Source organism: Castellaniella sp., from assembly GCF_041675725.1.
Lineage (GTDB): Bacteria > Pseudomonadota > Gammaproteobacteria > Burkholderiales > Burkholderiaceae_B > Castellaniella.
Genome location: NZ_JBAYTI010000019.1, coordinates 1 through 49,253, shown reverse-complemented (window position 1 = coordinate 49,253; position 49,253 = coordinate 1). Strand labels below are relative to the sequence as shown.

The 49,253-nt window shown below is 63.4% G+C and carries 53 protein-coding genes and 1 pseudogene; 32 read left to right on the top strand and 22 right to left on the bottom strand.

What is annotated here, in order from left to right; all coding sequences use genetic code 11:
• The first annotated feature begins 129 nt into the window (after window positions 1–129).
• Window positions 130–786, top strand: a complete 657-nt coding sequence (locus tag WCZ84_RS05815) for a class I SAM-dependent methyltransferase (protein WP_372685316.1) — start codon at window positions 130–132, stop codon at window positions 784–786.
• Between the two features lie 47 nt (window positions 787–833).
• On the opposite strand, the gene WCZ84_RS05810 is transcribed toward WCZ84_RS05815, so the two are convergent.
• Genes WCZ84_RS05810 through WCZ84_RS05790 form a run of 5 tightly spaced genes read right to left on the bottom strand, consistent with a single transcriptional unit; the run spans window position 834 to window position 4,623 of the window.
• Complete coding sequence (locus WCZ84_RS05810) at window positions 834–1,910, bottom strand: ABC transporter substrate-binding protein (RefSeq protein ID WP_372685315.1); 1,077 nt, start codon at window positions 1,908–1,910, stop codon at window positions 834–836.
• On the bottom strand, window positions 1,907–2,239 hold the full coding sequence (locus WCZ84_RS05805) for a hypothetical protein (RefSeq protein WP_372685314.1): 333 nt from the start codon (window positions 2,237–2,239) through the stop codon (window positions 1,907–1,909). The genes WCZ84_RS05810 and WCZ84_RS05805 overlap by 4 nt, the downstream gene beginning before the upstream one ends.
• A 1-nt stretch (window position 2,240) precedes the next feature.
• The gene (locus WCZ84_RS05800; protein WP_372685313.1) at window positions 2,241–2,999 is read right to left on the bottom strand and encodes an ABC transporter ATP-binding protein; all 759 of its coding nucleotides are present in this window, start codon (window positions 2,997–2,999) and stop codon (window positions 2,241–2,243) included.
• 11 nt (window positions 3,000–3,010) lie between these two features.
• Complete coding sequence (locus tag WCZ84_RS05795) at window positions 3,011–3,820, bottom strand: ABC transporter permease (protein WP_372685312.1); 810 nt, start codon at window positions 3,818–3,820, stop codon at window positions 3,011–3,013.
• Window positions 3,817–4,623, bottom strand: a complete 807-nt coding sequence (locus tag WCZ84_RS05790; protein ID WP_372685311.1) for an ABC transporter permease — start codon at window positions 4,621–4,623, stop codon at window positions 3,817–3,819. The genes WCZ84_RS05795 and WCZ84_RS05790 overlap by 4 nt, the downstream gene beginning before the upstream one ends.
• A gap of 89 nt (window positions 4,624–4,712) precedes the next feature.
• Between WCZ84_RS05790 and WCZ84_RS05785 the strand changes: the two genes are divergently transcribed.
• Window positions 4,713–5,054, top strand: a complete 342-nt coding sequence (locus WCZ84_RS05785) for a cupin domain-containing protein (RefSeq protein ID WP_372685310.1) — start codon at window positions 4,713–4,715, stop codon at window positions 5,052–5,054.
• A 76-nt stretch (window positions 5,055–5,130) separates the two neighbouring features.
• On the opposite strand, the gene WCZ84_RS05780 is transcribed toward WCZ84_RS05785, so the two are convergent.
• From WCZ84_RS05780 to WCZ84_RS05765, 4 genes are read right to left on the bottom strand one after another with little or no spacing between them, the layout of a single operon-like run.
• Complete coding sequence (locus WCZ84_RS05780; protein ID WP_372685309.1) at window positions 5,131–5,370, bottom strand: biotin/lipoyl-containing protein; 240 nt, start codon at window positions 5,368–5,370, stop codon at window positions 5,131–5,133.
• Window positions 5,367–6,083, bottom strand: coding sequence for a 2-oxo acid dehydrogenase subunit E2 (locus tag WCZ84_RS05775; protein ID WP_372685308.1), 717 nt, complete (start codon window positions 6,081–6,083; stop codon window positions 5,367–5,369). The genes WCZ84_RS05780 and WCZ84_RS05775 overlap by 4 nt, the downstream gene beginning before the upstream one ends.
• 15 nt (window positions 6,084–6,098) lie before the next feature.
• A complete protein-coding gene (locus WCZ84_RS05770; protein WP_372685307.1) occupies window positions 6,099–7,139 on the bottom strand; it encodes an alpha-ketoacid dehydrogenase subunit beta in 1,041 nt (346 codons plus the stop codon).
• Between the two features lie 27 nt (window positions 7,140–7,166).
• A complete protein-coding gene (locus tag WCZ84_RS05765; RefSeq protein WP_372685306.1) occupies window positions 7,167–8,108 on the bottom strand; it encodes a thiamine pyrophosphate-dependent dehydrogenase E1 component subunit alpha in 942 nt (313 codons plus the stop codon).
• 102 nt (window positions 8,109–8,210) lie between these two features.
• On the opposite strand from WCZ84_RS05765, the gene WCZ84_RS05760 reads away from it, so the two are divergent.
• The 7 genes from WCZ84_RS05760 (at window position 8,211) to WCZ84_RS05730 (ending at window position 15,369) form a co-directional block, all read left to right on the top strand.
• Window positions 8,211–8,963, top strand: a complete 753-nt coding sequence (locus WCZ84_RS05760) for an SDR family NAD(P)-dependent oxidoreductase (RefSeq protein WP_372685305.1) — start codon at window positions 8,211–8,213, stop codon at window positions 8,961–8,963.
• 195 nt (window positions 8,964–9,158) lie between these two features.
• Window positions 9,159–10,127 carry a tripartite tricarboxylate transporter substrate binding protein gene (locus WCZ84_RS05755; protein ID WP_372685304.1) on the top strand — a complete coding sequence of 323 codons (969 nt, stop codon included), beginning with the start codon at window positions 9,159–9,161 and terminating at the stop codon, window positions 10,125–10,127.
• 48 nt (window positions 10,128–10,175) lie between these two features.
• The gene (locus WCZ84_RS05750; RefSeq protein ID WP_372685319.1) at window positions 10,176–11,378 is read left to right on the top strand and encodes an acyl-CoA dehydrogenase family protein; all 1,203 of its coding nucleotides are present in this window, start codon (window positions 10,176–10,178) and stop codon (window positions 11,376–11,378) included.
• Between the two features lie 25 nt (window positions 11,379–11,403).
• A complete protein-coding gene (locus WCZ84_RS05745) occupies window positions 11,404–12,171 on the top strand; it encodes an SDR family NAD(P)-dependent oxidoreductase (protein ID WP_372685303.1) in 768 nt (255 codons plus the stop codon).
• Between the two features lie 27 nt (window positions 12,172–12,198).
• Window positions 12,199–13,656, top strand: a complete 1,458-nt coding sequence (locus tag WCZ84_RS05740; protein ID WP_372685302.1) for a phosphotransferase family protein — start codon at window positions 12,199–12,201, stop codon at window positions 13,654–13,656.
• Between the two features lie 32 nt (window positions 13,657–13,688).
• On the top strand, window positions 13,689–14,417 hold the full coding sequence (locus tag WCZ84_RS05735; protein WP_372685301.1) for a 2-phosphosulfolactate phosphatase: 729 nt from the start codon (window positions 13,689–13,691) through the stop codon (window positions 14,415–14,417).
• Window positions 14,418–14,433: 16 nt separating this feature from the next.
• On the top strand, window positions 14,434–15,369 hold the full coding sequence (locus WCZ84_RS05730) for a 2-hydroxyacid dehydrogenase (protein ID WP_372685300.1): 936 nt from the start codon (window positions 14,434–14,436) through the stop codon (window positions 15,367–15,369).
• Between the two features lie 75 nt (window positions 15,370–15,444).
• Here the strand turns inward: WCZ84_RS05730 and WCZ84_RS05725 are convergent, their stop codons facing one another.
• Window positions 15,445–16,887: a catalase gene (locus WCZ84_RS05725; protein WP_372685299.1), complete on the bottom strand. Its 1,443-nt coding sequence runs from the start codon at window positions 16,885–16,887 to the stop codon at window positions 15,445–15,447.
• A 199-nt stretch (window positions 16,888–17,086) separates the two neighbouring features.
• Here WCZ84_RS05725 and WCZ84_RS05720 point away from each other — a divergent pair, with 199 nt between their 5' ends.
• The 21 genes and pseudogenes from WCZ84_RS05720 to WCZ84_RS05620 all read left to right on the top strand — a co-directional run bounded on the left by WCZ84_RS05720 (window position 17,087) and on the right by WCZ84_RS05620 (window position 33,482).
• The gene (locus WCZ84_RS05720; RefSeq protein WP_372685298.1) at window positions 17,087–18,070 is read left to right on the top strand and encodes an NADPH:quinone reductase; all 984 of its coding nucleotides are present in this window, start codon (window positions 17,087–17,089) and stop codon (window positions 18,068–18,070) included.
• A gap of 113 nt (window positions 18,071–18,183) precedes the next feature.
• Entirely contained in the window at window positions 18,184–18,960 is a 777-nt protein-coding gene (locus tag WCZ84_RS05715) for a DUF4198 domain-containing protein (protein ID WP_372685297.1), read from the top strand.
• A gap of 1 nt (window position 18,961) precedes the next feature.
• Window positions 18,962–19,591 (top strand): cobalt transporter CbiM, encoded by a 630-nt coding sequence (gene cbiM, locus WCZ84_RS05710; RefSeq protein WP_372685296.1) that lies wholly within the window; start codon window positions 18,962–18,964, stop codon window positions 19,589–19,591.
• Entirely contained in the window at window positions 19,591–20,193 is a 603-nt protein-coding gene (locus WCZ84_RS05705; RefSeq protein WP_372685295.1) for a hypothetical protein, read from the top strand. The genes cbiM and WCZ84_RS05705 overlap by 1 nt, the downstream gene beginning before the upstream one ends.
• On the top strand, window positions 20,190–20,909 hold the full coding sequence (gene cbiQ, locus WCZ84_RS05700) for a cobalt ECF transporter T component CbiQ (RefSeq protein WP_372685294.1): 720 nt from the start codon (window positions 20,190–20,192) through the stop codon (window positions 20,907–20,909). The genes WCZ84_RS05705 and cbiQ overlap by 4 nt, the downstream gene beginning before the upstream one ends.
• The gene (locus WCZ84_RS05695) at window positions 20,897–21,625 is read left to right on the top strand and encodes an energy-coupling factor ABC transporter ATP-binding protein (RefSeq protein ID WP_372685293.1); all 729 of its coding nucleotides are present in this window, start codon (window positions 20,897–20,899) and stop codon (window positions 21,623–21,625) included. Before cbiQ ends, WCZ84_RS05695 begins: the two co-directional genes overlap by 13 nt.
• 44 nt (window positions 21,626–21,669) lie before the next feature.
• A complete protein-coding gene (locus WCZ84_RS05690) occupies window positions 21,670–22,740 on the top strand; it encodes a mechanosensitive ion channel family protein (RefSeq protein ID WP_372685292.1) in 1,071 nt (356 codons plus the stop codon).
• A gap of 4 nt (window positions 22,741–22,744) precedes the next feature.
• Entirely contained in the window at window positions 22,745–23,992 is a 1,248-nt protein-coding gene (locus WCZ84_RS05685) for an SLC13 family permease (protein WP_372685291.1), read from the top strand.
• 87 nt (window positions 23,993–24,079) lie between these two features.
• Window positions 24,080–24,382, top strand: a complete 303-nt coding sequence (locus WCZ84_RS05680; protein ID WP_372685290.1) for an urease subunit gamma — start codon at window positions 24,080–24,082, stop codon at window positions 24,380–24,382.
• Window positions 24,383–24,392: 10 nt separating this feature from the next.
• Window positions 24,393–24,803 carry an urease subunit beta gene (locus WCZ84_RS05675; protein ID WP_372685289.1) on the top strand — a complete coding sequence of 137 codons (411 nt, stop codon included), beginning with the start codon at window positions 24,393–24,395 and terminating at the stop codon, window positions 24,801–24,803.
• A 30-nt stretch (window positions 24,804–24,833) separates the two neighbouring features.
• On the top strand, window positions 24,834–26,555 hold the full coding sequence (locus WCZ84_RS05670; RefSeq protein WP_372685318.1) for an urease subunit alpha: 1,722 nt from the start codon (window positions 24,834–24,836) through the stop codon (window positions 26,553–26,555).
• A gap of 144 nt (window positions 26,556–26,699) precedes the next feature.
• Window positions 26,700–27,290: a hypothetical protein gene (locus WCZ84_RS05665; RefSeq protein ID WP_372685288.1), complete on the top strand. Its 591-nt coding sequence runs from the start codon at window positions 26,700–26,702 to the stop codon at window positions 27,288–27,290.
• A complete protein-coding gene (locus WCZ84_RS05660; protein ID WP_372685287.1) occupies window positions 27,226–28,011 on the top strand; it encodes an urease accessory protein UreF in 786 nt (261 codons plus the stop codon). Before WCZ84_RS05665 ends, WCZ84_RS05660 begins: the two co-directional genes overlap by 65 nt.
• An 18-nt stretch (window positions 28,012–28,029) precedes the next feature.
• Window positions 28,030–28,692, top strand: a complete 663-nt coding sequence (gene ureG / locus WCZ84_RS05655; protein ID WP_372685286.1) for an urease accessory protein UreG — start codon at window positions 28,030–28,032, stop codon at window positions 28,690–28,692.
• Complete coding sequence (locus WCZ84_RS05650) at window positions 28,685–29,629, top strand: urease accessory protein UreD (protein WP_372685285.1); 945 nt, start codon at window positions 28,685–28,687, stop codon at window positions 29,627–29,629. The genes ureG and WCZ84_RS05650 overlap by 8 nt, the downstream gene beginning before the upstream one ends.
• Window positions 29,630–29,661: 32 nt before the next feature.
• A complete protein-coding gene (yut, locus tag WCZ84_RS05645) occupies window positions 29,662–30,642 on the top strand; it encodes an urea transporter (RefSeq protein ID WP_372685284.1) in 981 nt (326 codons plus the stop codon).
• Window positions 30,643–30,681: 39 nt separating this feature from the next.
• Window positions 30,682–31,911: an ammonium transporter gene (locus WCZ84_RS05640; RefSeq protein ID WP_372685283.1), complete on the top strand. Its 1,230-nt coding sequence runs from the start codon at window positions 30,682–30,684 to the stop codon at window positions 31,909–31,911.
• A gap of 41 nt (window positions 31,912–31,952) precedes the next feature.
• Window positions 31,953–32,336 (top strand): fluoride efflux transporter CrcB, encoded by a 384-nt coding sequence (gene crcB, locus WCZ84_RS05635; protein WP_372685282.1) that lies wholly within the window; start codon window positions 31,953–31,955, stop codon window positions 32,334–32,336.
• 13 nt (window positions 32,337–32,349) lie between these two features.
• Window positions 32,350–32,733 carry a CrcB family protein gene (locus WCZ84_RS05630; RefSeq protein ID WP_372685281.1) on the top strand — a complete coding sequence of 128 codons (384 nt, stop codon included), beginning with the start codon at window positions 32,350–32,352 and terminating at the stop codon, window positions 32,731–32,733.
• Between the two features lie 23 nt (window positions 32,734–32,756).
• Window positions 32,757–32,984 (top strand): annotated as a pseudogene (locus WCZ84_RS05625) (FadR/GntR family transcriptional regulator); the annotation flags it as partial.
• A 15-nt stretch (window positions 32,985–32,999) separates the two neighbouring features.
• On the top strand, window positions 33,000–33,482 hold the full coding sequence (locus WCZ84_RS05620; protein ID WP_372685317.1) for a FadR/GntR family transcriptional regulator: 483 nt from the start codon (window positions 33,000–33,002) through the stop codon (window positions 33,480–33,482).
• 112 nt (window positions 33,483–33,594) lie between these two features.
• Here the strand turns inward: WCZ84_RS05620 and WCZ84_RS05615 are convergent, their stop codons facing one another.
• The 3 genes from WCZ84_RS05615 to WCZ84_RS05605 all read right to left on the bottom strand — a co-directional run bounded on the left by WCZ84_RS05615 (window position 33,595) and on the right by WCZ84_RS05605 (window position 36,578).
• Window positions 33,595–34,644: an ABC transporter substrate-binding protein gene (locus WCZ84_RS05615; RefSeq protein ID WP_372685280.1), complete on the bottom strand. Its 1,050-nt coding sequence runs from the start codon at window positions 34,642–34,644 to the stop codon at window positions 33,595–33,597.
• 47 nt (window positions 34,645–34,691) lie between these two features.
• A complete protein-coding gene (locus WCZ84_RS05610; RefSeq protein ID WP_372685279.1) occupies window positions 34,692–35,306 on the bottom strand; it encodes a DUF1989 domain-containing protein in 615 nt (204 codons plus the stop codon).
• A 120-nt stretch (window positions 35,307–35,426) separates the two neighbouring features.
• On the bottom strand, window positions 35,427–36,578 hold the full coding sequence (locus WCZ84_RS05605) for an alpha-hydroxy-acid oxidizing protein (RefSeq protein ID WP_372685278.1): 1,152 nt from the start codon (window positions 36,576–36,578) through the stop codon (window positions 35,427–35,429).
• Window positions 36,579–36,849: 271 nt separating this feature from the next.
• Here WCZ84_RS05605 and WCZ84_RS05600 point away from each other — a divergent pair, with 271 nt between their 5' ends.
• Window positions 36,850–38,217 (top strand): acetyl-CoA hydrolase/transferase family protein, encoded by a 1,368-nt coding sequence (locus WCZ84_RS05600; protein ID WP_372685277.1) that lies wholly within the window; start codon window positions 36,850–36,852, stop codon window positions 38,215–38,217.
• Between the two features lie 60 nt (window positions 38,218–38,277).
• Here the strand turns inward: WCZ84_RS05600 and WCZ84_RS05595 are convergent, their stop codons facing one another.
• Entirely contained in the window at window positions 38,278–39,087 is an 810-nt protein-coding gene (locus WCZ84_RS05595) for an IclR family transcriptional regulator (RefSeq protein WP_372685276.1), read from the bottom strand.
• The gene (locus tag WCZ84_RS05590; RefSeq protein ID WP_372685275.1) at window positions 39,084–39,866 is read right to left on the bottom strand and encodes an IclR family transcriptional regulator; all 783 of its coding nucleotides are present in this window, start codon (window positions 39,864–39,866) and stop codon (window positions 39,084–39,086) included. Before WCZ84_RS05590 ends, WCZ84_RS05595 begins: the two co-directional genes overlap by 4 nt.
• Before the next feature lie 203 nt (window positions 39,867–40,069).
• On the opposite strand from WCZ84_RS05590, the gene WCZ84_RS05585 reads away from it, so the two are divergent.
• The gene (locus WCZ84_RS05585) at window positions 40,070–42,040 is read left to right on the top strand and encodes an FAD-dependent oxidoreductase (RefSeq protein WP_372685274.1); all 1,971 of its coding nucleotides are present in this window, start codon (window positions 40,070–40,072) and stop codon (window positions 42,038–42,040) included.
• Between the two features lie 62 nt (window positions 42,041–42,102).
• Here the strand turns inward: WCZ84_RS05585 and WCZ84_RS05580 are convergent, their stop codons facing one another.
• The 7 genes from WCZ84_RS05580 to WCZ84_RS05550 all read right to left on the bottom strand — a co-directional run.
• A complete protein-coding gene (locus WCZ84_RS05580) occupies window positions 42,103–43,293 on the bottom strand; it encodes a CaiB/BaiF CoA transferase family protein (protein WP_372685273.1) in 1,191 nt (396 codons plus the stop codon).
• Entirely contained in the window at window positions 43,290–45,278 is a 1,989-nt protein-coding gene (locus WCZ84_RS05575; protein ID WP_372685272.1) for an AMP-binding protein, read from the bottom strand. Before WCZ84_RS05575 ends, WCZ84_RS05580 begins: the two co-directional genes overlap by 4 nt.
• Before the next feature lie 62 nt (window positions 45,279–45,340).
• Window positions 45,341–46,066: an ABC transporter ATP-binding protein gene (locus WCZ84_RS05570; RefSeq protein ID WP_372685271.1), complete on the bottom strand. Its 726-nt coding sequence runs from the start codon at window positions 46,064–46,066 to the stop codon at window positions 45,341–45,343.
• On the bottom strand, window positions 46,056–46,814 hold the full coding sequence (locus tag WCZ84_RS05565) for an ABC transporter ATP-binding protein (protein ID WP_372685270.1): 759 nt from the start codon (window positions 46,812–46,814) through the stop codon (window positions 46,056–46,058). The genes WCZ84_RS05570 and WCZ84_RS05565 overlap by 11 nt, the downstream gene beginning before the upstream one ends.
• Window positions 46,811–47,755: a branched-chain amino acid ABC transporter permease gene (locus WCZ84_RS05560; protein WP_372685269.1), complete on the bottom strand. Its 945-nt coding sequence runs from the start codon at window positions 47,753–47,755 to the stop codon at window positions 46,811–46,813. Before WCZ84_RS05560 ends, WCZ84_RS05565 begins: the two co-directional genes overlap by 4 nt.
• Entirely contained in the window at window positions 47,748–48,623 is an 876-nt protein-coding gene (locus WCZ84_RS05555) for a branched-chain amino acid ABC transporter permease (RefSeq protein WP_372685268.1), read from the bottom strand. The genes WCZ84_RS05560 and WCZ84_RS05555 overlap by 8 nt, the downstream gene beginning before the upstream one ends.
• A gap of 81 nt (window positions 48,624–48,704) precedes the next feature.
• A partial coding sequence (locus WCZ84_RS05550; protein ID WP_372685267.1) for an ABC transporter substrate-binding protein occupies window positions 48,705–49,253 on the bottom strand: 549 nt, incomplete at its 5' end.

Below are 49,253 nucleotides of genomic sequence, written 5' to 3'. Positions count from 1 at the left end.
GCGAGTTCGAATCCCGCCGTCCCGACCAGCATTATCAAGGTCTTACAGCGCTTTCTCTGTAGGCCCTTGTTCTTTTGCGCGAGGTTTGCGTGCGTCCATGGCACGATCTTGTGCTGAAGGATGTCACTTATGTCGTTTGCCTGGAATCCGGCCGCGTACGATGCCTGGTATGACAGCCCGAAAGGGCGCTGGATCGGTCAGGCTGAATACCGCCTTATGCTTCGGGAACTCGGTTTTCCCGAAGAAGGCCGCTTGTTGGATGTGGGTTGCGGTACTGGCTGGTTTACCCGTCAGCTGGCATTGCGTGCGGGTCTGCACGTGACCGGCGCGGACCTCAGCGCCGATGCGCTGGATTATGCGCGTAGCCGGGATCCCCGCGCGCTCTATGTACAGGCCGATGCGCTCGATCTGCCGTTTCCCGGTGCCAGCTTCGACTACGTCTGGTCGATTGCGGCTCTTTGTTTCACGACCCACTGGCGTCGGGCGGTGGCCCAGATGGTGCGGGTGACGCGCGGGCGTTTCGCCATCGGCATGCTCAACCGGCATAGCTTGCTCTGGCGCGAGAAAGGCCGTGAGGGGGGCAGCGAGTCGTATCGTGGCGCCGTGTGGCTGTCACCCGATGAATTTGCCGCGGGGTTCGATGGCCTGAATGTGCGGGATTTACGTCTGCGTCACGCTATCTTCTGGCCATCGGCGCATCCGGCTGCCCCTTATGTGGAGCAATGGCTTCCCAGTTGCCTGCCCTATGGCGGCCTGATGGTCATGAGTGGTGGCATCGCCCAATAGAAACGCCCCCGAAGGGGCGTTTCATGGCTGAGGCGAGGGGAGGGGTTTCAATCGGCCTTGCGGATGTACACGAAACCGTCGCCGATCAGGGCATCGTCAGAGATCTTCGGAAGATCGGAAAACAGCCCGGGCTGTTGGTTCATGACCTTGACGATATGCGTGGAATCCATGTGCTTGTTCACGTCGAAGTCGCTTTCCACGAACTTGAGCCGGTGCAGGGTGGCCACGGCATCGTCCAGAGCCTTGTAGTTGTTGGCCGAGAGCCGCCGGTCTGTTTGCTGGACGTTGTATTTCATGGCCTCCTGGGCCACGGCCGGATCCAGGCCCGGGACCCAGCGGGTGGCGACCTGCGCCGCTTCTTCTGGATTTGCGCGCATCCACTGGTCGGCTTCGGAAAGCGCCGCCAGGAATTTCTCGGCCGTCTCGCCGTTGTTCTCGAGCCAGTCCCGCATGGCGACGTTAAAGCCCAGGTATGAAATGAAATTGCCGCCCCGTACGACCTGGTAGGCGCCCGGGACGTCTTTCAGGGCAATGATAGGCCAGGGATCCCAGGTGTCGAACGCATCGATGCCTTTGGTCAGCAGGGCCACGGTCATGTCGGGTGGCGGGGTGCTGACCAGATCCACGTCTTTGATGTCCAGGCCGGCCGCCTCGATCAGCGCCAGTATGTGCAGGTGGTTGATCGAACCAAACGAGGTGGCGATCTTTTTGCCCTTGATCGTGGTCAGGTCTTTGGGATCGATGCCCGAGCCTTCGCGGGCCACGACGGCCAGGGTCGTGTCCGAGCCCAACTGGGCCGCGCTGCCGCTGTAGTTGCCAAAGGCGACGAGATCCATGCCGCGGACCACGGCGCCGATCATGGGAACGCCGACCTGCGCAGTTTCCACCACGCCGCTCTGCAGGGCGTTGAGCAGGTCGACACCGGTGGCGAATGGTTCGGCAATGGTGACATCCAGGCCGTGCTTTTCAAAGAAGCCTTTTTCCTGGGCAATAGGCAGGGCAATCTGGTCGATGCCCGAGACCATGCCGGCGCGCATCTTGACGAGATCATCCTGAGCGTTGGCAGCGATGGGAATGGCCATGGCGATGGCCACGGCCAGGCTGCCGATATGCTTGAGTTTCATGGTTTGTCTCCTTGTTTGATGGGTTCCACTTTGGCCACCCAAAAGGGGCGTGCGAGTTGTGTCAGCCGGTCTGGGGGCACGCCTCGCACCTGAACGGTCGTGCCGGCTGCGCCGGACACACGCCCGAACTCTTGAAATTTCTGAATATGGAAGCGCTCTGGGGGAAAGCGCAGCGTGACCAGGACGTCGACGCGCCGCGCATCGAGTGCAAACTGGTCGCCGACTTTCCAGATGGATGCCATGCTGAGCCACACCTGCCACAACAACATGGCCAGGATCGCCAACAGGACGATTCTGCCACGGGTCGAGTGAAGCAGGGCGCGGATCATGTCAGGCCGTCCGCACCAGTTGAAGCACCTGGTTCACCAGGGCCTTGAAGTTTTCATCTTCGTTGAGCAGGTCCCACGAGCGGGGCCGGCCGATATCGACCAGGACCTCGTCCATGATCCGGCCCTTGGACAGCACGACCACGCGATTGGCCAGAAAGACGGCCTCGGAGACGTCGTGCGTGATGAAGATCACCGTGGTACGGCGCTCTTCCCAGATACGCGTGAGTTCTTCCTGGAGCGTCATGCGCGTCTGCGCGTCCACGCTGGCGAAAGGCTCGTCCATCAGCAGGACGTCGGGGTTGTTGGCCAGTGCCCGCACGACACCCACACGCTGCTGCATGCCCCCCGAGAGTTCGTTGGGGTACAGGGCGGCGGCGTGCGACAGGCCGGCCAGGGCCAGGTATTCGTCGGCGATCTTCTGGCGTTCGCCCCGCCGTACGCCGCGCATCTTGGGCCCGAACGTGACGTTGTCGGCGACCGTTTTCCAGGGAAACAGGGCGTGTGACTGGAACACGACGCCGCGGTCCGGCCCCGGCCCCTTGACTTCCTGGCCCCCGACGAGCACCCGGCCGCGGGTAGGCTGGAGAAAGCCGGCGATCATGTTGAGGATGGTGGATTTCCCACAGCCGGAAGGGCCCACGACCGAGACGAAATCGCCTGCCTGGACTTCCAGGGAGACGTCGCTCACCGCCACGAAATCCTCGCCGCGATAGGCATCGGAATAGGTCTTGGACAAGGATTCGAGAATGAGATTTTTCATGCCAGCCTGAGTCATTCTTGTGTTACCAGGCCCCAGCGTTGGCCTGTGAGCCGTTCGATGGGCGCCAGTATCCAGCCATCGACGATATACCAGAGAACCCCCAGCACCACCAGCCCGACCAGAATGGCCTCGACCGACCCGGCGCGGCGCGAATCGAACATGAGAAAGCCGATGCCGCTGGTGCCGACGATGATCTCGGCGGCGATCAGGGCGCGCCAGCCGAATGCCAGCCCGTTTCGGATGCCGGTCATGATGTTGGGCAGGGCACCCGGCAGAATGACCTCGAACAGCACGCGACTGCGCGATGCGCCCAGGCTGCGCGCGGCGCGCAGTAACTGCTCTGGAACCGAGCGCACGCCCAGGACGGTGTTCATGGCGACGGGAAACAGCACGGTATAGACCAGCACGAACGTGATCGTCTTGAGCCCGAAACCGAACCAGACGAGCAGGATGGGCAGCCACGCGATGTCACCGATCGCCTGGAAGAACAGCAGGACCGGCCAGCACAGCCAGTGCGCCGTGCGGTTCAGCCCGATCAGCACCCCCAGTGGAATGGCGACGGCGACCCCGGCGGTTGCGCCAACGGCCAGACGCACCAGACTGTCGGACAGGTAGCCGGTGAGGATGCCCTTGTAGACCAGTTCGCCCGCGCGCGCGACGACATCGGCGGGCCCAGGCAGGAACACGCGCGGAAACATGTCGGCCCAGACGACCAGCTGCCAAAGGAAAACGAGCAGGGCAAAGGGCGCCAGCGTAGCCAGGAATGGATGACGCGTTGCCCAATGGGCATACCGGTCTGATAGGGATTGCAGCCAGTTCATGATTTTTGCACCATCCCCCAGCGTTCGACTGTGGCCCGCTCCAGGGGGGCCAGAAGCAGGCTGTCGAGCGCCAGCCAGATCAGGCCGATGATGATCATGGTGAAGACGATGACTTCTGTCCGATAGAAGTCGCGCGCCAGAAAAAGCATGTAGCCGAGCCCCAGGTTGGTGGCGATGATTTCAGCCGCGATCAGGCCGCGCCAGGCAAAGCCCATGCCGGTACGGATGCCCATCACGATGTTGGCCAGGGCGCCGGGCAGTAGGACCTGGAACAGCATCTGTGTACGGCTGGCCCCGAGGGACGCCGCTGCATGGCGCAGCTGCATGGGGATGGTCGATACGCCCAACAAGGTGTTGTAGACGACGATGAAGAACACCGCATTGAAAATGATGAAGGTGATGGCGCCGAAGCCGTAGCCGAACCATAAGGTGGCGATGGGGATCCAGGCGATGCCGGCCAGGGCCGAAAAGAACCGCAGCAGGGGGGTCAGGAAACTGGACACCCCCTTGTTGATGCCCATGAGAATGCCCAGCGGGATGGCCGTGACCAGGGCCAGGGTGGCGCCCACGGCAATACGCCAGAGGCTGGCGGCCGTGTGGGCCAGCAGCGAGCCATCGGACCAGGCCTGCCAGCCGGCCTTGGCCACCATGGGAACGTCGGGGAAGACCCTGGGACTGACTTGAAAAAGGGTGACCACGGCCTGCCAGAAGGCGACTAGCAAGATGAGCGGGACGATGAACCGCAGGGCACGCGAACCGCGTTTTCCTGAAGAGAAGGCAAACCTGCTGAAACCTTTGTACATTATGGATGCCAAAGCCTTAGGTTAGGTACCATAGGGTCGACCTATCTTACTTTGGAACCATTCATCCTTGAGTCAGGGTTTCCATGGATATGCCTGTCAATTTTTTTGCCGACTGGCCCGCCGATACGGCGTCGGAGTCTTTTCAGGACCTGCTCTGCGTGCCGGGCCTGCGCATCGAGCGCATCGTGTCGCATGGCCAGGCCAGCCCGCCGGGATTCTGGTATGACCAGGATTGGGACGAGTGGGTACTGGTGCTGCGCGGCGAGGCGGTTCTGCGCCTCGAAGGCGAGGCCGCGCCGCGTACGCTGGCGCCCGGGGATCATTGCTGGCTGCCGCGGGCATGCCGGCATCGTGTCGAGCGCACGGCCCCGGATGGGCCCACGATATGGCTGGCGGTGCATCACAAAGCGGCGCCCGGTTGCGGTGCATAAATAGGGATGCCGTGGAGGGACGCCGTGGCTGGCCGCAGCCGATGGCGGCCAGTCGGATCAGGGGGCCGGGGCTTTCTTACTCGAGGGTCATGATGTCCTGGCCGACGTCCACCGCGTCGTCGACTTCGACCAGCAGGGTTTTCACGGTGCCCGCATGGGGCGATTCGATTTCCATGTTGACCTTGTCGGTCATGATCTCGGCCACGACGTCGCCCGGCTGTACCGTATCGCCTACGGCCTTGCGCCAGGCCACCAGGGTGCCGGATTGGAAATCGTTGGCCAGTTCAGGGACGCTGATGGTCAGGGGGCTGCTCATTGAGGGTTCTCCGTGTCGAGTTGTTGGATGCGCTGGGCCAGGTCTTCGAGGAACTGGCCCGCGGGCACGCCATTGATGATGCGATGGTCGTAGGTGAAGGAAACGGGCAGGATAGGCGCGACGTGCCAGCCTTGTTCGCTGTCGTCGGCCACCAGCGCCGGGCGGGTGCGCCCCATGCCCAGGACGCCGGATTGCCCCGGTGCGATGATGGGGGTGGCCCAGGTCGTGTACTGCAGGCTGCCGTAATTGCTGATCGTGAAAGTGCCGCCGCGCACGTGCTCGAGCGTGGTCTTGCCGGCGCGTGCGGCGGCGACCAGGGCGTCGGTTTCCCGGACGATATCCGCGAGGCTTTTATGGTCGGCTTCGCGGATGACCACTGTTTGCAGGTCGCCGTTGGGCATGGCAATGGCCAGGGCTACGTTGACTTGCGCGTATTCGTAGACCATGCCCTCGTGCAGCACGCCATTGAGCCGGGGGTACTGCGCCAGGCAGCGCGCCACCAGATGGATCATGTGATGCGTCAGGCTGCTGGCCAGGCCCTGTGCCCGGCTGCGTTGCTGGGCGGCCAGCAGCGGTTGCGCGGGGATCTCGGCCATGGCTGTGACGCTGGCCGTGTCGTGCTGGCTGGCCACCAGCCGCTCGGCCACGAATTTTTGCATGCCGCCCAGCTTGTACTCGCGGGCGACCGGGCAGTGATTGAAAACCTTGTCCATGTCGGGCTCCGGGTGTCAGGCTGTGCGGGCGCCCAGGTTGGCACAGTGGTGGATGGCCGCCAGGATTTCGTCCAGGCTGGGCAGCACCAGTTTGCGCACGGGCCCGGTCGGGATGGGGATCGGCTTGGCGCCCACGCGGGCAATCTGCACCGGCCGGTTTTCGGCACCCAGGACTTCGAGTACCCGTGCGATGACCTCGGCGCCATGGCCAAAGGCCTTCCAGGCCTCGTGCACGGTCAGCAGGCGGCCGGTCTTGCGCACCGATTCGATCACCGTGTCCTCGTCCCAGGGCAGAAGCGAGCGCAAGTTGACGACCTCGACCTCGATGCCCTGTTCGGCTGCGCGCTCTGCCGCGCGCAAGGCATGGGGCAGCTGCGAGCCGTACGCAACCAGGGTGAGATCATGACCACGTCGAGCCACCTCGGCGGGCCCGATGGGCAGGGCGGGGGCATCCAGGTCGACGACTTCCCGCCGCCCGTGGGACAGGGACATGGATTCGATGAACAGCACCGGGGCCGGGTCCTGGATGGCTGCCCGCATGAGCCCGTAGGCATCGGACGGGGTCGCCGGCATGACCACCTTGATGCCCGGCACGTGACAGAACCAGACGGAATAGTCTTGTGGATGGCCGCCGTAGGGGCCGTCTCCCATGCGGGTACGGATGACCGCGCTGGGCGTGACGGCGCCGGCGCTTAGATAGTGTAGATTGGGCGCCTGATTGATGAGCTGGTTCATGGCGGCAGGCAGGAACTCGCCGAAACTGAGCTCGACGATGGGCTTGCAGCCCAGCAGCGACGCGCCCAGCCCGAGCCCGGTCATCGATGACTCGCTGATCGGGGTCTCGAGAATGCGTTGCGGCCCGAATTCGTCGAGCAGGCCCTGGGTGCCCTGCATGACCCCGCCGAACGCGCCCACGTCCTGCCCCAGGTAGAAAATGGATGGATCCGCCTGCATTTCTGTGCGGATGGCTTCCAGTACCGCCTGCGCAAAGGTGAGGCGCGGCTGGCGTGCCGCTGCCGCGTCTTGCGCGGCAGGGGATGTCTTGACCTGATTCATAGTGATCTCGGTGATGAATGGGGGGCGTCAGGCGTTGGCCGCCGTGGCAAAGACTTCGTCGGCGCCCAGCTCGGCCAGCCCGGCGTCGGGTCCGGCCAGGGCGCGTTCGACGGCCTGGTCGACGGTCGCCTCGATGTCCTTGTACAGGGCTTCGAGGTCTGCCTCGGACGCGAGTTTTCGTGCGATCAGCCGCTCGTGCATGAGCTCGAGCGGATCCGTCGGGTGATCCGGCTGGTCGATCGCAGTGCGGTAGGGAGTCTTGTCGTTGGCCCAATGGCCATGCTTGCGCCAGGTACGCGCTTCGATTAGCGTGGGGCCGGCCCCTTCCCGGGCCCGTTCCATGGCTTGCCTGACGGCGGCCTGAACCGCCTCGACGTCGTTGCCGTCGACCGCCACCCCGGGAATGCCGTAGCCTTGGGCACGGTCCACGATCGGCGCGGGCAGGTACGTGCGGGCCGCCTGCGAGATGGCCCAGCCGTTGTTCTGGCAGACGTAGACGATGGGCAGCTTCCAGAGGGCGGCGGTATTGACGTTTTCGTGAAAATCGCCCCGGTTCGAGGTGCCATCGCCAAAGCTGCATACACAGACGTGCCCCTGGCCCTGCCGCTGCAGGGCCAGGGCCGCCCCCGTGGCCATGCCCAGCGAAGTGCCCAGATCGCCCGCCACCCAGGGGATGAACCCGAGCTGGGCGGGCCCGATGAACGGCATGGAGCGCCCCTTGCCATAGCCATCGGCCTTGCCGAAGGCCTGGCAGGCCAGACGTTTCATGTCCGCTCCGCGCATCAGGTAGGCGACGAAGGGCCCGCGGTAGTGGGGCACTGCGATGTCGCCGGTACGCAGTTCTGCAAAGCTGCCGACGATGGCGGCTTCTTCGCCTTCGGTGGAAAACCAGCGCGGGTTTTTTCTGCCCAGGGCGGATTCCAACAGGCGGCTGGTCAGCATCCAGCGGTATAGATCGATCGCATTCACTGGAAGAGGCTCCTCGTGGTGTAATGGCTGGGAACACAATTGTCCCTGAACAACCCTCTTTTTTAACATCTTCGCTGTTTAATTTCTCGATATGGATCTCGTATGACACGCCCAGTTGCCGACACGGCTCCGAGACACGCGCATTATGATTTTTCCGGCCTGGTGGCCGTGGTCACCGGGGCCAGCAAGGGCATTGGCGCCGAGATACGCCGTTATCTGCAGGCGGCCGGCGCCACTACGTGCAATTGGGACATCGCCCCGGACCCCCAGGATGGCCGGGCCTATCAGGTCGACGTGGCCGATCTCGCCGCCGTGCAGGCGGCGACGGATGCGGTGCTTGCCCGCTTCGGGCGGATCGATCTGCTCGTCAACAATGCGGGTTTTGCGGGGCCGACCGTACCGCTGGCCGACTACGATCCGGCGATCTGGGCGCGCATCCTGTCGGTGAACCTGGTGGGCATGTTCCATGTCTGCCATGCCGTGGTGCCGCACATGCGCAAAGCCCGGGCCGGGCGCATCGTCAACATGGCTTCGATCGCCGGCAAGGAAGGCACGCCCAATTCCTCGGCCTACAGTGCCTCGAAAGCGGGCATTCTTGCGCTGACCAAGGCCCTGGGCAAAGAGTTGGCCGGTACGGGGGTATTGGTCAACGCCGTGGCGCCGGCCGCCATTCGCACCGAGCTGCTCGAGCAAATGACGCCCGAACACGTGCGCACCATGGTGGGCAAAAGCCCCCTGGGGCGGCTGGGCGAGCCCGAAGAGGTGGCCGAACTGGTCGCCTGGCTATGCTCGGATTCGTGCAGTTTCAGCACCGGCGCCGTGTTCGATCTATCCGGCGGGCGGGCGACGTCCTGAGCCGTTCAATGCCGCCCGGGCCAAAGCGGCAAAAGAGGCGCCCGGGCAGCTGGTCGGCCATTTATATAAAAATGGGTTTTGGTCTGACCGATATTGTTTCCAGCGTCATCGTTTGTTGCTATGCTGATACAGTTGCCGCCTGAAGAGCCGGCCGGCAACGCGATGACATCGTCTAATAAACAACGGAGCAGACATATGAATCGATTCGTTCTTGGCAAGCTGGCGGCAGCCACTGCGCTGGCCATGATCTCGGCCTCGGCCAGTGCGGCATGGCCCGATCGGCCCATCACGCTGTACCTGTCCTGGTCGCCGGGTGGGGGTACCGACGCCACCGCGCGCATCATCGGTACACTGATGGAAAAAGAGCTCGGCACTCCGGTCAACGTAGTCAACCGGCCCGGCGGCAACGGCGTGGTGGGCAACCAGGCCATGGCGTCGGGCAAGCCAGACGGCTATACCATCGGCCTGATCTCCGTCGAGATCTCGATGCAGCATCACATGGGCCTGACCGAGCTCTCGCCCAACGACTACACCCCCCTGGCGCTCATGAACTACGACCCATCGGGGGTGACCGTCAGCACCCAGTCGCCCTACAAGAAATTCGAAGACCTCATCGAGGCCGCGAAGGCCGAACCGGGCAAACTCAAGGCCTCGGGCACGGGTGAAGGCGGGATCTGGCAGATCGCACTGGCCGGCATGCTCAACAGCATGGGCCTGCAACCCAACCTGATCCGCTGGGTGCCGTCCAATGGTGCGGCGCCGGCCATGCTCGAACTGGTCGCCGGCGGCGTGCAGGTGGCGCCGGTCTCGCTGCCCGAGGCGCGCTCCATGATCGACTCCGGCAAGGCCAAGCCCCTGGCCGTCATGGCCGAAAACCCGGCCGCGCTGTATCCCGACGTGCCCACCCTGAAAGCCCTCACCGGGTCAGACTGGACGATGGGCGCCTGGCGTGGCATCGTCGCGCCCAAGGGGCTGCCCGATGACATCACGGCCAAATACATCGAGGTGCTCGACAAAATCAATCACAGCGAAGAATACCGCGACTTCATGAACAAGCAGGGCTATGGCATCGAATGGGCCGGTGGCAAGGACTTCGCCGAATTCATGGCCAAGAGCGATGCCAGCATGGGCGAAACCATGAAAGCACTGGGTCTGGCAAAATAGGGTGTTTTGCAATCGTCATCCCTCCGGTACAAAAGGATTCCGTTCATGATGTTCATTCCTTATCCTTCCGATCGCAGCCGCGACATAGGCGAGCGTGTCGAGGCGTTTGTGCGTCAAGTGGTCGTGCCCTATGAGCGCGACCCGCGTTGCCTGGGCCACGAGCCCGAAGCAGACTTGGTGCTCGAACTGCGCGAGAAGGCCCGTGCCGAAGGGCTGATGACCCCGCACATTTTTGCCGATGGGCAGCACATGACGCAGCTGGAGACGGCGGCGGTGCTGCAGCGCTCCGGGCTCTCGCCGCTGGGTCCGGTGGCGCTCAACACCATGGCGCCCGATGAAGGCAACATGTATTTGCTGGGCAAGGTGGCCACCGAAGCCCAGAAGCGCCATTTTCTCGACAAGCTCGTCTCCGGGCGCGCACGCTCTGCGTTCTTCATGACCGAACCCTGGGACAAGGGCGGGGCGGGTTCAGACCCCAGCATGCTGCAGACCACGGCGGTCCAGGACGGCGACGACTGGGTCATCAATGGCCGCAAGATTTTCATTACCGGCGCCCACGGCGCAGAGGTGGGGATCGTCATGGCGCGAACCGGTACCGGAGACCGCGTGCAGGCCACGATGTTCCTGGTCGATCTTCCGCATCCCCAGATCCACCTCGACAAGGTCGTGCACACGATCGACAACTCCATGCCAGGCGGTCATGCGCTGGTTACGCTGCGCGACCTGCGCGTACCGTCCGCCAATGTGCTGGGCGAGATCCACGAAGGGTTCCGCTATGCTCAGGTGCGCCTTTCGCCGGCGCGCCTGTCGCATTGCATGCGCTGGTTGGGTTCGGCGGTGCGCGCCCATGAAATCGCCTGCGATTACGCCGTACAGCGGCAGGCCTTTGGAAAATTGCTCATCGATCACGAAGGGGTGGGTTTCAAGCTGGTCGATAACCAGATCGACCTGCATCAGGCGGCCCTGCTGATTGCCTGGTGTGCCGGCGAGCTCGATACCGGCAGCCTGGCCACCACCGAAAGCTCCCTCACCAAGGCATCCGTGGCCGAGGCGCTGTTCCGGGTGGCCGACCGGTGCGTGCAGGTCATGGGCGGGGCGGGCCTGTCGCAGGGTTCCGTGGTCGAGCAGGTGTTTCGTGAAACCCGCGCCTTCCGGGTCTACGATGGCCCCACCGAGGTCCACAAGTGGTCGCTCGCCAAGAAGATCAAGCACGCCACGCTGGATCGCCGCGCGGCCCAAGGCGCAGGCTGAATCCATTCATCACTCCGGAGAAGCCATGAAGAGCCGTTTTGATCTGGCCGGCAAGGTCGCGCTGGTCACGGGGGCGTCCGGCGGGCTGGGCGCACATTTCTCACGTTTTCTGGCCGACAGCGGCGCATCGGTCGTCCTGGCCGGGCGACGCCTCGCAGTACTCGAAGAGCTCGCCCATGACATCATCGCGGGTGGGGGCAAGGCCCATCCCCAGGTCATGGACGTATGCGACGACGCCAGCGTGGCCAGCGGATTCGAGGCCGCGTCCAAGGCCTGTGGGCTGATCGACGTGGCTATTTGCAATGCGGGCGTCACCCTGACCCGCAAGGCGCTCGACCTGTCGCCCGCCGAGTGGGACCGCGTGCTGGGCACCGACCTGTCGGGCTGCTGGCGTGTCGCCCAGGCAGCCGCTCAGCGGCTGGTTCAGGCCGGCAAGCCGGGCGCCATCATCAACGTCACGTCGATCCTGGGGCATCGCGTCGCCGGGGCGGTTCTGCCCTACGCAGTGGCTAAGGCGGGTCTCGAGCACATGACCCGCTGTCTCGCTCTCGAATGGGCGCGTTACGGCATTCGGGTCAACGCACTGGCGCCGGGTTACATCGAAACGCCGCTCAACCAGGATTTTTTCGAAACGGACGCTGGGCAGGCGTTGATCAGGCGGGTGCCGATGCGCAGGCTGGGCCAGGCCGAAGACCTGCGCGCCGCGCTGCTGTTGCTGGCCGGCGACGATGCCGCCTACATGACCGGCAGCACGCTGGTGGTCGACGGCGGCCATCTGCAGTCATCGCTATAAGTGTCGGGGCGGCACAACGGGGGGGTCATGTCTGACGCGTCCAGGCTGGCAAACCTGCTGGCCTTCATACAGGGGCAAACGGGTGCAACGGCTGTCGAAGTGGTCGATTACCAGTCCCTCTCGGGTGGGGCCATTCAGGAAAACAAGGGTCTGGATGTCCGCCTGACGGGCGGAACACTGCCGGGGGACCATCGATTCGTGGTGCGCAGCGATGCGGCGGCGACCCTGTCCCAAAGCCTGAGGCGCTGGCAGGAATACGAGGTGCTGAAGGTCGCTCATGCCGCCGGGGTGCAGGTGCCCACGCCGTATTGGTCGTGCCGCAACCCCCAGGTGATGGGGGCCGATTTCTACGTCATGCAGCGGGCCGCGGGCTCCGCGAATGCGCGCCGGCTGGCCAAGGCGGATGGCCTGACCCCCGAGCAGCGCCGTTCCCTGGTCTTCGAAGTGGGGCAGAATCTTGCCCGGCTGCACCAAGTGCCTTATACGGCAGACGTGCTGCCTTTCCTGGCGGCCCCGGATTGCTCGCCGGCACAACAGCGCCTGGATGAATATCGTCGGGCGCTCGATGGCATGCCGGAAGTGTATCCCGCGCTCGAACTCGCGTTGCGTGTCCTGCAGGACCACATGCCACAGAGCCGCCCGCGCGTCCTGTGCCATGGGGATTTCCGCGCGGGCAACTATATGGTAGATCACGGTCGGCTTACGGCGATCCTGGATTGGGAGTTCGCCTCCTGGAGCGACCCCAACGAAGACCTGGGCTGGATGTGCGCGCGCAGCTGGCGCTTTGGCCACCCAGAACGCGAAGTAGGTGGGGTGGGCGACAAGCCGGATTTTTTTGCGGGCTACCAAAGCATTTCGGGTCACGTGGTCGATCCCGTTGTTGTGGCGTGGTGGGAACTCATCGCCAGTGTGCGCTGGGCCATCATCGCGCGCGAACAGGCGCAGCGACACCTGTCGGGCCAGCAGCCTTCTCTCGAACTTGCCCTGACGGGGCGGATGCTGCCCGAGATCCAGCGAGACCTGATGATGCATCTACGCGATTTCGTGGCGCTGTCGGGGCAGCCTCCGGTGTCGCTGACCGACCGGCCGCTGACGGTGTCCAATGGCAGGCAGCCTCTGGCCGATCATGTCGATCGCCCCCATGGCGCCGAGCTGCTGCAGGTGGCACGCCAGACCTTGCTGGACGCCTTGCTGCCCGTCCTGCCGCCTGAGCAGCGCTACAACGCCCGCATGGCGGCCAATGCCATGGCCATGGCCTGCCGCGAGCTCGAGTCCGGCCCCAGCCTTTGGGGGGCGCAGCAGGCCCGGGTGCAGGCTTTTTGCCAGGCCCATGGTCTGGCAGCGGCCGATTTGGCCCTATTGGTCGACCATATCCGTCACGGGGATCTGGTCAAGACATCGCTGGGCCCCTTGTGCACGCTGGTCGATGAGCTTCTCGAGCTGAAATTGGCCCTCAGTAACCCCGGGCGCACGCAATCGGCCTGACGGCCGATCCCGCCCTGTTTAAAGATAGATACATGAAGAAGGTATTTCTGGTTCCTACCCAGGATGGCTTGCAGACGGACCGCGGCCAGGATTCGGCGGTCATCGTTCTGGACATCATTTTTGCCACCACGTCGATCACCACGGCACTGCAGGCGGGGGTGGCGCGCATCATTCCAGCGCTGCATTTCGACGATGCCGTGCGGATCCGCGACGCCATGGCGGCGGACCCGTGCGTCATCGCCGGCGAGCTCAATGCCGAACCCTTTCCAGGCGGCCTGCCTTTTGATCCCCTGGCCCTGGCGCAGGCGGACGTCGCCGGAAAAACGCTGGTCTACGCAACTACCAACGGCACGGTCGCCCTGCGGCGTGCGCAGGGCTTTCGCCTGACCTACGCCGCCAGCCTGCTCAATTCCATGGCGGTCGCCCGACACCTGCTGGCCAGGCCGGATGACTACGGCGATATCGTGATCGTATGCGCAGGCTCCAAGGGGCGCTTCAGCCTCGAAGATTTCTATGGCGCCGGCCACGTCGTCCAGTGCCTGCGCCAGGCCGCGCAGGGCCCGTTGGTATTCAGCGATGCGGCGCTCGCGGCGGAGCTGTCATTTGTCCACACCCAGCCTTCGAGGGCGCTGGAAGGCTCGCGTGTCGGGCGCCTGATGGTGGAGCGCGGGCTGGCTGACAGCGTGGCGTTCACCGGCCGGCTCGACAGCAGCGACGTGGTTCCGGTGTTCAGCGACGGCAGTATTCGTGATCAATCCTGAGTCCGGGAGGGGGTTCATGGAAAAAATTCTTTTTGCATCCACCCTGGTACAGAACACTGAAGAATGGCTGGCGCAGTTTCGCCAGGTGCTGCCGGGGTTCGAGTTCATTCCCTGGGACGATCACGGCGCCCGTACCGGCGCCGAACTGGCCATTGTCTGGAATCCCCCGGTCGCACTGATGCAGCGCGAGCCGCAGATCCGGGCTTTGTTCAACCTGGCCGCGGGCGTGGATGCCTTGCTGTCGGTCCCGGGCCTGCATCCGGGCGTGGACATCTTTCGCCTCGAAGATGCGGGCATGGCACCGCAAATGATCGAGTACGCCGTGCATGCGTTGTTGCAGCAATCGCGTGACTTCGCCCGATACGCGCGTCAGCAGAAGCAGCGCCGCTGGGCGCCGCATCCAACGGTTCGCCGGGCAGGCTGGCCTGTGGGGGTCTTGGGCATGGGCCTCATGGGGCAGGGGGTGGCCCGTGCCATCGCGGGCCTGGGGTATCCGGTTGCGGGCTGGTCGCGCAGCCCGAAGAACGTCCCGGGCGTCGAGAGTTTTTCGGGCATGCCCGCACTCGATTCTTTTTTGGCGCGCACCCGGGTACTGATCAACGTGTTGCCGCTCACGGACGAAACGCGCGGCATATTGAATCGTGACACTTTTGCACGGCTCTTGCCCCACGCCCACGTGATCAACGTGGGACGCGGCGGGCATCTGGTCGAAGACGATCTGATCCCGGCGCTGGATGCCGGCTCGTTGTCAGGCGCAACGCTGGATGTATTCCAGACCGAGCCCTTGCCGGCCGGGCACCCTTTCTGGGCGGATGAGCGCATCATCATCACACCGCATGTGGCGGCCGATACGGTGTTGCAGGACGCGGTCGACCAGGTCGCCGGCAAGATCCGCCGGTATCTGGGTGGCCACACCCCGACGGGCCAGGTCAGGCTGGCCGACGGCTACTGAGGCCGTCGGCCCAACCGGCGTGGGTCGGGCCGCCCGCCCGACCCACGCCGCCCGCCGGGCCGAGCGGCCGCCTGCTCAGGCATCCAGCCCCATCGCTTTTGCGACCCCGGCGCCATAGGCTGGATCGCAGCGCATGCAGTGGCCGATATGGCGCCGTTTGACGGCTTCCGAGGCATCGCCCATATTGCGCGCGGTGTTCTCGAACAGGGCCTGGCGCTGTTCGGCGTTCATTTTCTGGAAGAGGGCGCGGGGCTGGCTGAAGTAGTCCTCATCGTCTTCATGGAAGTTCCAGTGATCCGCGGCGCCGTCGATCTTCAGGGGCGGCTCGCGGTATTCGGGCTGTTCTTGCCATTGGCCGGCGCTGTTGGGTTCGTAGGCGAGCGTGCTGCCGAAGTTGCCATCGACGCGCATGGCGCCGTCGCGATGGTAGCTGTGCACCGGGCAGCGCGGGGCGTTGACCGGGATCAGGCCATGGTTGACGCCAAGCCGGTAGCGCTGTGCATCGCCATAGGAAAACAGGCGCCCCTGCAGCATTTTGTCGGGCGAGAAGCCGATACCTGGCACGATGTTGGCCGGATTGAATGCCGCCTGCTCGACGTCCGCGAAGTAATTTTCTGGATTGCGGTTCAGTTCGAATTCGCCGACTTCGATCAGGGGGTAGTCTGCGTGCGGCCAGACCTTGCTGAGATCGAATGGGTGATAGGGCACCGTGGCGGCATCGAGTTCGGGCATGATTTGCACGAACATCGTCCATTTGGGAAAGTCGCCGCGCTCGATGGCTTCGTATAGGTCGCGCTGGTGGGTTTCGCGACATTTGCCAATGGCGGCTTCCGCTTCCTGGTCTGTCCAGTTGCGGATGCCCTGCTGGGTTCTGAAGTGGAACTTCACCCAGAAACGCTCGTTGCGGGCATTGATGAAGCTGAACGTATGGGAGCCGAAGCCGTGCATGTGGCGGTAGCTGGCCGGGATGCCGCGATCCGACATCAGGATGGTGACCTGATGCAGGGCTTCGGGCAACAGGGTCCAGAAGTCCCAGTTGTTCTGGGCGCTGCGCAGGTTGGTGCGTGGATCGCGCTTGACGGCGTGGTTCAGGTCCGGAAACTTGAGCGGATCGCGCATGAAGAAGACCGGGGTGTTGTTGCCGACCAGGTCCCAGTTGCCTTCTTCCGTATAGAACTTCAAGGCGAAGCCGCGGATGTCCCGCTCGGCGTCGGCGGCGCCGCGCTCGCCGGCCACCGTGGAAAAGCGCGCGAAGAGTTCTGTTTTCTTGCCGATTTCGGAGAATAGTTTTGCGCGCGTGTAGGCCGTGATGTCGTGGGTGACCGTGAAGGTGCCCCAGGCGCCCGAACCTTTGGCGTGCATGCGCCGCTCGGGAATGACCTCGCGGTCGAAATGGGCCAGCTTCTCGAGGAACCAGACATCCTGGAGCAATTGCGGGCCCCGCGGCCCGGCGGTGAGTACGTTCTGATTGTCCACAACCGGGCAGCCGGCTGTGGTCGTGAGTTTCTTTTGATCCATGATGAGGGCTCCTTGATGGGAATGACCGGGCCGGGTGACGCCCCGGGGCGCTGCCTGTTCGCGTATGCAGGATCAGTCTAGGCGGGATATGCTTGTCTGGCCAATTGCATTTTTTCATCATGTTAATTGACATAGGCTATCGTTTTAAATTTAATAATTCGAATTAGCTATTTGATCCGGTCTTTGGGAGAGCCTGTCCATGTTGGCAGTGTGGTATGAAAAGAATGGTCCGGCCGCCGATGTACTGCACGTCGGGGCGCGGCCGACTCCGCAAGTGGGGGGCGGGGAAGTGCGCGTGCGGCTGCACGCATCGGGCGTCAATCCGTCAGACACCAAATCGCGCGCGGGCAGCCGGGCGGTGCGCTGGGATTACATCATCCCGCACAGCGACGGGGCCGGGGTGATCGATCAAGTCGGCGAGGGTGTGCCGGCCGATCGCCTGGGCGAGCGGGTGTGGGTCTGGAATGGGCAGTGGCAGCGCCCACTGGGTACGGCGGCGCAATACATCGTCTTGCCCGCGGCGCAGGCGGTGGCTTTGCCGCAGCCGGTGGGCTTCGAAGAAGGCGCGTGCCTGGGTATTCCGGCCATGACGGCGTTTCACGCCGTGCGCTTGCTGGGGGATGTGCAGGGCAAATCCGTTCTGGTGACCGGGGGCGCCTCGGGGGTCGGCTTTTATGCCGCCCAAATGGCCCAATTGCAGGGCGCAACGGTAATCACGACGGTGGGGTCGGCCGAAAAAGCGGCCTTCCTGGCGCGAGCCGGCCTGCCGGATGCGATCCTGTACAAGGAAGGCGGGGTGGCCGCGCAGGTGCTCGACCGAACCGCCGGCCGGGGGGTCGATGGCGTGGTGGATCTGGACTTTTCCTCCACGCACGAGCTGGTGTCGCAGGGGGCGGTCGCCGCGCATGCCTGTGTGGTCGCCTATGGCAGCAACCACCGTGAGCCGGTCATGCTCGATTTTTGGGCCTGGCTGTCTCGCTCGATCCGCCTGTGCCCCTTTCTGGTCTACGAGTTGCGGCCGGATGAGCGCAGGGCTGCCATCGACGCGATTGGCCAATGGCTGCAAAACGGGCAGTTGCAACACCGGGTCGGCAAGGTCTGGCCGTTGTCCGACGTCGTGCAGGCCCACGAGGCCGTGGAATCGGGCTCGGTGCTGGGCCGTGTCGTGCTGGCCTGCCCCTGAGCCCGGCCTCGACCCTCATCGGGATGCGGCTTGACATGCCGGCCTTTGAAGATAGAATGATTCGCGATAAAGCGCGATAAAGTGCGGTAGATCATAACGAAAAGGAAGAATTGATGACCTTGTCCATTGCGGTTCGCACGGCCTCCACGCTTGCCTTGGGTCTGTTTCTGGCGCTGCCGGCAGCGGCCCACTTCCAGCAGATCCTTCCCCAGTCGGATGTATTGCCTGAAGGCGGCGCGGTCGATCTCGAGCTGATATTCACCCACCCCTTCGAAGGGGGCCCGATCATGGACATGAAGCGCCCGGCTGCCGTGGGCGTGATGGTGCATGGCAACAAGACGGATCTGTCGGGCGAGCTGGTCGAAGCACCGCGCGACGGGGCCATGACCTGGCAGCTCTCCCACGAACTGGCCGAGCCGGGTGCCGCGGTGTTTTACGTCACGCCCCAGCCGTACTGGGAGCCATCCGAAAATCTCTACATCGTGCACCATGCCAAGGTGATCGTCGATAGCTACGCATCGGGCGACGGTTGGGACGGCATGGTGGGCCTGCCGGCCGAAATCCAGCCCCTGACACAGCCCACGGCGCTGTGGACCGGCAACTTGTTTTCCGGGGTGGTCACCCAGGGCGGCAAACCCGTGCCGTTTGCCGAGATCGAAGTGGCTTACGTCAATGACGCGGGCATCGAGGCGCCCAACGATGCCTACATCACACCCCTGATCAAGGCCGATGCCAATGGCACGTTCCACTATGCCATTCCGCACGCCGGATGGTGGGGGTTTGCAGCGCTTCTAGAGGGTGAAAAGCCCATGAAGTCGCCCGATGGCCAGGCTGTGCCTGTAGAAGAGGGCGCTTTGATCTGGGTGAATGCCAAAGACATGACCCGATAACATGGCGCACATCCCGGACGGCATTCTGTCCGTCCCCGTGCTGGTCGGGGGCGCCGCGGTTGCAGCGGCGGGGGTCGCATTGGCCATCCGACGCATCGACGACCGCGCCATACCGCGCATGGCGATTCTTTCCGCCGTGTTTTTCGTGGCCTCGCTCATTTCCGTGCCGATCGGCCCGTCCAGCGTGCATTTGCTGCTGTCGGGGCTGATGGGGCTGATCCTCGGGGTGGGGGTTTTCCCGGCCGTCGTCGTTGCGCTCGCCTTGCAGGCGGTCCTGTTTGGTTTTGGCGGCCTGACGACGCTCGGGATCAATGCCACCAACATCGCGCTGCCTGGCGCCGTGATCGGCTGGCTGCTGGGTCCATGGGTACGCCGCGCCCGTTCGCCGTTTCGGGCGGGGATGTGGGCCGCAGCCGGCGGTGGCCTGTGCGTGCTGGCGACAGGCGGTTTGGTGGCGCTGGCCCTGTGGCTGTCTTCGTCGGAATTCACCCCGGTCGCCAGGGTGGTCCTGATCACCTATCTGCCGTTGGCGCTGGCGGACGCCGCGATCACGGCGGCCGTCGTGGGGTTCCTGGCACGCGTCAGGCCGCAGGCGCTTCTACCCCATCTATCGGACACGGGGGATCGGTGATGGCATCCCGTTTATGGGCCCGCCTGGTGGTGCTGCTGCTCGCCGCCTTGTTGGCCAGCCCGGCCGGCGCACATAGTCTGAGGCTCTTCGCGCGGGTGGATGGGGCGCAGGTCGGCGGTTATGCGTTTTTCATCGGCGGCGGGCGTCCGTCCGATGTCGGCTGGGTCGCGAAAATGGACGGCGCCCTGGTGGCCGAAGGCCGTACCGATGGTGAAGGCCGCTACCGGTTTTCCGTCCCGCCCAAGGTCACGGGGGACATCGTGATCACCGTCGATACACAAGAGGGTCATGTTGCCACCACTCGGCTCGCCGCCAGCCGTTTCGAAGGGCTATCCGCCGAGGCGGCGCCGCGCGCGAGGGTGCCTGCGCAGTCCGCCCAGGGGCTCGACGGCGCGGCGAGTGCGTCGCCGGGGCGCCCCGCCCATCTGGACGCCGCCGACCGGCAGTGGGTCGAAGAAGCGCTCGAGCGGCAGGTCGGGCCGCTGCTGGAGCGCATCGAGGCCATGGATGCGCGCATGCGCCTGACGGACACCCTTTCTGGTATTTTCCTGATCATCGGTTTGGCCGGCATTGGTTTGTGGGCACGCAGCCGCAAGCGATGATGCGCCCCCACGACCTGCGCCTGCGTCTGCTGGCCGTTTTTGCAGCCTTGCTGGTGTTCACGCCGGTGCAGGGGCTGGCGCCGGCAGCCACCGGGGTCGTGGCAGTGCTGGCGCTGTATGCCGCCCGCCGGCAGGCGATTGCCTGGAAACGCTTGTTTCACCTCGAAGGTTTTTTGATCCTGTTGCTGATCACGTTGCCTTTCACGGTGCCGGGCGCCGAGCTGTTTCGCTTGGGGCCGTGGGTGGCCAGCGCAGAAGGTTTTGCACGGGCGCTGGCGCTCGCCTGCAAGGTGACGGCATCGGTGCTGCTCATCTCGCTGCTGTTTGCGTCGGTCGAGGTGCTCAGTCTGGGCGCCGCGTTGCGGGGCTTGCACGTGCCCGAGATGCTGGTGCGCCTGTTCGTTGCCGTGGTCAGATATCTGGGGCTGATCCAGTCCGAATTTCGGCGGCTGCACGAATCCATGCGCGCGCGCGCTTTTGTGCCCCGGTCCGGCCGGCATACCTGGCGCAGCTACGGGTACCTGCTGGGGATGCTGCTGGTGCGTGCCATGGAGCGGGCCGAGCGGGTCGAAGAGGCGATGCGCCTGCGAGGCTATTCCGGGCGCTTCCCGCAGACGCACCTGCCGGCGCCTTCGGCTGCGGACTGGCTGGCCCTGGTGGGGTGGGTCGCGGGGGCCGCGCTCCTTTTGGGATGGGACGCGATATGGATGAACTGATTCGATTGCACGATGTCCAGGTCCAGCGCGATCACCAGCCTGTGCTGGACCACGCGAGCCTGGTGCTTGCCCGCGGCGAGCGGTTGGCCATCGTCGGGCCCAATGGCGCCGGCAAGACCACGCTCCTGCGGACGATCATCGGGCTCGAGCAGGCCGCAAAGGGCGAGATCGAGCTGTTTGGCGAGGTCTGTCGGCGCGAGGCCGATTTCCGCCGGCAGCGGCCGCGCATCGGCTTTCTGTTCCAGGAAAGCGATGACCAGCTTTTTTGCCCCAGCGTCATCGAGGACGTGGCATTTGGGCCCTGCAACCTCGGGATGGCCAACGACGCGGCCCGCCAGCGGGCGACTCAGACGCTGGCCGAGCTCGGCATCGCGCATCTGGCCGAACGCTTTGCGCACCGATTGTCGGGCGGGGAAAAACGCCTGGTCTGTCTGGCGGGTTTGCTCGCCATGCGGCCCGACGTGCTGTTGCTGGATGAACCGACCAATGGCGTGGATCACGAAAACGGCGAGCGGCTGCGCGCGGCGTTGTTGGCCTACGGCGGTGCAATTTTGCTAGTATCCCATGATGAATCTTTTGTTACGCGGATCGCCACGCGGGCGATGGTGCTGTCGTCCGGGGTCCTGCAGGCGGCGGAAATCCACGAACACGTCCATGTCCATCAACATCCCCACATCCATGTCAGGCCCGCCGGCAGACAGGCGCCGCGCGCATGAGCAGCGATGACCGCACCGCATGGCCGTGACGACCGGAGACCGACATGTCTGAGGCCGTATTGATCAAATATGCGACGGGCGTACTCGTCGTCGTAGCCGCCGTGCTGGGCGCCTACGTCACCCGCGTCCGACTGCGCCATACCGACGATTCCAGGATGGTCAACAAGGTGTCGCTGCACGCCTTGCACGTGCTGTCGTTGTGCGTGCTGGTGCTCGCGCTCCGGCAGTACGCAATCCATATGGTGCACGATCTGGGCATGCCCTCGGTATCAGACCAGATCGTCGACTTGTCGACGGTGGCGATCATTGCGCTGATCGTGGTGCTGCAGGTGTTCCTGCTCATCGACCTCATGGAACACCGCCAGATCCGCCTGGGCAATGACCCCACGACGGCCCGGTTGATCGCGCGCACGTTCAAGATCGTCGTGGTCGTCGTCGTGGTGCTGCTGTTTGGCGAAAAACTGGGCTTCAGCGTGTCGGGCCTGCTCGCTTTTGGCGGCGTTGGCGGCATCATCATCGGCATGGCCAGCAAGGACGTGCTCAGCAACTTCCTGTCGGGCATCATGCTGTTCTTCAATCGCCAGTTCAATATTGGCGATTGGATCAGTTCGCCCGACCGCGACATCGAGGGCACGGTGGTGGAAATCGGCTGGCGCATCACCAAGATCATGACCTTCGATCATCGCCCCCTGTACGTGCCAAACTCCCTGTTTTCCTCCATCAGCGTCGAGAACCCGGGGCGCATGACCCATCGGCGCATCAAGGCCACCATCAGCCTGCGCTATGAAGACGCGGGCAGAATACGCGGCGTGGTGGACGACATCCGCGACATGTTGCTGCATGACGAAAAAATCGATCAGTCGCAGACCCTGCTGGTCTATTTCGACGCTTTTGCCAGCTCGTCGCTGGACATCCTGGTCTACTGCTTTACCCGGACCACCCATTGGGCGCAGTGGCTGGAGGCGCAGCAGGACGTCTTTCTGAACATCATCGACATCGTGCACCGCCACGGCGCCGATCTGGCCTTCGACACCCAGACGCTGTATGTCGCCGACGCTTCGGGCGACCCGCAGCCAGCCGGGCCGGCCGCGCGCCTGTCGCCCAGCGTGGAATGACACGATGGATCTGACCCTTCTGATCTTCCTGCTGGTGTATGTGGTGATGGGGCTGGGCAAGCTGCCGGGCTTGCGGGTCGACCGCACCGGAGCGGCCGTGGTGGGTGCGCTGGCCATGATCGTGGTCGGCAGCATCAGCGCCAAGGGCGCCTGGATGGCCATTGATTACCGCACCGTGGGCTTGTTGTTCGGCCTGATGGTGGTGTCGGCGTCTTTTTCAGTGTCGGGGTTCTACGGCTGGGCAGCCAGGCGCGTCGCGCTGCTGCCGCTGCGCCCGGCACAGCTCGTGGCCGTGCTGGTAGCGGTGGGCGCCGGCCTGTCGGCGGTACTGACCAAAGACGTGGTGGCCGTGGCCATGGTGCCCTTGCTGGTTTCGTTGACGCTGGCCCGGAAGCTCAACCCGACGCCGTTTTTGCTCGCATTCTGTTTCGCCGTCAATACCGGCTCCACGGCCACCCTGATCGGCAGTCCGCAAAACATGATTACCGGCCAGACGCTGGGTATTTCCTTCAATGATTTCGTTCTGGCCACGGGCGTCCCGGCCGTGCTGTCCCTGCCCATCGTGTGGGCCATGATCGTATTCATGTACCGCGGCAAGTGGCAGCTCGCGAACGCCGGGCAGGCGGCGGACCCGGCCCGCGCGCCGGCGGTACCGGCGCTCGACCGGCTGGAAACATACAAATCGGTTCTGGTCGCGCTGGCCGTGATGGCGGCCTTTGTGTTCAGCGGGTGGCCGCATGAACTCGTGGCACTGGCCGCCGCCAGCGTCCTGTTGATCAGCCGCCGGATCTCATCGCATGACGTGCTGGGGCACGTGGATGGCAACCTGTTGCTGCTCATCGCCGGGTTGTTCGTCGTGAATGCGGCCATGGCGGCCACGGGGCTGCCGCAGCAGCTGCTCGGCAGCCTGGAGCACCTGGGGATGAATCTGAACGACCCGCTGACGCTGTATGGCGTGGGCGCGGTACTGAGCAATCTGGTGGGCAACAACCCGGCGGTCATGCTGCTGGTGCCTTATCTGGATACCGCTGTACACGTGGACGCAACCGCGGCGGCGCTGGTCCTGGGTACCGGGTTTTCCAGCAATCTGGTGATTTTCGGCAGCCTCGCTGGTATCATCACCGTAGAGCAGTCGGCCCTGTTCGGGGTCAAGATTTCGTTTGGCGAATTTTTTCGGGCGGGGGGGTGGATCACCCTTCTCACCATGCTGATGGCGGCCCTTTGGGTGCTGTTTCTGGGGCTTGCCACATAATATTTCGCCTGCATCAGGCAAGCCTGTCCGGCTATCCGCTGGCGGTGCGTCGCGCCTGTTTTCCCATTTCTGCATCGGAGATCCTATATGCACTTCACCCCCAGAGAAATCGACAAGCTGATGATCCATACCCTGGCGCAGATTGCCCAGAAGCGCAAGGATGCCGGTTTGAAGCCCAATCACCCTGAAACAGTGGCCCTGATTTCCGCTGCGGCGCTCGAGGGCGCCCGCGCCGGGAAAACCCTTGAAGAAGTCATGGCGCTGGCGCGTACGGTCATTACCAAGGATGACGTCATGGATGGCGTGGCCGACATGATTTCGTTCGTCCAGGTCGAAGCGGTGTTTACCGACGGCTCGCGCCTGGTGACGGTGCACAGCCCCATTCAATAAGGAGACCCCCATGAGCACAACCGAACAAAAAGCACCTGTGGGTGGGCTGATACTGGCTGACGGCGACATCGAGATCAATGCGGGGTATCCCACCACGACCCTGAAAGTGCGCAATACGGGCGATCGGCCGATTCAGGTCGGGTCGCATTATCATTTCTTCGAAGTCAATAGCGAACTGGAATTCGATCGGCAGCAGGCTTTTGGCAAGCGCCTCAACATCCCGGCCACCACGGCCCTGCGGTTCGAGCCGGGCGATGAAAAAGAAGTCGAGCTGGTGCCCTACCAGGGCAAGCAGCGGGTATTGGGGTTCAACAACCTGGTCGATGGCTGGGTGGGCACCGAACCGGATCACGCCAGGCGCCCGCGCCTGACCGAGGCCATGGAGCGCGTGGCGCGGTACGGCTTCAAGAACAAGCCCTGACCCTCCCGCAATTTCATCGAACAGGACACTATCATGGCAAAGATTTCCAGAAAGCAATATTCCGATCTGTACGGCCCCACCACCGGAGACAAGATTCGCCTGGGCGACACCGACCTCTACATCGAGATCGAGAAAGACTTGCGTGTTTATGGCGAAGAGGCGGTCTATGGGGGCGGCAAGACCCTGCGGGATGGCATGGGCATCGACAACGAACTCACCAGCCTGGCCGGCGCGCCCGACTTGGTCGTCACCAACGTCACCATCGTCGACGCCAAGCAGGGCGTGATCAAGGCCGACGTCGGCATCAAAGACGGCCTGGTCTGCGCGATCGGCAAGGCGGGCAACCCGTCCACCATGAAAGGGGTCACCCCCGGCCTGTCCGTCGGCGCGGGCACCGACGTGATTTCGGGCGAGCACCTCATCCTCACGGCGGGCGGCATCGACGCCCACGTGCACTACATTTCGCCGCAACAGGCACAGGCGGCGCTCAGCAACGGCATCACCACCGTGTTTGGCGGGGGGGTCGGCCCGACCGACGGCACCAACGGCACGACCATCACCCCGGGCACCTGGAACATCGAGATGATGCTGCGCTCATTCGATGGCTGGCCGGTCAACGCCGGGGTGCTGGGCAAGGGCAACTGTTCCACGCGCCTGCCGCTCGTCGAGCAAATCCACGCCGGGGCCATGGGCCTGAAAGTGCACGAAGACTGGGGCAGCACCCCGGGCGCCATTCGCGCCGCGCTCACGGCGGCCGACGAATACGACGTCCAGGTCTGCATCCATACCGACACCCTCAACGAAGCCGGTTTTGTCGAAAACACCATCGCGGCCTTCGAGGGGCGCACCATTCATGCGTATCACACAGAAGGGGCCGGCGGCGGGCATGCGCCCGACATCCTGCGGGTCGCGGGCCAGCCCAACGTGCTGCCCAGCTCGACCAACCCGACCCTGCCGTACGGGGTCAATTCGCAGGCCGAGCTCTTCGACATGACCATGATCTGCCACAACCTCAGCCCCAAGATCCCCACCGACGTGGCGTTTGCCGAAAGCCGGGTGCGGGCCGAGACCATTGCGGCCGAAAACGTGTTGCACGATATCGGCGCGATCTCCATCATTTCCAGCGACAGCCAGGCCATGGGCCGTATCGGCGAAAACTGGATGCGCGCCGTGCAGACCGCGCACCTCATGAAAACCCGCTTCGGCGCGTACGCGGGCGATGATTCCGGCAACGACAACCAGCGCGTCTTGCGGTTCGTGGCCAAAGTCACCATCAACCCGGCCATCGCCCAAGGGGTGTCGCAAGTGGTGGGTTCGGTCGAAGTCGGCAAGATGGCCGATCTGGTGCTCTGGGAGCCCGCCTTCTTTGGCGCCAAGCCCAAGATGATCATCAAGGGCGGCTTTATTTCCTGGGCCCTGATGGGGGATCCCAACGCGTCGCTGCCCACGCCTCAGCCCGTCACGTATCGTCCCATGTATGGGGCCATGGGGTCGGCCCTGGCCAAGACGCGCATCACGTTCACGTCGCGGGCGGCGCTCGACGAAGGCATCGCCGATCGCTACGAGCTGCAATCGCAGGTGGTGGCGGCGCGGGGCACGCGCACCATCGGCAAGGTCGACATGGTACGCAACAACACCCTGCCCGAAATCCAAGTCAATCCCGAGACCTTTGCCGTGACCGTCGATGGCAAGCACGCCACGGTCGAACCCGCCACCAGCCTGCCTTTGGCTCAACTGCATTTTTTCAGCTAGCGTTCGGCAGACGCCTGCCTTGTGCGCGTGCAGACAGCATGCCCGGGATGATGTGCTGTCCCCGGTGTGCGCGTTCCCGCGTGGGCCGCTCCCGCACGGAAGGCGGCAGGCCGCGATGGCATGGATGGTATTTCTGGAGTGGATATGATTCTGGTAGAAGAAGTTCTTGGCAATCTGAAAGATGCGATCTGGCACGAACGCGCCCATCGGGGCCCGGTCGACGAGCTCGTACTCGAACAATGGGAGGCGCCCAAGAGCCGGTTGCGCAAGGCCAGCCGGGATGGCCTGGAGCTGGCGATTTCCCTGCCGCGCAGCGAACACCTGCATGACGGCGACGTCCTGTACTACGACGCCGATAAAAACCTGCTGGTGGTGGCGCGCATCGCCCTGAAAGAGGTCATGGTGATCGAGCTCGAGGGGCTGGAGACGCTCGCGCCCCAGGAGATCCTGCGGTTGTGCTTCGAACTGGGGCATGGGTTGGGAAACCAGCACTGGCCGGCGGTCATCAAGGGTTCCACGGTGTACGTGCCCTTGTCGGTCGACCAGAAAGTCATGGCATCGGTGATGAAGACGCACGCCTTCGAGCACGTGAAGACCTATTTCGCCGCGGGCGAGGACATCGCCGCCAAGCTGGATGCCAAAGAGGTGCGCATGTTGTTTGCCGGGGCCGATGCAACCCCGCATCATCATCACCACGACGCTCACGCCCATGGACATGCCCATGGCCATGCCTGAGCGCATCGGTCAGGCACAGGCCGCGTCGGCGGCCGACGGCATGCGGTTGCTGGCGCGTTTGCTGCAGTTTTCGGATTCAACCTTGCCTGTGGGCTCGTTTGCGTTTTCCAACGGGCTCGAATCGGCCGTCCAGACGGGTATCGTAGCCAGTCCGGACGACTTGCTGGGTTTTGTCGAGGTGGTGACCCGGCAGGCCGCCTACATGGATGGCGTCGCGGCCCTGCATGCGCACCGGGCGATTTCGCAGGGCGATTTCGGGGCCGTCCTCGAGGCCGATCAGGCCCTCTGGGACAGCCGCATCGGGGCGGAGCAACACCTGATGCTGGCGCGCATGGGCAAGAAACTGGCCGAACTGGCCCTGCGCTTCGATGACTTCCCCGCCTTGCGCCAGTGGCTGGAGGCAATCCGTGATCACGCCACGCCGGGCTGTTTTCCGGTGGGGCAGGCCCTGGCCCTGGCCCACCTGGGGGCCGATGAGGCGCAGGTGTTCGTCGTGCACCAATACAGCGTGGCGGCCATGATGCTCAGTGCGGCTGTGCGCCTCATGCGCATCGACCACCTGGACACGCAGCGCATTCTGTACGCTGCGCAGGAACGGGTGCCTGGCGACTACGAAAATGTACGCACGCTTACGCTCGACGAAATGTCGAACTTCGCGCCCGTGTTCGACGTGCTGCTGGCCCATCACGTGAAAGCCCATGTGCGCCTGTTTATGAATTGAAGCTGAATTGAAGCTGGAATGGAGCAAATCGTGAAGAAAATCACTCGCATCGGTATCGGAGGCCCTGTCGGTTCGGGCAAGACGGCCATCATCGAAACCATCACGCCCCGCCTGATCGACATGGGGGTGCGGCCGCTCATCATCACCAATGACGTGGTCACCACCGAAGACGCGAAGCAGGTGCGCCGCACCCTGAATGGCATCCTGGTGGAAGAAAAGATCATCGGGGTGGAGACCGGCGCCTGCCCGCATACTGCGGTGCGCGAAGATCCCTCGATGAATATCGCCGCCGTCGAAGAAATGGAGCAGAAATACCCCGACAGCGACGTGATTTTCATCGAGTCGGGGGGCGACAACCTGACGCTCACCTTCAGCCCGGCCCTGGCCGATTTCTACATCTATGTGATCGACGTGGCCGGTGGTGACAAGATCCCGCGCAAGAACGGCGCCGGCGTGTGCCAGTCCGATATCCTGGTGATCAACAAGAAGGATCTGGCACCCTATGTGGATGCCAGCCTCGAGGTCATGGATCGCGATTCGAAGCGCATGCGCGGCAACAAGCCGTTCGTGTTCACCAACTGCAAGACGGGTGAAGGCATCGATGCACTGATCGAGCTGATCATGGACATGGCGCTGTTCGACGTCAAACCCCAGCTGAAGGCCGACTCCGCCCATGTCTGAGCCAGGTGCCCTGCCGGATCGCCTCGGTCGTCTGGATGCCGCCCGCGAGCTACGCGGGTATCATACGCAGCCTGCGCAGATGCGGGCTGCGGGGCCCGGGAAAATTGGCCGGTTGCGGCTGGGTTTTTCCCTGCGCAACGGGCGCTCGATCTTGCACGACCTGTATCGCGTGGCGCCGCTGCTGGTGCAGCAGGCCCTCTATTGGGACGAGGCCATGCCCGAGTTGCCGATCTGTTCCATCATTTCGGTGGGCGGCGGCATCTTGCAGGGCGACCGCTACACGATCGACATCTCGGTCGGCGAAGGCGCCTGTGCGCAGGTCAATTCCCAGGGATACAACCGCGTCCACCAGATGGATGCCAATTATGCCTCCCAGCACCAGACGATCCGGCTCGAAGCCGGCGCCTATCTCGAGTACCTGCCGGATTTCACCATCCCCTACCGGGATTCACGCTATATCAATCATACCGACATCGTCATCGAGCCCAGCGCGACCCTGCTGTATGGCGAGATGTTCATGGCCGGGCGCAAATATCATCATGCCAGCGAGCGGTTCGGTTTCGACATGCTGTCGATGCTGACCATTGCACAGCGGCCGGATGGCCGGCGGCTGTTCCATGACAAGATCCTGATCGAAAAAGACAATCCGCTGCTGGATTTCGCGGCGGTCATGCGCGGTCATGATGCGTTTGCCAGCATTCTGTGCCTGACCCCGCCCGAGACCGCGGCGCGCATCATGGCGCGCTGCGAAGTGCAGGCGCAGGCGGGCGCGCGGGCCTGGTCAGGCGTGTCCGCCTTGCCCAATGATGCAGGGCTGATCCTGCGCGCCGTGGGGGTCGAAACCTACGACGTGCGTGCCGAGGTCAGGCGCTTCTGGCAGATCGTGCGCGAAGAAGCGCGCGGACGCTCTCTGCCAGACGAATTCCTGTGGCGCTAGCGCCGTTTCCATCACCAACCGGAGATCATGCAATGGCGAGTGAAAACAATCATTTTCTGGCGGTCTGCCTCAGGGGGGCCGGGCAGGTTTTCTTCATGGAAAATGCCCTGACCGGCCTGTTGTTCATCGTGGCCATTGCCTATGCGTCCTATGATGCCGGGCAATGGGCCACCACCGTCGGAGCGATCGTCGGCTTGCTGGTGGCGACGCTCACGGCCATGTGGATGGGCAACGACAAGCCCTCCATCCAGTCGGGCCTGTTTGGCTTCAACGGGATCCTGGTGGGTGTCGCCCTGCCCACGTTCATCGCGGTGTCCCCGCAGCTTTGGTTCTACATCATCGTGGGTTCCGCCGTCAGTACGGTCGCCACCGCCGCGTTTGCCGCGACGCTGACCAAAAGCTGGGGGGTCCCTGGCTCGACCGGGCCATTCGTATTGACGGCCTGGCTCATGGTGGGCGGCGCCTATGCATTTGGTTCGCTGGATGTCACAGGCGATTCGGCGCGCATGGCGTCGGACTACCTCAGTGGGGCGGCCGTCATCCCGGCCGCCGATGAACTGGTGCAGATTTTCTTTCGCAATATTGCGCAGGTCTTTCTGTTGGGCAGTGCCGTCAGCGGCGTCATCATTCTGGTCGGGATCTTCATCGCGTCGCGTCCGGCGGGCGTGGCCGCGGCGCTGGGCTCGCTGGTGGCCATGGTGTGCGCGATCGGCATGCGCGTCGAGCCCTCGGTCGTGATCCAGGGCCTGTATGGCTTCAGCCCTGTCCTGACCGCGATGGCCGTCGGCGTCATTTTCCTCAACACGTCGGGCAAGGTCGCCGTCTATGCGCTGGTGGCCACGGTCGCCACGGTGTTCGTGCAGGCGGCCTATGATGTCGTCATGTCGCCGCTGGGGCTGCCGTCGTTCACGGCGCCGTACGTGCTGACCATGTACTTGTTCGTTGCACCCAAGCAGGCGCTGGCGCCGCACGCGCACAAGCCGGTGGCCGAGCACCAGTTGCATGACCACTGACCTGATTTCTTGTTTTCCAATTCTTGAAGGGTGATCGATATGCCAGCCATCAATTCCGGGGATACTGCCTTCATACTGATTTGCACGGCGCTGGTCTGCATGATGACGCCGGCGCTGGCGCTGTTCTATGGCGGCCTGGTCAAGCAACGCAATGTGCTGTCCATCATGATGCAGAATTTCATCTGCATGGGGGTGGTGGGCATCATCTGGGTGTTCGGCGGGTTCAGCCTGGTGTTCGGGCCCACGGTGGGGGGGGTGGTGGGCGACATCGGCACCTATTTCGGCATGTATCACGTGGGGATCAGCCCCAATCCGGCCTTTGCCGAGCACATCCCCTTCATCATGATCTTCGCCTACCAGATGATGTTTGCCATCATCACGCCGGCCCTGATGACCGGTGCGTTCGTCGGGCGCTTCCGGTTCACGGCGTATCTGCTGTTCGTGGCCTTCTGGACCATTTTGGTCTACCTGCCCGTCGCGCACTGGATCTGGGGGGGCGGCTTCCTGGCCAAGTTGGGCGTGGTGGACTTCGCCGGCGGGATCGTGATTCACGCCGCTGCCGGGTTTTCGGCGCTGGCGGCCGCCAAATTCCTGGGCCCCTCGGCCCGCGCGCAAGGTGAAAAGAAAGAGCAGCCGGCCAGTCTGCCGCTGGTGGCCGTGGGCGCCGGGCTGCTGTGGTTCGGCTGGTTCGGCTTCAACGCCGGCGGGGCGTATGCCGCGGATGCCCTGGCGGCTTATGCCTTCACCAACACCATGCTGGCCGGCGCCGTTGCCATGCTGGTATGGCTGGCTTGGGAATGGCTCGAGAGCGGCCGGCCCTCGTTTTCAGGGGTGCTGGTCGGCGCCGTCACCGGGCTGGCCACCATCACACCGGCAGCGGGGTATGTCGAACCGTCGGCGGCTTTGGCCATCGGGGCTATCGGGGCTTCGGTCTGCTTCAATGCGAAATACGTGCAGAGCTGGCTCAAGATCGATGACACGCTCGAGGTCTGGCGGGCCCATGGGGTCGGCGGGGTGACGGGCGCGCTGCTCATCGGGGTGTTGGCCAGCTCGCACATCAATGCCGTGTCGGCGGGTTGGCACCAGCTGGGCGTGCAGGCTCTGGCGCTGGTCATCGTGGCGGCCTATGCGATCGTGATCACGTTGATTCTGCTGAAGATTCTCGATGCCGCTGGTATCCTCAGGGTGCCGGCCGAAGAGCAGCTTCGGGGGCTGGATGAAGAAATGCACGGTGAAACCGCCTTCAGCCTCTGGAACATGAAGAACTGACGGCGTAGTGCAGCCGATACGCGTACAAGGAGCCGTCGTTCATGCAAGGTATCGACATCGTCTGGGTGGGCCTGGGGGGCGGGTTGGGCTCCCTGTTGCGCTGGTACGTCGGCAAGCGGGTCGGCGAACATTTTCACGGGTCGTTCCCGCTGGCCACGTTTCTGATCAACATCAGCGGGGCGTTCGTCATCGGCTTCCTCAGCGTGTATTTTTCGGTCCACTGGCAGGATCGCTACGGCTCCATGCTCAATGCCGGCGTGCTGACCGGCATTCTGGGCGGCTACACCACGTTCAGCACGCTGATGCTCGACGTGCTCAAGCTGCATGATGGCAAGAAGCGTGTCCTGGCCTGGTTCTACCTGGTCCTGTCGGTCCTGGTGGGCCTGGTCTGCGCCTGGCTGGGCGCATCGTTGGCGCATGCATAGGGAAGGGTGAGCGATGAAATTGATCTTCCTGGTTTTCATTGGCGGGGCCATCGGGGCCATCGGGCGCGAGCTCTTCATGCAGTGGACGCCTGCCGGGTTCGACGGGTTTCCGCTCGACATCCTGCTGGCCAACCTGCTGGCTTGCCTGCTGCTGGGGCTGGCCGCCGCCGTGCACGCCCGCGGCAGGCTAAGCGACCCCCAATACCTGTTCATCGGTACCGGGGTCATGGGGGGGCTGTCCACGTTCTCCAGTTTCGCCTATGGTGCGGTGGTGTTGATGTCTGGTGCGCTGCAAGGCACACTGGTCGCCATCGCCTATGTCCTGGTGAGCATGGTGCTGGGCTATCTGGCGGTCTTGGCGGGGCAGAAACTGGGCGGTGGGGGCCACGCGGCCTGAAACGATCACCTGTGAGAACACTTATGCCGTTGATGGTCCCTTCCGCGGACACCCCATCGATCCCGCCAAAGCTCGCAGACAAGCTGTATGAAAGTCTTTTGGTTCAAATATCGGAAGGCAGGTTCGATGCGGACAACCGGCTCCCTCCGGAGCTCGCCCTGGCCAAGGAATTCGGTGTATCCAGATCCGTCGTCCGAGAGGCATTGTCCAGGCTGAGGGCGGACAGGATCATAATCTCCAGGCGCGGCTCTGGCACCTACATACAGATGCGCCCCAAAAAAGAGTTTTTCGAATTTGCGCCCTTGGGCGGCATTTCCGACGTATTGCGTTGTTATGAGTTCAGGGTTGCCCTGGAAGGCGAGGCGGCTTACCTGGCCGCGGTCCGGCGCACCGAACATGACTTGTCGGCGATGTCGCGGGCTCTGGATGCCATGAACTGGGCTGCGGAACATGGGGAAATCGGCGCAGACATCGACATGCATTTCCACAACGCCATTGCCCGCGCGACCGGCAATCATCTGTTCGAATCATCCATGGCCGCCATTTCCGACTATGCGATGTCCGGGATCACGATTGCCCGCAGCCTGTCCCTCATTACCAATAAAAAAAGATTGCGGCAGGTTCAACGCGAGCACGAGGTGGTTTTCAACGCCATCAAGGACCAGAATTCCGAAGAGGCGCGGGACACCATGCGCCGGCATATCTCGAATTCTCGTATGCGCTTGCTGAGCGGCGAGGCCCAGGTTTAAGAAAATGCGCTGCGGGCCTATTGTTGCGCGGCTCGAAGTTGCGCAACAATAGGCCCGCAGCGCGGGCACCCTCTTTGAGCGGGTGCCCCGGGTGCAGCTACACGGCGGGTGCTCAGCGCGCTGCCCACGCCGTGAACCGCTGCTCCAGCTCTTCGCCGTGATCCAGCCAGAATGCGGCGTCCGTATAAAGGACGTTTTGGCTGTTCTTCGGCGACGTAGGCAGCACATTGGTGCGGCTGTCGTCCAGAAGATCCATGGTCTTCTTGTTGGTGGGCCCGTAAGTCACCCGTTTGGCCAGTTCGGCCTGGGCCTCTGGCGAGCTTGCGAATTGTACGAAATCAATGGCCAATTGCTTGTTCGATGAGCCCTTGGGGATGACCCAGTAATCGGTTTCGAAGATACCCTCGTTCCAGACGACGTCCAGCGGATAGCCTTCCTCTTTTGCAGCGTCTATTCTGCCGTTGTACGCCGATGACATGATCACGTCGTTCGATGCCAGCATTTGCACGGGTTGTGCACCGGCTTCCCACCATACGATGTGGTCTTTGATTTCATCGAGTTTTGCAAAGGCGCGGTCAACGCCCGCGGACGTCTCCAGCATGGGATACACGTCCTCTGGCGCGACGCCGTCCGCCATGAGCGCATATTCAAGGTTCCCCTGGGCGACCTTTCTGAGGGCGCGTTTCCCGGGTATGTCTTTGACGTTCCAGAAGTCGGCCCAGTTCTTTGGGCCATTGGGCAGGGCCTCTTTGTTGTAGGCCATGACGATCCCGACCACGTAGATGCCGACGCCGCATTCCATGACGGCGCCCGGAATGAAGTCATCCACGTTCAAGAGCTTGGACCAGTCGATCTTCTCGTAATAATCTTCCTCGCAGCCTTTTACCAAATATTGCGGCTCGGAATCAATCACGTCCCATACGACGTTGTTGGCCTGGACCATTGCCTTGATTTTTGCCTGTTCGCCGTTGTATGGGATGTTGACGATTTTGATGCCCGATTTTTGGGCGAACGGATCCATGAATGCTTCTTGCAGCGCTGCGCCTGTCGTGCCGCCGTAATTCACTACGGCAAGATCGCGGGCCTGGCTTCCAGGGCTGATGGCTAGGGAAGCAAATAACGTCGCCATTATAAATGGCATCTTGAGGCTTATTGGTTTCATGCGTCTCTCCTGTGTGTGCCAACGTACTCTATCGAATGCGCCATTTCCTAGATGATCGAATACCCGACCTCTGTAGGTCCGGCGCCAGCTCCATGGATGGGTATCAGGTCAAATGGGCAGCATGACAGAACAACGATTGCATCCAGTTCGGCACGCAGGATGATGTAATCGTCTTTTTTCAGCGTGGGTTCGCTCCAGTGGATTTTCCCCTCGGAATCGATGGGGAAATTCATCCACAGATTGAGGGGGCTGGGGCAATCTGGCACCGAGACGCCGATCTCGCGCAATGCGATGAACAGATTGTCCGTACAGTTCTCGTGGTAGCTGGTGCATCCGCCCTGGCTATACCTGTAGGTGTCGCACGCCGCAATCATCGTGTCGTGCCTCGATTGCGACGTATCCTCCTCCATGGTCAAGATCGGGCGTCTTTTGTTCGTGATGACTGGGTCGCCCTTCTCAAAGAAGTATTTTGCGTTTTTTGCCCGGGTGTGTTCCATGGACGAGAACTCGCATACATCGTTTGCGTTGAATGCCCAGGTGTCCACGACCTGGTGCCCATGGATGCTGATGATTTTCAGCGCCTGTCCCTTGGCCAGGCGTATCGCCTTGCCCATGCGCGCCGGAACGATATCCATATCATTTTTCTTGGTGCCTTTGTCCATGACTGATCTCCTTGATGAAGCTGATTCCATAGGCACGACGGCCCATGAAGTTAAAAATTCCACAAAAAATAGGTATATCCATCGATTATTCGCACAAGGCGCAGCCGATCCGCTAATCCGCTATCTTGACCGGTATATAAATTCCGGAGACAGCTCACTGATCGACGTGGCGCCCAGCAATGCAAGGTTCCTGTCTATTTCCTCCATCAATATTTCAATGGCTTTCATTACGCCGCGCTCACCGGCTACCGCGGCTGCATAGTTGAAAGGCCTGCCGACGAAAACGAAATCCGCCCCCAGGGCGATCGCCTTCAGCACGTCACTGCCGCGCCGGATGCCGCCATCCAGCATCAACCGTACGTCGCCCGACAGGGCCTTCTTTGCGCCAGGCAGGGCGTCCATGGGGGAGATGGCTCCATCCAGCTGCCGGCCTCCGTGGTTGGAAAGAATGACGCCATTGACGCCATGGGCACAGGCCTTGCTGACGTCCGCTTCGCTCAACAGGCCTTTTATGACCAGTTTCCCTTTCCATAGTTTCCTTACTTCGCGCAGGAGGTTCCAGTCGAACGTGGTGCGACCGGAAAAGTCGCGGGATATGGTTTTCGACAGGATGGGTGCACCGCGCGTCGCGTAGTTGTTTTCGAAGTGCGGAACGCCACTGGTCAAGAGGGTTCTCAGCCAGGTAGAAATCAGCCAGTTGGGGTGCGTGATGCCATCCCAGATCAGTTTTCCGCTGAGCTTGAGTGGCGTGGAAAAACCCGACCGGGCTTCATTTTCCCGGTTGCCGAAGACGGGAAAGTCGACCGTAACGACCAGAACTTCGTAGTTGGCATTTTCCACGCGCTCAATCAATGCCGCCATCTTTTCGTAGGTTTCCGGTACATACATTTGAAACCACGTGGAAGGTGCCACGTCGATGATTGATTCCAGTGGGATCAATGAAGACCCGCTGAGAATCATTGGTATGTTCATTGCTTTTGCGGATTTCGCCAGTGCCAGATCGCCCTGGTATGCCGTCAAGGATGCAATCCCCATCGGCGCAATGCCGAATGGCGCACTGTAGGGCTTTTCGAACAAATGCGTGTGCGATGAGCGTTGGCTGGTATCGTTCAGGCAGCGTGGAACGAAATAAAGGTCCTTGAACGACTCTGTATTGCGCCTTGATGATTGGCCGTCTTCAGCATGGCTATCTATGTAGGTAAAGATGACTTCGGGCAGCTTTCTCCGTGCTTTTTCTTCAAGATCTCTTAAGCAGAATATGTTTTTATTCATGGATGGGTCGGAACGGCGGGTGTAGTGTTTGACGAGGTCTACGCTTGAGCATGGGTCTAAAAAGTCATACAAATTGCCAAAAGAAGTCAGACAACTTATTTTTCAATTGTATGGCGCGGCTGTGAATACTGGTAAATACCAGTGTCTCTAGATCATGTTTGATCGTATAATCATCGGCTAAAAAATAATGAACTATTGTTCAGCGTTCTACCGACCGGGCAGCTTGGCAAGACCGGCGCTCAACCTCGGGCGGGCACAAGACGATCGGTGAATGGGGGTCATAGGGCATGCAACGGTCGGTTTGGGGGAAATCCTGGTCCTTGATTTTGTAGAGACGCCATCGAACGGCCGCTTCATCGGTGCGGCAGCGATCGATTGGGCACGGCATGTCCGTCCAGGGGATCTGGTCGTCTGTGGGCAGGCTGACGCGGCGCCGCACAGTTTGTTGCGTGCCTTGATGGCGCAGCGCCACGCGCTGCAGCGCACTCGCTTGTTTCTGGGCATCAACGAAGGCCTCGAAGATATCCTGAAGCCCGAATATGCCGATGCAATCGATTTTCTGGCGTATTGCGGTACGGGCTCGAATCGGGCGTTGTCCGAGGCGGGTGTGCTCGACGTCATTGCGCAGGATTACTCGACATTGCCCCATTTGTTGAACGGAGGCACCCTGGCGGCGGATGTCGTACTGTTGCGGGTGGCCCCGGCGGATGCCCACGGACGCCATAGCCTGGGGATGGCCCGCGAGTACCTGGTCCCGGCCCTGCAGAGTGCGCGCACCGTGTTGGCCGAGGTCGATCCGGCGGTCCCCTGGACGTTCGGCGGGCCGTACTTGTCGGCTTCCGACATCGACGTCCTGGTCGCCAGCGATGCCCCCTGGCAGGGCAGGGATGCCGCGCCGCCTGGCCCCGAGGCCGAAATGATCGGTCATCACGTGGCGGCTTTGGTAGAAGACGGCGCCACCCTGCAGACCGGGATCGGGGCGATACCCGACGCTGTCCTGGCGGCTTTGGAAAACCATCGGGACCTGGGCATGCATTCCGGCAGCCTGGGCGAGGGCCTGCTCGGGCTGGTCGAGTCCGGTGCGCTGACCAATCGGCTGAAAGGTGTGGATGTCGGCCTTACCATTGCTGGCATCCTGCTTGGTGGCCCGCGCCTGCGCCGTTTTGCGCACAAGAATCCGAGCCTGGAACTGCGCTCGACCACCTACACGCATGATCATCAGGTGCTCGCCGGCCTGAACCGGTTCACGGCCGTCAACTCGGCGATCGAGGTCGATGTCACCGGCCAGGTGAACTCCGAGGTCGCGCGCGGGCGCTATCTGGGTGCGTTGGGCGGCGTACAGGATTTCGTGCGCGGCGCGCTGGCAAGCAGGGGGGGCGTCCCCATCGTCGCGCTGCCCGCGATGGCCGGGGCGCATAGCCGGATCGTGGTCGCATTGTCGGGCCCGGTTACCGTGCCGCGCAATTGCGCGGGGGTATTTGTCACAGAGTATGGCGCCGCGGATCTCCGCGGGTTGACGCTGTCCCAGCGCATCGACAAGATGATTGGCATTGCCCACCCGGCACAGCGTGATCTGCTGGCCGAGCAGGTGGCGAGACAGCCTCCACTGGGTTGGAAGGCCCGGACACGGGCAGGCTGATTCGCGGGCCGGGCGCACCTGACTCTCAGGCAAGGCAGGCCGGGTTTTGGCCGGCCTGGTTTAGAGATCTTCGTCGAAATCGGCCAGCAGCGCCTCGAACTGCTGCGCCGATTCGCGCAGAACGGGCGCGATCAGGCGGCTCTCGGCGTGCAGGTCGGGTTGGATGCGCGCGCGTCCGCAGCTCATGCTCATCACGATGCGTTTGCGGCCCACCGTAACAGGCAGCGCGATCCCGTACGTATCACGCTGATAGCCAGACAGTACTGAGCAAATGCCGGTGCGAGCCAGTTCAGCGAAACTGCCGGCGATATCGCGCATCAGGGTTTCGCCGGCGGGCCCGGCGCGCTCGCGCAGGGTATCCAGCAGGACGTCCCGCTGGGCCTGTGGCAGGCCCCACAAATAGGCCCGGCCGATCGAGGTGGAGCCCAGCGGCAGCACGGACCCGACACCCAGGCGCAGAGTCCCCACGTTATGGCTGGCACGGTAGCCCACATACAGCATCTCAAGGTCATCGCGCACGCTGAGCGCCACTGACACGTCCAGGCGATCGGCCAGCGCCTGCAAGAAAGGCCCCGCCGTGCGCAGCAGACGGCTGCCCGAGAGATAGGCATGTCCGATGGCCGCAGGCGCCGGGCAGAGTTCGAACTGGCGCCCGCCCGGCACATGGCGGATGAAGCCCTGGGCAAGCAGTGTGGTGGTGAGGCGGGATACCGTGGATTTGGCCAGGCCAGTGCGCCGGACCAATTCGGCATTCGACAGCGGTGCGCGTTCTGAGCGGAAGGCCCGCAGGACCTGCATGCCGCGTTGTACGGTCAGTACGACAGAGCGATCCAGCTTGCAGGGGGCGTCAAGGGGGGGTGCCGAGTTCATGGGGCGACCCGGTCATGGATGGCCGCGATCATGGCCAGCAGCTGCGGGCCGACTTCGCGCTCGACGCGGGCCTTGGTCATCTGGTGGTTGGCGCCGATGCAGGTGATCACTTGCGGGGCGTGTTCCTCGACGAGCAACGGGGCCGCGACGGTGCCGATTTCGCTGTCCCATTCGCCCAGCGACGTGCAGAAACCCGTCCAACGCACCTGAGCGATGGCCTCGAGCGCCCGGCGGCGCAGCCGGGGCCATTCCCGTGGCATGCGGCGCTCGACGTTTTCCAGCAGGTAATAGCGCTCGAGTTCGGGCAGGGCGGCCAGCAAGGCCCAGCCGGCCGGAGAGGACGCGATGCTGAGGCGCGCGCCCACGTGCAGATTGAACGCCAGTGTGGATTCGAGTGCGCGGCAGGTTTCCAGCACGATCATGTCGAGTCGGTCGCGCGAGCTGAGGTTCACATGTACTTTCTGCCGCTGTGCAAATGCGCGCATATACGTCTGGGCCGTACGCTGAATTTCAGAGTTGACGGTCGCGCCGTAGCCCAGCGCCAGTGCGCTGGCCGTGAGCCGGTATTTGCGGGTATCGTCATTGCGTGCGAGGTAGCCCAGGACGACCAGGGTCTGCGCGATACGCGTGACCGTCGAAGGGGGCAGGTGGGTGCGTGACGTGAAATCACGATTGCCGAGCCATTTTTCGCCCGGGGAAAAGGCCGCCAACAAGGCCAGGGCCCGTGCGAAAGGCGTAACGATGGCGCGTGAAGGCGGGGACGGGGAACCAGTCTGCATGGAATCTTTGAAAAGGGTTGGGTTCAATGTTCCGTACGATGGAAATGCTAACGTGGGGATTATATCGCGATGATCCAATACCCTACGAATATAACCAGCTGATGTAGATTTCCATTGTACGGAATGAATCAAGCACGACCTTGACCCGTCAGACACCGCGCCCCAGCATGTTGGCATCGGCGGTCGCATGGGATGGGGGCAAAATGTACGCGCATGTTCTTTCTCCGATTCAGATCGGATCCGTCACGGTCCGCAACCGTATCGTCAGGACGGCGCACGCCACGCTGTTCTCGCGTGGTTACATCACCGATGACATCATCGCCTACCATCTCGCACGGGCCCGGGCGCAGGTCGGCCTGTCGATCATCGAGGGCGCATCGGTCCATCCTTCGTCGACGTTCGCGCTGAGCGTGCGCGATGACGAATCCATCCGGCACATGGCGCGTCTGGTCAAAGCCATCGAACCCACCGGCATGAAGCTGTTCCAGCAGCTGTGGCATGGGGGGCATACCGATCCGTCGGCCAGCGGCGGCCTGCCCTGGGCGGTCTCCACCTTGCCTGCACGCTATGCAGTCGCACCGCCGGTTGCCATGACCACGGACCAGGCGGCGGAACTGGTCGATGCATATGCCCAGGGCGCGCTGCGGGTTCAGGCGGCCGGCATGCAGGGTGTGGAAATTCTGGCTGGAAACGGGTATCTGTTCTCGCAATTTTTCTCTCCCGTCCTGAATCCGCGCACGGACCAGTACGGTGGCGAATTCGAGAATCGCATTCGCCTGCTGCTGGACGTTCTGCGCGCGATCCGCCATGCGACCGGGCCCGAGTTCGTCTTGGGCGTGCGGATTGGCGATAGCTCGGATCCCCGCATTCTCTCGGCCAAAGAGACCAACGCCATTGCCCGGCGGCTTGAACAGGAAGGCTTGGTCGACTTCGTCAACATCACCCATGGCGATTATTACTTCCACGTCGAACGCTATGCGGCCATGGACGAACCGGTGGGCTATCAGTTGCCCTACAGCGACGAGATCGGCCGCGGCCTGACGGTGCCGCGCATCATCGTGGGGCGCTACGGCACGCTGGATGATGCCGAACAGGCGCTCAAGGAAGGCCATGCGGATCTGGTGAACATGGTGCGCGCCATGATCGCCGACCCGCAACTGATCACCAAGACGCTGGCGGGCCGCGCCACCGAGGTCAAGCCTTGCATTGCCTGCAATCAGGGCTGTATTGGTGGCCTGTTCAGCAAGGGCCGCATGGGGTGCACCGTGAACCCGGCCGTGGGCTACGAAGCCACCCTGTCCGAGGATTTGATCCGCCCGGCGGTGACGCCGCGCCGCGTCGTCGTGGTGGGCGCAGGCGTGGCAGGCCTCGAAGCAGCCCGCATCGCGCGCCTGGGCGGCCACGAGGTCATTCTTCTGGAGGCGGCACCGCATCTGGGCGGCCTGGTCAGCCGGACGCGTCATGCGCCCAGGCTGCACGCGCTGGGGGATATGGCCGTGTGGCAGGAAAACGAAGTCTATCGGCTGGGGGTGGACGTGCGGCTTTCCTGCTACGCAGAGGCCGACGACGTGCTGGCGCTGTCCCCCGATGCCGTCATCGTCGCCACCGGGGCGCTCGCACCCGATCCCCGCGACATGACCCAGACGGCGGATCCGGCGGGCCGGGTAGCCATCGCGCCCGATGCGCGAGTCGTCGATTTCCTCGGGCTGATGAATGACAAGACCGGGGATTTTGGCCAAACGGCCCTGGTGTTCGATGATGTCGGGCACTACGAGGCCATCGCCTGCTGCGAACTGCTGATCGACCGGGGGGTACAGGTCACCTACCTGACGCGCCACCTGATGTTCGCGCCGGCCATGGAGACCACCGGACGGGCCCAGGCGGCACTGCGGCGGTTCCATGCCGCCCGCCAGCCTTTCCAGATGATCACCCAGGGGGCTTTGGTGGCGATCCGGCGCGGCGAGGCCGTGATCCGCCCATTGTTCGGGCAGGTCACACAGACGATTGCCGCGGATACCGTGGTGCCGGTGTGTTTTCGCCAACCCAACAATGCACTTTGGGCGGCCCTGCGAGGGCGCGTGAATCAGCTTCATCTGGTGGGGGATGCCTTGTCGCCGCGTGATATGCAGCCGGCGATCCAGGAAGGCCATCTGGCTGCGCGGTCAATTGAATGACCCCGGGTGCCGGAGGCGGCCGGGCCTGGCATCCGCTGGCTGGGTCTGGCATCCATTTTTGCTCATATGACTTTTCTGGCGCGCAGGCGGGCCACGTCCGCCGCCGTATAGCCGGCCTCCAGCAGGATCGCGTCGGTGTGCTCGCCGGCTTGGGGCGGGCGTTGGCTGATCGTGGGGGGCGTTCGCGACATCGACAGCGGCGGCACGACGATAGGCACGCCTTCCGGGGCGCCCGGGTAAGGCATCTGTTGGAAGGCGCCTGATTCGCGCACGATGGGGTCGTCCAGGGTCTGGCGCGGAGAGTGCACGGGGCCGGCTGGAATACGGGCCTGCTCGAGCGCTTCGAGGGCGTCGGCTTGCGTGCGGCTGGCACACCAGTCCTGCATGATTTGGCTCAGGACGTCACCGTGTTCACCCCGGGCGGCATCCCCCTGGAAACGCGGGTCGTCCAGCAGCGCCTGCTGGCCGGTCAGCCGCACCCAGCGGTGGAACAACCCATCGCCCACGACCTGCACGATGATCCAGCCATCGCGGGTCCGGTAGATATCGGAAGGGCCGTAGTTCGGGCTGCGGTTGCAGCTGGCCGTGCGGTTCAGGCGCAGCAGGGCTTCCTCGATCAACAGGCCGCTGGACAGATTCAGGGCCGTATGCAGCAGCGAACTGGTGACTTCCTGCCCGCGTCCGCTCGAGCGCCGTTCATAGAGCGCCATGACCGTACCCAGCGCGCAGGACAACGCCGTCGCGAAATCCACCACGGGTACCATGGCTTTGGCCGGGTGCTCGGGCGTGCCCGCCATGCGGACGGCGCCGCTGATGGATTGGCCCACACCATCGAACCCGACGCGGTCGCGGACGGCTTCATGCGTACCGAAGGCACTGGACGCGGTCAAGATGATGTCGGGCTTGATCCGGCAAAGGCTGGCGTAGTCCAGGCCCAGGCGCGCCATGGTGCGCGGCGGCATGTTGGCGACGACCACGTCGGCACCCTGCAGCAGCCGGTGCAGGATCTCGCGGCCGTCATTGGATTCCAGATCCAGTGTGATGGAACGCTTGTTGCGATTGACTTGCAAGAAGAGGGCCCCTTCGCCGTCGCTGGTCACGGGCATGATGAAGCGGTCTTCGCTGCCGCCGAGGCGGTCGATGCGGATCACGTCGGCGCCGAAGTCGGCGAGCAGCGCAGCGCAGAAGGGCCCGGCGATGAAGCGGCCAAAATCGAGTACTTTCACACCCGCCAGTACTTTGTCGTTGGTCAATTGACGGGCCCCTCATGAACGGCGATCTGCCGAATGGCATCCACGCAGGCCGGATTGTCGAGCGAGGAGAGATCGCCCGGCGGCAGGCCGCTGTAGGCGCTGCGGATGACGCGCCGCATGATCTTGGAGCTCCGGGTCTTGGGCAGCTGCATGACCCGATGTACCGCCGCGGGCCGGAATGCACGGCCCAGGTGCCTGCCCAGGTGCTGCGTGATCTGTTCGGCAAGGCGGGCGTCATCCATGGCCAGATCCGGTGTGCCCACCACGAAGACGACCAGTTTCTGGCCTTTCTGGGGATCCGAGACCCCGATGGCCGCCGCCTCTGCAACTGCTGGCAATTCCATCACCAGCGCCTCGACTTCGGCTGGCCCAAGGCGCTTGCCTGCGATCTTGAGGGTGTCGTCGGAGCGGCCCATCATAAAAAAATGACCGTCGGCGCGGCGCAAGGTCAGGTCGCCATGCACCCAGATCCCCGGGAGGGTGCGCCAGTACGTAGCCAGGTAGCGTTCGTCGTCCTGCCAGAACGAAGCCGTCATGCCGACGAAAGGCTGGCGTACCACAAGTTCGCCCACCGCGTCTGTCACAGGGTGCCCCTCCGGGTCGACGACGTCGACATCGATCCCCGGCGAAACCGTATTGAAAGCGCCCGCGGGGATGGGGCGCAGGACGACGCTCGCCAGCAGGGCGCCGGAGACCTCGGTGCCACCCGTGTAATTGATGACGGGCTGCGTGCCGCGCCCGAAGGTGCGCTGGAACCAGGAAAAATGTTCGGGATCGATCCCTTCGCCTGCCGTGATCAAGATGCGCAGCGAGCTGACGTCCCCCGACAGCGCCTGGTTCTGGTGCGCCGCCTTGCCCCGGATCAGGGTGGGCGCCGATCCATAATGGGTGATGCGGTGCCGCTCGATCAACCGCGACATGCGCGACCAGTCTGGGTAGTCGGGCGCGCCGTCGTAGCATACGAGCGTCGCGCCGCGCAGCAGCGCGCTGCACATCACCAGCGAGCCGGCAATCCAGCCCATGTCGGCGGGCCAGCTGAACACATCGCCTGGGTGCACGTCGAAATGCACCAGTGCGTCGTGGGCGATCTTCAGGGGAAAGCCGCCATGGGTATGCACCACCCCCTTGGGCGTGCCCGTTGTTCCAGACGTGTAGATCAGCAGAAAAGGATCGTTGGGGTCCAGCACCACGGGGCGGGTCAGGGGGCCGGCCGCCTGCGAGGCCAAGGTGTGCCAGCTGAGCTCGCGCCGGGCGGGATGGGTCGCCAGGCGGCTGCGCGTGCCCGTATGCGGCGTGTCGGTCCCTTGTTTCCAGATGACGGTTTTGAGCAGGGGCAGCCCGTCCCAGGCTTCACGGAACGTCGCCTCCACGTCTACCCAGCGTCCGCGGCGCTGAAAGCCAGTCGTCACCAGGGCCCAGGTGGCTTGTGCCGCCGACAGACGCGCGCTGATTGCTTCGACCCCGAAACCGCTGAACAGGGGGACGGCGATGGCGCCCAGGGCGGCCACCGCCATCAGTGAGACACTGGCCTGGATGCCGTTTTCCATCAACAGGCCAACGCGGTCCTCTTGCTGTACGCCTTGTGCTGCCAGGGCGCCCGCCAGCGTGCGCACCTGCAGGTCCAGCTCGTGGAAAGTGAGGGTCTCGATCTGGCCGTCTTCGTGTTCGGCCACGATGGCAGGCCGATTCTGCGTGCCGGGCTTGCGCGCCCAGGCGAGGACCGTGTCGACCCAGTTCAGCCGCCCGCCTGGAAACCATCGTGGAAATTCGCGCCCGCGGCTGAGATCGACATAGGCGGTGGGGGGCGTGTCCCAGACGATCGCGCATTCACGTGATACCACGTCCCAGTATCGCGGGCTATCGGTGCTGGACAGGGCCAGCAGTGCGTCGTAATCCGCTACCCCCAGCGCCTGAATCAGATGAGCCACCCCGGAGTCCCGCCATTGGGCAGGATCGGGATGCCAGGTTTGCGTCGTGGTTGTCATGATTGCCTCGCAGAATGTGACTGAAAAGACTCGCTGCTGCGCTGTGGCCCCGGGGCGGCCATTCACAAACCCATGTAGGCACGGCGCACCTCGTCGTCGCTGGCCAGCGCCTTGGCCGGACCCTGCGCAACCACGACGCCGTTTTCCAGGACATAGCCGATATCGGCGACGTCCAGGGCCACCTCGGCATTCTGCTCGACCAGCAGCACATCGACGCCGTCGTGACTGATCTCACGGATGACGCGCGCGATGTCGGCCACCAGTGCCGGCGCCAGGCCGATCGTCGGCTCGTCCAGCAGCAGGACGCGCGGCTGCGCCATCAGGGCCCTGGCCACCGCCACCATTTGCTGTTGGCCGCCGCTGAGCGAGTGGGCCGGTACGTCCAGTTTGGCCTCGAGGTCCGGGAATAAGCCGAGGCAGCGGTCCATGCTGCGGCGGATCACCGTTCTGTCTGGGCAAAGGTAGGCGCCCATCTCGAAGTTTTCGCGTACGGTCATCGTGCCAAAGAGCCGGCGCCCCTCGGGGACCAGCACCAGGCCGCGCGACACCAGCGCATCGGGGGGCAGGCCGCCGACCGGTTCGCCGAAGAGACAGATGGCGTCCCGTGGAGCTTCGAGCAGGCCGCTCGCGCATTTCAGCACGGTCGACTTGCCGGCGCCGTTGGCCCCGATCAGCGTGACGATCTGCCCGTGAGGCACCTGGATGTCGACGCCCAGCAAGGCGGGTACGGTGCCATACGAAATATGCAGGTCGATGATTTGCAGCGTCGCGGTGTCGTCAGTCGACATGGGCGCCTCCGAGATAAGCCGACAGCACCTGCGGGTCGGTCCGTACTTCTTCGGGTGTCCCCGTGGCCAGCAGTTTGCCGTAGTGCAGTACGTACAGGCGGTCGCAGACCTGCATGACGGCCTTCATGTTGTGTTCGACCAGCAGGATGGACGTGTTGAACTGGTTGCGGATGTGGCGAAAGATATCCAGCACGGCGGCCACTTCAGTTTGATTCAGGCCGGTCAGGGGCTCGTCGAGGCACAGCAGGCGAGGCTGCGGCGCGAAGGCGATCGCGATCCCCAGCAGGCGCTGCAGGCCGTGTGACAAGCCGCCGGCTACTTCGTCAAGCACGCCCGTCAGGCCCAGCAGCTCGGCCATTTCATGCACACGCGCCATGCGTTGCGGGTGGCGGCTGCCCCGCATGCCGCCAATGGCGCCCACCAGAATGTTGTCGCGGACCGTCATGGTCGGCATCAGGCTGCCATGCTGGAAGGTGCGTACCAGGCCCCGGCGGCTGATGTATTCTGGCGACCGCCCCGTTGCATCGTGGCCATCGATGAACAAGCGCCCCGATGTGGGCTTGACGAAGCCGCTGAGCAGGTTGAAGGTGGTGCTTTTGCCAGCCCCGTTGGGGCCGATCAGCCCCAGGATTTCACGCTCGCGGATTTCCATCGTCATGTCGGCGACGGCCAGCAAGCCGCCGTATCGCTTCGACAGGCCTTGGGCGACCAAGCGGGGGTTTTGCGATGTCGCGGGTCGGGCTTTCATCTCGCCTCCCTTGGGCTGGTGGCCAATGCCCGGGCACGGCGGGCCTTCCAGAGACCCGGCAGGCTGATCAGGCCCGATGGCAGGAACAGGATGCACAGCACCAGAGCCGCGCCGTAAAAGACTTGTTCAATGCCGCCAAAGCCTTGCGCGAAACTGGCCAGCAGGACCATGATCACGGCACCCAGCACCGGGCCGGCCGGGTGATGTTCGCCGCCGACTTTCACGTAGGCGAGAACGAATGTGGACAGCAGAAAGGTGAAATCCAGCGGGCTGATGACGTTGTTCGTGAATGCCTGCAGGGAACCCGCCACGCCGGCGATGGCCGAGGCGATGCAGAAGCACAGCACCTTCACCCAGTGTACCCGGATACCCACGGATCGCACGACGTCCTCGTTGTCCCGGATGGCGATGAAGATGCGGCCCAGATCGGATCGTTCAATGAGGATCATGACCAGGATCATGGCGCCGGTGAGCAGCACCACGAACGCCGGGAAATGATCGGTCAGGGCGTCGGGCGGGAACATCCCCACCATGCCCGAGTTGCCGCCCACCCATTCGATGCGTGTATACAGGATGCGCAAGGCCTCTGCAAAGGCAAAACCGATCAGCAGAAAATAAGGCCCTTTGATGCGCAGCGTGATGAAGCCGAATACGGCGCTGACCACCAGCGCGACCAGCCCGCTGCAGATCAGCGACAGCCAGAACGGCAGGTCCCAGTGGTTGGTCATCACGCCGCTGGTGTAGGCGCCCAAGCCGACGAACGCCGCGATCGCGAAGTTCAGCTCGCCGATCAGCAGCACGAACCGCAGGCTGCTGGCCAGCACGGCCGCAATCGCTATCCAGATCAGCAGGTTGCCTGCGTAGGTGGACGGGACGAGCAGGCTGGCGAGGCTGACGACCGCCAGCGTGGCCAGCCCCTGGTACAGAAATCGATTAGTCATGTCCTAGCAATCCCTTGGGCCAAACGAGTAGAAAGACCATTACCAAGACGAAGATCGACAGGCTGGCGACCGATGGATCCAGGTAAAACCCAATGAAACTTTCGATGAAGGCAATGAAGAGGCTGCCGACGATGGCACCTGGCACGCTGCCCATGCCGCCGATGATGACGGCAATGAACCCCTTGATCAGATAGGAGTCTCCGAGGGTGGGCGTAACTGCGGCGACGGGGGCCACCAGCGCTCCGGCCACCGCGCCGACCGCCGTGGCCAGCACGAAACCCAGAAAGCCGATGCGCCGATAGGGGATGCCCTGCAGCATGGCGGCCTCGTGGTCGATCGACATTGCACGGAGCGCCTTGCCGAAGCGGGTCGTTCCGAGGCCGTACATGAGCACGAGCGTGAGAAACAGGGCAACGGCGCAGAGCACGAGACGCTGCCCGGCAATACTGATGCCGAGGATTTCCAGGTTGCCCTGGACCAGCGGCGGCACCGGATGCACGCCGCCGCCGAAAATCCGCAGCATGATGCCTTCGCCGACCAGAATCAGGCCGACTGACAGAATGAAGGATCCGATCAGATCCCGTTCGACCCGCTTGAATCCGATTTCGTAGATGATGGCCCCTGCGGCAGAAGTCAACACCACGGCGAGCAGGCAGGCGAGGGTGTAGGCAATCCAGACGGGCAGGCCCTGGGCGGCCAGCCAGGGAACGGACAGCGCCGTGAGCAAAGCCGCCAGCGTGAAAAACAGGCCGTGGGCAAAGTTGACGATGCGCAGTACGCCAAAGATCAGGGTGAGGCCCAAAGAAAACAGGATATAGACCGCCCCGATCTGCAGCGCCGTCAGCGAGAGTTGAAAAAAATTCTGCACGAGTATGCCTGTTTGAGAGAAGGGTTGCGCCCGACGGGCCCGTGCGCCCGGAAGCAGCGCACGGGCAGGCCGTATCGAGGGCTAGCGCAGGTCTTTGGGGGTGATGCGCGTCAGTTCCACCAGTTTGCCGTCGCGCAGCTGAGTGACGATGACGGGCAACAGCATCTGCTGCGGCGACCCGTAGATATCCGTGCCGCCGAAGCCCGATTCGCCATAGAACGACGGGAAGCGCACAGTGGGCATCACCTTGGCGACCTCGCGGGGGTCGAGGCTTTGTGCTTTTTCGATGGCCGCCTTGATTGCATATACGCCATCATACGCGCCGATTTGCACGGCATTGATCGTGTCGCCGGTAGCCTTGCGCACCCCGGCATCCAGGGCCCGCTGGTGGTCCGTGCCATTGGGGCCGTCCAGTGTCATCGCGGCACCCAGGTAAGCGCCTTCGACGGCGTCACCCCCGGTGGCGATCAGGCCTTCGGCGCCGGTGCCCACCTGGATCACTTTGACGCCATCCCATCCCAGGCCGCCCAGCTCTTTGAAGACCAGGCCCGCATCGGCTGGCGGGGTGGCGCCCAGGTCGATGGCATCGGGCTTGAGGGCGCTCAGTTTGGCTGCGACAGGCTGAAATTC

Excerpts from the sequence above, each read along its gene's own strand:
- WCZ84_RS05815 (WP_372685316.1), top strand. The coding sequence starts at position 130 with ATGTCGTTTGCCTGGAATCCGGCCGCGTACGATGCCTGGTATGACAGC.
- WCZ84_RS05810 (WP_372685315.1), bottom strand. The coding sequence starts at position 1,910 with ATGAAACTCAAGCATATCGGCAGCCTGGCCGTGGCCATCGCCATGGCC.
- WCZ84_RS05805 (WP_372685314.1), bottom strand. The coding sequence starts at position 2,239 with ATGATCCGCGCCCTGCTTCACTCGACCCGTGGCAGAATCGTCCTGTTG.
- WCZ84_RS05800 (WP_372685313.1), bottom strand. The coding sequence starts at position 2,999 with ATGAAAAATCTCATTCTCGAATCCTTGTCCAAGACCTATTCCGATGCC.
- WCZ84_RS05795 (WP_372685312.1), bottom strand. The coding sequence starts at position 3,820 with ATGAACTGGCTGCAATCCCTATCAGACCGGTATGCCCATTGGGCAACG.
- WCZ84_RS05790 (WP_372685311.1), bottom strand. The coding sequence starts at position 4,623 with ATGTACAAAGGTTTCAGCAGGTTTGCCTTCTCTTCAGGAAAACGCGGT.
- WCZ84_RS05785 (WP_372685310.1), top strand. The coding sequence starts at position 4,713 with ATGCCTGTCAATTTTTTTGCCGACTGGCCCGCCGATACGGCGTCGGAG.
- WCZ84_RS05780 (WP_372685309.1), bottom strand. The coding sequence starts at position 5,370 with ATGAGCAGCCCCCTGACCATCAGCGTCCCTGAACTGGCCAACGATTTC.
- WCZ84_RS05775 (WP_372685308.1), bottom strand. The coding sequence starts at position 6,083 with ATGGACAAGGTTTTCAATCACTGCCCGGTCGCCCGCGAGTACAAGCTG.
- WCZ84_RS05770 (WP_372685307.1), bottom strand. The coding sequence starts at position 7,139 with ATGAATCAGGTCAAGACATCCCCTGCCGCGCAAGACGCGGCAGCGGCA.
- WCZ84_RS05760 (WP_372685305.1), top strand. The coding sequence starts at position 8,211 with ATGACACGCCCAGTTGCCGACACGGCTCCGAGACACGCGCATTATGAT.
- WCZ84_RS05755 (WP_372685304.1), top strand. The coding sequence starts at position 9,159 with ATGAATCGATTCGTTCTTGGCAAGCTGGCGGCAGCCACTGCGCTGGCC.
- WCZ84_RS05750 (WP_372685319.1), top strand. The coding sequence starts at position 10,176 with ATGTTCATTCCTTATCCTTCCGATCGCAGCCGCGACATAGGCGAGCGT.
- WCZ84_RS05745 (WP_372685303.1), top strand. The coding sequence starts at position 11,404 with ATGAAGAGCCGTTTTGATCTGGCCGGCAAGGTCGCGCTGGTCACGGGG.
- WCZ84_RS05740 (WP_372685302.1), top strand. The coding sequence starts at position 12,199 with ATGTCTGACGCGTCCAGGCTGGCAAACCTGCTGGCCTTCATACAGGGG.
- WCZ84_RS05735 (WP_372685301.1), top strand. The coding sequence starts at position 13,689 with ATGAAGAAGGTATTTCTGGTTCCTACCCAGGATGGCTTGCAGACGGAC.
- WCZ84_RS05730 (WP_372685300.1), top strand. The coding sequence starts at position 14,434 with ATGGAAAAAATTCTTTTTGCATCCACCCTGGTACAGAACACTGAAGAA.
- WCZ84_RS05725 (WP_372685299.1), bottom strand. The coding sequence starts at position 16,887 with ATGGATCAAAAGAAACTCACGACCACAGCCGGCTGCCCGGTTGTGGAC.
- WCZ84_RS05720 (WP_372685298.1), top strand. The coding sequence starts at position 17,087 with ATGTTGGCAGTGTGGTATGAAAAGAATGGTCCGGCCGCCGATGTACTG.
- WCZ84_RS05715 (WP_372685297.1), top strand. The coding sequence starts at position 18,184 with ATGACCTTGTCCATTGCGGTTCGCACGGCCTCCACGCTTGCCTTGGGT.
- cbiM (WP_372685296.1), top strand. The coding sequence starts at position 18,962 with ATGGCGCACATCCCGGACGGCATTCTGTCCGTCCCCGTGCTGGTCGGG.
- WCZ84_RS05705 (WP_372685295.1), top strand. The coding sequence starts at position 19,591 with ATGGCATCCCGTTTATGGGCCCGCCTGGTGGTGCTGCTGCTCGCCGCC.
- cbiQ (WP_372685294.1), top strand. The coding sequence starts at position 20,190 with ATGATGCGCCCCCACGACCTGCGCCTGCGTCTGCTGGCCGTTTTTGCA.
- WCZ84_RS05695 (WP_372685293.1), top strand. The coding sequence starts at position 20,897 with ATGGATGAACTGATTCGATTGCACGATGTCCAGGTCCAGCGCGATCAC.
- WCZ84_RS05690 (WP_372685292.1), top strand. The coding sequence starts at position 21,670 with ATGTCTGAGGCCGTATTGATCAAATATGCGACGGGCGTACTCGTCGTC.
- WCZ84_RS05685 (WP_372685291.1), top strand. The coding sequence starts at position 22,745 with ATGGATCTGACCCTTCTGATCTTCCTGCTGGTGTATGTGGTGATGGGG.
- WCZ84_RS05680 (WP_372685290.1), top strand. The coding sequence starts at position 24,080 with ATGCACTTCACCCCCAGAGAAATCGACAAGCTGATGATCCATACCCTG.
- WCZ84_RS05675 (WP_372685289.1), top strand. The coding sequence starts at position 24,393 with ATGAGCACAACCGAACAAAAAGCACCTGTGGGTGGGCTGATACTGGCT.
- WCZ84_RS05665 (WP_372685288.1), top strand. The coding sequence starts at position 26,700 with ATGATTCTGGTAGAAGAAGTTCTTGGCAATCTGAAAGATGCGATCTGG.
- WCZ84_RS05660 (WP_372685287.1), top strand. The coding sequence starts at position 27,226 with ATGCAACCCCGCATCATCATCACCACGACGCTCACGCCCATGGACATG.
- ureG (WP_372685286.1), top strand. The coding sequence starts at position 28,030 with ATGGAGCAAATCGTGAAGAAAATCACTCGCATCGGTATCGGAGGCCCT.
- WCZ84_RS05650 (WP_372685285.1), top strand. The coding sequence starts at position 28,685 with ATGTCTGAGCCAGGTGCCCTGCCGGATCGCCTCGGTCGTCTGGATGCC.
- yut (WP_372685284.1), top strand. The coding sequence starts at position 29,662 with ATGGCGAGTGAAAACAATCATTTTCTGGCGGTCTGCCTCAGGGGGGCC.
- WCZ84_RS05640 (WP_372685283.1), top strand. The coding sequence starts at position 30,682 with ATGCCAGCCATCAATTCCGGGGATACTGCCTTCATACTGATTTGCACG.
- crcB (WP_372685282.1), top strand. The coding sequence starts at position 31,953 with ATGCAAGGTATCGACATCGTCTGGGTGGGCCTGGGGGGCGGGTTGGGC.
- WCZ84_RS05630 (WP_372685281.1), top strand. The coding sequence starts at position 32,350 with ATGAAATTGATCTTCCTGGTTTTCATTGGCGGGGCCATCGGGGCCATC.
- WCZ84_RS05620 (WP_372685317.1), top strand. The coding sequence starts at position 33,000 with ATGCGCCCCAAAAAAGAGTTTTTCGAATTTGCGCCCTTGGGCGGCATT.
- WCZ84_RS05615 (WP_372685280.1), bottom strand. The coding sequence starts at position 34,644 with ATGAAACCAATAAGCCTCAAGATGCCATTTATAATGGCGACGTTATTT.
- WCZ84_RS05610 (WP_372685279.1), bottom strand. The coding sequence starts at position 35,306 with ATGGACAAAGGCACCAAGAAAAATGATATGGATATCGTTCCGGCGCGC.
- WCZ84_RS05605 (WP_372685278.1), bottom strand. The coding sequence starts at position 36,578 with ATGAATAAAAACATATTCTGCTTAAGAGATCTTGAAGAAAAAGCACGG.
- WCZ84_RS05600 (WP_372685277.1), top strand. The coding sequence starts at position 36,850 with ATGGGGGTCATAGGGCATGCAACGGTCGGTTTGGGGGAAATCCTGGTC.
- WCZ84_RS05595 (WP_372685276.1), bottom strand. The coding sequence starts at position 39,087 with ATGAACTCGGCACCCCCCCTTGACGCCCCCTGCAAGCTGGATCGCTCT.
- WCZ84_RS05590 (WP_372685275.1), bottom strand. The coding sequence starts at position 39,866 with ATGCAGACTGGTTCCCCGTCCCCGCCTTCACGCGCCATCGTTACGCCT.
- WCZ84_RS05585 (WP_372685274.1), top strand. The coding sequence starts at position 40,070 with ATGTACGCGCATGTTCTTTCTCCGATTCAGATCGGATCCGTCACGGTC.
- WCZ84_RS05575 (WP_372685272.1), bottom strand. The coding sequence starts at position 45,278 with ATGACAACCACGACGCAAACCTGGCATCCCGATCCTGCCCAATGGCGG.
- WCZ84_RS05570 (WP_372685271.1), bottom strand. The coding sequence starts at position 46,066 with ATGTCGACTGACGACACCGCGACGCTGCAAATCATCGACCTGCATATT.
- WCZ84_RS05565 (WP_372685270.1), bottom strand. The coding sequence starts at position 46,814 with ATGAAAGCCCGACCCGCGACATCGCAAAACCCCCGCTTGGTCGCCCAA.
- WCZ84_RS05560 (WP_372685269.1), bottom strand. The coding sequence starts at position 47,755 with ATGACTAATCGATTTCTGTACCAGGGGCTGGCCACGCTGGCGGTCGTC.